General features: G+C 62.6%; 41 protein-coding genes and 1 pseudogene (1 of these 42 running past the window's edge). 30 read left to right on the top strand and 12 right to left on the bottom strand.

Annotation, left to right across the window (positions count from 1 at the left end):
• Both AC1AUD_RS07745 and AC1AUD_RS07740 read left to right on the top strand, forming a co-directional pair.
• On the top strand, positions 1-108 hold the 3' end of the coding sequence (locus tag AC1AUD_RS07745) for an NAD(P)H-dependent glycerol-3-phosphate dehydrogenase (protein WP_476573690.1). Its footprint begins 891 nt before the window's first position; 108 of the gene's 999 nt are visible here — the last part of the coding sequence; its start codon lies beyond the left edge, outside the window; the stop codon is at positions 106-108.
• A 59-nt stretch (positions 109-167) separates the two neighbouring features.
• Entirely contained in the window at positions 168-1,382 is a 1,215-nt protein-coding gene (locus AC1AUD_RS07740; protein WP_476573688.1) for a D-alanine--D-alanine ligase family protein, read from the top strand.
• 219 nt (positions 1,383-1,601) lie between these two features.
• Here the strand turns inward: AC1AUD_RS07740 and AC1AUD_RS07735 are convergent, their stop codons facing one another.
• A complete protein-coding gene (locus AC1AUD_RS07735) occupies positions 1,602-3,923 on the bottom strand; it encodes an extracellular solute-binding protein (RefSeq protein ID WP_476573686.1) in 2,322 nt (773 codons plus the stop codon).
• 215 nt (positions 3,924-4,138) lie between these two features.
• Between AC1AUD_RS07735 and AC1AUD_RS07730 the strand changes: the two genes are divergently transcribed.
• Positions 4,139-6,154: a glycosyl hydrolase 115 family protein gene (locus AC1AUD_RS07730; protein ID WP_476573684.1), complete on the top strand. Its 2,016-nt coding sequence runs from the start codon at positions 4,139-4,141 to the stop codon at positions 6,152-6,154.
• A gap of 120 nt (positions 6,155-6,274) precedes the next feature.
• The gene (locus AC1AUD_RS07725) at positions 6,275-7,837 is read left to right on the top strand and encodes an MFS transporter (RefSeq protein ID WP_476573682.1); all 1,563 of its coding nucleotides are present in this window, start codon (positions 6,275-6,277) and stop codon (positions 7,835-7,837) included.
• Between the two features lie 131 nt (positions 7,838-7,968).
• On the opposite strand, the gene AC1AUD_RS07720 is transcribed toward AC1AUD_RS07725, so the two are convergent.
• Both AC1AUD_RS07720 and AC1AUD_RS07715 read right to left on the bottom strand, forming a co-directional pair.
• On the bottom strand, positions 7,969-9,336 hold the full coding sequence (locus tag AC1AUD_RS07720) for an ATP-binding protein (protein ID WP_476573680.1): 1,368 nt from the start codon (positions 9,334-9,336) through the stop codon (positions 7,969-7,971).
• A 365-nt stretch (positions 9,337-9,701) separates the two neighbouring features.
• Positions 9,702-11,972 (bottom strand): extracellular solute-binding protein, encoded by a 2,271-nt coding sequence (locus tag AC1AUD_RS07715; RefSeq protein ID WP_476573678.1) that lies wholly within the window; start codon positions 11,970-11,972, stop codon positions 9,702-9,704.
• A gap of 153 nt (positions 11,973-12,125) precedes the next feature.
• On the opposite strand from AC1AUD_RS07715, the gene AC1AUD_RS07710 reads away from it, so the two are divergent.
• The 8 genes from AC1AUD_RS07710 (at position 12,126) to AC1AUD_RS07675 (ending at position 22,207) form a co-directional block, all read left to right on the top strand.
• Positions 12,126-13,655, top strand: a complete 1,530-nt coding sequence (locus tag AC1AUD_RS07710; RefSeq protein WP_476573676.1) for an MFS transporter — start codon at positions 12,126-12,128, stop codon at positions 13,653-13,655.
• Positions 13,656-13,777: 122 nt separating this feature from the next.
• Positions 13,778-15,061, top strand: a complete 1,284-nt coding sequence (locus tag AC1AUD_RS07705) for a hypothetical protein (protein ID WP_476573674.1) — start codon at positions 13,778-13,780, stop codon at positions 15,059-15,061.
• Positions 15,062-15,072: 11 nt separating this feature from the next.
• Positions 15,073-16,263, top strand: coding sequence for a glycoside hydrolase family 43 protein (locus AC1AUD_RS07700; protein WP_476573673.1), 1,191 nt, complete (start codon positions 15,073-15,075; stop codon positions 16,261-16,263).
• A gap of 34 nt (positions 16,264-16,297) precedes the next feature.
• Complete coding sequence (locus AC1AUD_RS07695) at positions 16,298-17,230, top strand: family 43 glycosylhydrolase (RefSeq protein WP_476573671.1); 933 nt, start codon at positions 16,298-16,300, stop codon at positions 17,228-17,230.
• Positions 17,231-17,406: 176 nt separating this feature from the next.
• A complete protein-coding gene (locus tag AC1AUD_RS07690; protein WP_476573669.1) occupies positions 17,407-18,339 on the top strand; it encodes a carbohydrate ABC transporter permease in 933 nt (310 codons plus the stop codon).
• The gene (locus AC1AUD_RS07685; protein WP_476573667.1) at positions 18,332-19,234 is read left to right on the top strand and encodes a carbohydrate ABC transporter permease; all 903 of its coding nucleotides are present in this window, start codon (positions 18,332-18,334) and stop codon (positions 19,232-19,234) included. The genes AC1AUD_RS07690 and AC1AUD_RS07685 overlap by 8 nt, the downstream gene beginning before the upstream one ends.
• A gap of 165 nt (positions 19,235-19,399) precedes the next feature.
• A complete protein-coding gene (locus tag AC1AUD_RS07680; RefSeq protein WP_476573664.1) occupies positions 19,400-20,707 on the top strand; it encodes an ABC transporter substrate-binding protein in 1,308 nt (435 codons plus the stop codon).
• A gap of 183 nt (positions 20,708-20,890) precedes the next feature.
• Positions 20,891-22,207, top strand: coding sequence for an ATP-binding protein (locus tag AC1AUD_RS07675; RefSeq protein ID WP_476573662.1), 1,317 nt, complete (start codon positions 20,891-20,893; stop codon positions 22,205-22,207).
• A gap of 458 nt (positions 22,208-22,665) precedes the next feature.
• On the opposite strand, the gene AC1AUD_RS07670 is transcribed toward AC1AUD_RS07675, so the two are convergent.
• Together AC1AUD_RS07670 and AC1AUD_RS07665 are read right to left on the bottom strand one after the other, a co-directional pair.
• Complete coding sequence (locus AC1AUD_RS07670; protein ID WP_476573660.1) at positions 22,666-24,027, bottom strand: ATP-binding protein; 1,362 nt, start codon at positions 24,025-24,027, stop codon at positions 22,666-22,668.
• Positions 24,028-24,475: 448 nt separating this feature from the next.
• The gene (locus AC1AUD_RS07665; protein WP_476573658.1) at positions 24,476-25,660 is read right to left on the bottom strand and encodes a LacI family DNA-binding transcriptional regulator; all 1,185 of its coding nucleotides are present in this window, start codon (positions 25,658-25,660) and stop codon (positions 24,476-24,478) included.
• A gap of 248 nt (positions 25,661-25,908) precedes the next feature.
• On the opposite strand from AC1AUD_RS07665, the gene AC1AUD_RS07660 reads away from it, so the two are divergent.
• Complete coding sequence (locus AC1AUD_RS07660; protein ID WP_476573656.1) at positions 25,909-27,468, top strand: glycoside hydrolase family 30 protein; 1,560 nt, start codon at positions 25,909-25,911, stop codon at positions 27,466-27,468.
• Positions 27,469-27,789: 321 nt separating this feature from the next.
• Here AC1AUD_RS07660 and AC1AUD_RS07655 read toward each other — a convergent pair whose 3' ends face one another.
• Together AC1AUD_RS07655 and AC1AUD_RS07650 are read right to left on the bottom strand one after the other, a co-directional pair.
• Positions 27,790-28,404, bottom strand: a complete 615-nt coding sequence (locus AC1AUD_RS07655; RefSeq protein ID WP_476573654.1) for a hypothetical protein — start codon at positions 28,402-28,404, stop codon at positions 27,790-27,792.
• Between the two features lie 572 nt (positions 28,405-28,976).
• A complete protein-coding gene (locus tag AC1AUD_RS07650; protein ID WP_476573652.1) occupies positions 28,977-30,422 on the bottom strand; it encodes an MFS transporter in 1,446 nt (481 codons plus the stop codon).
• 268 nt (positions 30,423-30,690) lie between these two features.
• Here AC1AUD_RS07650 and AC1AUD_RS07645 point away from each other — a divergent pair, with 268 nt between their 5' ends.
• The 7 genes from AC1AUD_RS07645 (at position 30,691) to AC1AUD_RS07615 (ending at position 40,909) form a co-directional block, all read left to right on the top strand.
• A complete protein-coding gene (locus tag AC1AUD_RS07645) occupies positions 30,691-32,238 on the top strand; it encodes a glycoside hydrolase family 30 protein (RefSeq protein ID WP_476573650.1) in 1,548 nt (515 codons plus the stop codon).
• A 108-nt stretch (positions 32,239-32,346) separates the two neighbouring features.
• On the top strand, positions 32,347-33,687 hold the full coding sequence (locus AC1AUD_RS07640; protein ID WP_476573648.1) for an extracellular solute-binding protein: 1,341 nt from the start codon (positions 32,347-32,349) through the stop codon (positions 33,685-33,687).
• A 27-nt stretch (positions 33,688-33,714) separates the two neighbouring features.
• Entirely contained in the window at positions 33,715-34,641 is a 927-nt protein-coding gene (locus tag AC1AUD_RS07635; RefSeq protein WP_476573646.1) for a carbohydrate ABC transporter permease, read from the top strand.
• A gap of 1 nt (position 34,642) precedes the next feature.
• Positions 34,643-35,554: a carbohydrate ABC transporter permease gene (locus tag AC1AUD_RS07630; RefSeq protein ID WP_476573644.1), complete on the top strand. Its 912-nt coding sequence runs from the start codon at positions 34,643-34,645 to the stop codon at positions 35,552-35,554.
• A 5-nt stretch (positions 35,555-35,559) separates the two neighbouring features.
• Entirely contained in the window at positions 35,560-36,432 is an 873-nt protein-coding gene (locus AC1AUD_RS07625) for a YesL family protein (RefSeq protein ID WP_476573642.1), read from the top strand.
• A 61-nt stretch (positions 36,433-36,493) separates the two neighbouring features.
• Positions 36,494-39,223 carry a 3-keto-alpha-glucoside-1,2-lyase-like domain-containing protein gene (locus tag AC1AUD_RS07620; RefSeq protein WP_476573640.1) on the top strand — a complete coding sequence of 910 codons (2,730 nt, stop codon included), beginning with the start codon at positions 36,494-36,496 and terminating at the stop codon, positions 39,221-39,223.
• A gap of 105 nt (positions 39,224-39,328) precedes the next feature.
• Complete coding sequence (locus AC1AUD_RS07615; protein ID WP_476573638.1) at positions 39,329-40,909, top strand: MFS transporter; 1,581 nt, start codon at positions 39,329-39,331, stop codon at positions 40,907-40,909.
• Between the two features lie 13 nt (positions 40,910-40,922).
• Here the strand turns inward: AC1AUD_RS07615 and AC1AUD_RS07610 are convergent, their stop codons facing one another.
• Positions 40,923-41,051, bottom strand: coding sequence for a hypothetical protein (locus tag AC1AUD_RS07610; protein ID WP_476573636.1), 129 nt, complete (start codon positions 41,049-41,051; stop codon positions 40,923-40,925).
• 306 nt (positions 41,052-41,357) lie between these two features.
• Between AC1AUD_RS07610 and AC1AUD_RS07605 the strand changes: the two genes are divergently transcribed.
• From AC1AUD_RS07605 to AC1AUD_RS07595, 3 genes are all read left to right on the top strand, one after another.
• The gene (locus AC1AUD_RS07605; RefSeq protein ID WP_476573634.1) at positions 41,358-42,689 is read left to right on the top strand and encodes an ABC transporter substrate-binding protein; all 1,332 of its coding nucleotides are present in this window, start codon (positions 41,358-41,360) and stop codon (positions 42,687-42,689) included.
• A 103-nt stretch (positions 42,690-42,792) separates the two neighbouring features.
• Complete coding sequence (locus AC1AUD_RS07600) at positions 42,793-43,797, top strand: LacI family DNA-binding transcriptional regulator (protein ID WP_476573632.1); 1,005 nt, start codon at positions 42,793-42,795, stop codon at positions 43,795-43,797.
• 149 nt (positions 43,798-43,946) lie between these two features.
• Positions 43,947-45,989, top strand: coding sequence for a hypothetical protein (locus AC1AUD_RS07595; protein WP_476573630.1), 2,043 nt, complete (start codon positions 43,947-43,949; stop codon positions 45,987-45,989).
• Positions 45,990-46,085: 96 nt separating this feature from the next.
• Here AC1AUD_RS07595 and AC1AUD_RS07590 read toward each other — a convergent pair whose 3' ends face one another.
• The 3 genes from AC1AUD_RS07590 to AC1AUD_RS07580 all read right to left on the bottom strand — a co-directional run bounded on the left by AC1AUD_RS07590 (position 46,086) and on the right by AC1AUD_RS07580 (position 48,153).
• A complete protein-coding gene (locus AC1AUD_RS07590) occupies positions 46,086-46,499 on the bottom strand; it encodes a putative toxin-antitoxin system toxin component, PIN family (protein ID WP_476573628.1) in 414 nt (137 codons plus the stop codon).
• Positions 46,492-46,872 carry a hypothetical protein gene (locus tag AC1AUD_RS07585; RefSeq protein WP_476573626.1) on the bottom strand — a complete coding sequence of 127 codons (381 nt, stop codon included), beginning with the start codon at positions 46,870-46,872 and terminating at the stop codon, positions 46,492-46,494. Before AC1AUD_RS07585 ends, AC1AUD_RS07590 begins: the two co-directional genes overlap by 8 nt.
• A gap of 234 nt (positions 46,873-47,106) precedes the next feature.
• Positions 47,107-48,153 (bottom strand): LacI family DNA-binding transcriptional regulator, encoded by a 1,047-nt coding sequence (locus AC1AUD_RS07580; RefSeq protein ID WP_476573624.1) that lies wholly within the window; start codon positions 48,151-48,153, stop codon positions 47,107-47,109.
• Between the two features lie 292 nt (positions 48,154-48,445).
• On the opposite strand from AC1AUD_RS07580, the gene AC1AUD_RS07575 reads away from it, so the two are divergent.
• The 7 genes from AC1AUD_RS07575 (at position 48,446) to AC1AUD_RS07545 (ending at position 57,474) form a co-directional block, all read left to right on the top strand.
• A complete protein-coding gene (locus AC1AUD_RS07575) occupies positions 48,446-49,699 on the top strand; it encodes an ABC transporter substrate-binding protein (RefSeq protein ID WP_476573622.1) in 1,254 nt (417 codons plus the stop codon).
• 24 nt (positions 49,700-49,723) lie between these two features.
• The gene (locus AC1AUD_RS07570) at positions 49,724-50,671 is read left to right on the top strand and encodes a carbohydrate ABC transporter permease (protein WP_476573620.1); all 948 of its coding nucleotides are present in this window, start codon (positions 49,724-49,726) and stop codon (positions 50,669-50,671) included.
• Positions 50,668-51,501 carry a carbohydrate ABC transporter permease gene (locus tag AC1AUD_RS07565; RefSeq protein ID WP_476573618.1) on the top strand — a complete coding sequence of 278 codons (834 nt, stop codon included), beginning with the start codon at positions 50,668-50,670 and terminating at the stop codon, positions 51,499-51,501. Before AC1AUD_RS07570 ends, AC1AUD_RS07565 begins: the two co-directional genes overlap by 4 nt.
• Before the next feature lie 3 nt (positions 51,502-51,504).
• A complete protein-coding gene (locus AC1AUD_RS07560) occupies positions 51,505-53,613 on the top strand; it encodes a beta-galactosidase (protein ID WP_476573616.1) in 2,109 nt (702 codons plus the stop codon).
• Positions 53,614-53,774: 161 nt separating this feature from the next.
• A complete protein-coding gene (locus AC1AUD_RS07555) occupies positions 53,775-54,821 on the top strand; it encodes a LacI family DNA-binding transcriptional regulator (RefSeq protein WP_476573615.1) in 1,047 nt (348 codons plus the stop codon).
• A gap of 217 nt (positions 54,822-55,038) precedes the next feature.
• The gene (locus AC1AUD_RS07550; RefSeq protein ID WP_476573612.1) at positions 55,039-56,397 is read left to right on the top strand and encodes an ABC transporter substrate-binding protein; all 1,359 of its coding nucleotides are present in this window, start codon (positions 55,039-55,041) and stop codon (positions 56,395-56,397) included.
• A gap of 162 nt (positions 56,398-56,559) precedes the next feature.
• Positions 56,560-57,474: a family 43 glycosylhydrolase gene (locus tag AC1AUD_RS07545; protein WP_476573610.1), complete on the top strand. Its 915-nt coding sequence runs from the start codon at positions 56,560-56,562 to the stop codon at positions 57,472-57,474.
• A gap of 82 nt (positions 57,475-57,556) precedes the next feature.
• Here AC1AUD_RS07545 and AC1AUD_RS07540 read toward each other — a convergent pair.
• A pseudogene (locus AC1AUD_RS07540) lies at positions 57,557-57,671 on the bottom strand (IS3 family transposase); the annotation flags it as partial.

Genomic DNA, 57,671 nt, shown 5'->3' with positions numbered 1-57,671 from the left:
GGTGTGTCGATGCCGTTGGCGCAGGCCGTCAGCCATGTCATCAATGACGGCATCAGCTTCGACCAGATGATGGTCGAGTTGTTCGGCGGCGAAATCACCGCCGAGTAGATTGTCGAATCCGAGACCAAAGTCAAGGATCCAAGCCAGGGGACCCAGCCAAGCGAAGGATGAGCATGTCCAAGAAGCGTATTGTCGTGTTGTATGGTGGCAAGGCCGACGAGCACCCGATCTCGTGCGTGTCGACCGCGGGCGTGCTCAAGGCGCTCGACACCGAGCGGTTCGAGGCGATTCCCGTGGGCATCACCAAGGATGGCCAGTGGATCGTCGGCGGCGAGGATCCGCGCGGATGGAACCTCGAGGGCGACAGCTTGCCCGAGGTGACGATCACCCCGGAATCGCGCCCCGTCATGCTTGATGTGGCGCTCGGCCAGGACGGCTTCTTCGTCGGCGAGCACGAGGAGCTGCGCCTCGCCAATCGCGCCGAGCATGGCTTCGGCACCAATTTCGTGAGCATGTCCGATCCGGAGCATCACAGCGTCGTCACTTCGCTGGGCCATATCGACGCCGTGCTGCCCGTGCTCCATGGTCCCTATGGCGAGGACGGCACCGTGCAGGGCCTGCTGGAGATGATGGATGTGCCGTATGTCGGTTGCGGTGTGTTCGCCTCCGCCGCCTGCATGGACAAGCATTACACTAAGGTGTTGCTGTCAGCCGCCGGCATTCCGGTTGCCCCCGGCATCACGCTCGATACGCGTCGCTATGACAAGGCCGACGGATTTGCGGCCGACGCCGCCGCGGTGCTCATGCAGGTCGAGGAGGCGGGGCTTAAATATCCGCTCTTCGTCAAGCCCTCCCGCGCCGGTTCCAGCTTCGGCGTCACCAAGGTCGAGCATCCGGGGGATGCCGACGGAATCGCCGCCGCCGTGCTTGAGGCCAGCCGCCATGATTGGCGTGTGCTGGTCGAGCAGGGCATCGACGCGCGCGAGGTCGAGTGCGCGGTGCTCGCCGCCCGCCCCGGCGACGAGCCCATGGTGAGCATGCCCGGCGAGATTGTGCTCGACCGGCCCGACGACGACCAGTTCTACGATTTCGATTCCAAATATACCGATGCCGCCGCCTCCCACGTCGAGGTGCCGGCCAAGCTGCCGGCCGAAACGTTGGAACGCGTGCGTGATATCGCCGCGCGCGCCTTCACCGCGGTCGACGGCGCCGGCCTGAGCCGTGTCGATTCCTTCGTGACGCCCGACGGCGAGATCATGATCAACGAGATCAACACGATGCCCGGTTTCACGCCGATCTCCATGTATCCCAAGGCATGGGAGGCCTCCGGCATCGGATACACCGAGCTCATCACCCGCCTGATCGAGGGCGTGTTGCGCTAAGCCCAAGCCAAGGCGGAAAGGAGAGACGATATGACGTGGAGAACGGTACTGGCGGCGGTTATCATCATCGCGGTCATCGTCGTCATCGACGTGATCGTCACCTATATCCGCCGCACACGGCGCAAATAACGCGTAGATAACGCGCAAATAACGCACGATCGGAGGCGGGCGGAGCAATCCGGACCCGCCTCTTTTCATATCAGCGCAATATCAGCGCACTCAGCTCGCCGAAAAACCCTGCGAGCGCGCATAGGCCGGCAGTTCGCGCGCCCAATCCGCGATGACGACGGCCGACCCGCCGCCCGGCGCCAGCGCGGGCACCAGGGAATCGCGGTACATCGCCGACAATTGCGTGGCGAAGGGCAGGACATCCCAATCGCGGTTCACCAGATCCGCGGAGCGTGAATACACCTCGTGCGTGCGCTGGCCGAAATACGGGTCGAGCGCGTCGAGCACCTTCGGATTGTTCTGGAAATACTTGGTCGCCGAGAATCCGCCCAGCGGCCGCAGATCCACCGACACCGGGTCGGCCTGGAACCAGTGCGCGAACCGCAGTGCGGCGCGCTGGCGTTCGCGCGGGATGCGCGCGCTGATCGTGAGCATCGATCCGCCGATCTCGGCCGTGCACACACTCGACGGATCGGAGAAGCTCGGCGGCAGCGTGACCTTCCATCGCCCGGCCGAGGCCGGATAGGAGGAGGCGAGGATCTTGCCGAACCAGTTCGCATAGACCAGCGTCGCGTAGGTGCCGTCCTTGGGGGAGGCGTAGCGTCCGTCCCACAGGGGTTCGGCCTTGAGCACGCCGTCGTCGATGCACTGCTGGATGAAGGCGGCGGTGTCGCGCACGAGCGGATCGTCGAGATGGAAGTCGATCGCATCCGGTCCGGTGACGCTCCACGGCTTGGCGTGCGCCATGCGTAGGAACGAGAGGTAATGCTGCACGTCGGTGGTGTCGATGACGCCCATCCAGCGGTTCGGATTGCGCTGGTGCAGCCTGACGCCCTCCTCATAGAACTGGTCCCAGGTGGTCGGCACGTCGAGGCCGTAGTATTCGAGCAGATCGGGCCGGTAGAACATGACGGTCTGCCCGAAGTCGCCCGGCACGCCATACAATCCGCCGGCGTAATGCGCGGATTCCCACACGGTTGCGTTGAACTCGGGCCCCCAGGTCGCCTCGACCTTGGGCGTGCCGATGTCGAGCAGCGCGCCCGCGGCCGCGAACTGCGGCATCCGGTTGCGCTCCACATTGAACAGGTCGGGCACCGAGCGGTTGTTCGACACACGCTCCCAATACAGGGCGTTCGTCTGCTCCTGCGTATGCCCTTCGATCGGGTCGATGGCGATGTCCGGATGCGCGCGCATGAACGCCTCGAGGCGCGGCATCGTCTCGTTGAACTGGCTGGAGAGCATGGTCAGCGTGATCACCTTGTGCCCGTGGGATTTGAGATCCACATAGGGGCCGAGGCGCAGCGTCGAACGTTTGGTGGGGGAGATGGATTCGCGGTCGATGAAGGCAGCCGGTTCCATAAGGCTTATGGTGCGCGGGGATTCCGAGGCCAGTTGGTCGAGCAGCGCTTCGGCGGCGCGACGGCCCAATATCCCGGCATGCTGGTCGATGGTGCTCAGGGGCGCGGCCAGCGCCTGCGCCTCCTCGATGTCGTCGAAACCGATCACCGAGACGTCCTCCGGCACGCGCATGCCGCCCTTGCGCGCGGCCGCGATGAAGCCGATGGCCAGGCGGTCATTGTAGGCGAACACCGCGTCGGTGGGGCGTTTGAGGTATTGCGTGAACGCGCGCTCGCCGCCGGCCACATCCACATCGAAGCCGCGCACGGTGCGGGCCGTCAAGTCGTAGCGGTAGGCGGCGGTGCGGATGAGGCGGCGACGCGTTTCGCTCGACCAGGTGTTCGCATTGCCGGCCAGATAGGAGATCGAGCGGTGTCCGGTGTCCTTGAGGCGCTTGACCGCGGCGTCGATGGCGTCTCGCGGGTCGGCGGTGACGCTGGAGATGCCGGTGATCGTGCGGTTGACCATCACCACCGGCCGCGTCATCACGACGCGCTTCAGATCCGGCTCGCTCATCGTGGAGGAGAGGAACACCAGCCCGTCGGTCAGGCGCGTCATCCGTGCGATGGTCTGGCGGCTCGCCGCATGCTCGCCGGAGGTGTCGAGGATGAGCAGGCCATAGCCGCGTTCGTCGAGCGCGTCGCGCAGATGATGCAGGATGCTCGCATAGAAGGGATTGCGGCAGTCGGGCACCACCGCGCCGATCATGCCGGTGGATTGCAGATCGGGTCTGCGCGTGGCGCCGCCCACGGCGAGATATCCGAGCCGTTCGGCCACCTGCCGCACCTTGAACTCCGTTTTGGCCGAGAGCCGCCCCGGTTTCGACAGCGCGCGCGAGACGGTGGAGGGGCTGACGCCGGCCTCGCGGGCGATGTCGTATATCGTCACCTGCGCGTCGGCGCCGGTATCGGCGTTGGCATTGCCGCCATTGCCCGCGCCGTTTCGTTCGTTCGTATCCTTCCGCGATGCCGCCATCGTCCCCTCCGTTCGGTGTCCCGCAGCGCTGCCTGTGTTGCCAACTGTTGCCATATTGTAATTCGCTTTGGCAACCTTCGGCAACTTTTGCAACCGCCGAGCCGCGCGACCGCACAATGGACCTGTCAACGTGAGACACCCTGTTCTAGGCAGCCGGTTCGGGCCAATCGGGGCGTTCGACGAGGAATGAGCAACACAACCCACATGGAGGGATTATGACCGTGTCCATCACGTCCAACTCCACGGTGCGCGGCGAGCATATCTCGACCGCCGTCGCCTTCGCGGTGGAGGATCTTGAGCGCGACATCGCCAAGACCACCGTGCCTTCCGACCTCCCCGGCGCGGACATCGTGCTCGTCGAGGAGCCGCGCGAGGTCGAGACCTTCGAGGTCAAGGTCAACGGCGGCGACATCGAGGTGCATGCCGGCGACGACTTCGGCTTCATCTATGGCATCTACGCCGTCAGCCGCGAACTGCTTGGCGTCAAGGACTTCTGGTTCTGGAACGACCAGCGCTTCGAGCCGGTCGAGGCCATCGCGGTGTCCGACGACTTCACCGCCGCCAGCAAGCCGACCGCCACCCGATACAAGGGCTTTTTCGTCAACGACGAGGTGCTGCTCGAGGACTGGGCCGTCGACAACGACCCGGACAAGCCGTGGCGTCTCGCCTTCGAGACGATCTACCGCCTCGGCGGCAATATGGTCATCCCCGGCTCCGGCCAGCGCGGCGAGCCGCATCTCAAGCTCGCCCAGGACATGGGCTTCTATATCAACCAGCACCACGCCTGCCCGCTGGGCGCGCGCATGTTCGCCGCCGCCTATCCGGGCGTCGAGGCGAAGTGGCCGGAGGAGGAGCCTCGCTTCGAAGCGCTCTGGCGCGAGGCCATCGAGGTGCAGAAGGGCAAGCGCACCGTGTGGACGCTCGGCTTCCGCGGCCAGGGCGACACTCCGTTCTGGGTCGCCGACCCGCGCTACGCCACCGACGAGGCCCGCGGCAAGGTGCTCTCCGACATCATCCAGCGCCAGTACGACTTGGTGCAGGAGGCGGATCCGGGCGCGCAGTGCTGCATCTACCTCTACGGCGAGGCCATGGACCTCTACCGCAAGGGCGTGCTCACCTATCCGAAGGACGTCGCCAAGATCTGGGCCGACAACGGCTTCGGCCGCATGGTCTCCCGCCGCCAGGAGAACTGGAACCCGCGCGTGCCCGCCATGCCCGAGTCCGACGGCCGCAACGGCATCTACTTCCACGCGAGCTTCTACGACCTGCAGGCCGCCAACCACATCACGCATATCTGCAACGACCCGCGTCTGATCGCCGGCGAACTCGAGCAGGTCATCGAGCATGGCGGCGCGGATGTGTGGATCATCAATGCCTCCAACATCAAGCCGCATGTCTACATGCTCAACATGATCGCCAGCGTGTGGCGCGACGGCAAGATCGACTTCGAGCAGGTCGCCAGGGACTACATCGCCGACTATTACGGCGAGGACAACGCCCAGGCCGTCTTCGACCTCTACGAGGACTACTGGAAGATCGCCGTGCCCTACGGCCCCAACTGGGACGATCACGCCGGCGAACAGTACTTCAACCATGTGCCGCGCATGCTCGCCACCGCGTTCCTGCGCGACCATGAGGCGCCCTCCGAGGACCTCAAGTGGATGTACGACGGCAAGACGTTGCGCGAGCAGATCGAGCACTTCGCCTCGCTGTGCGAGCCGGCCATCGCCCGCTACGAGGCGCTTGCCGACAAGGTCGAGATGGCCGCCATCGCCGCCGAACTGCGCGGCCAGCATGACGCGGCCGAGCTGATCCGTGACTCCATCGGCGTCGCCGTGGGCATCTACGAGCACTGCGTCAAGGCCTCCGCGCTGGTGTGCGACGCCCTGATCGCCGCCTATGGCAAGCACTACCGCCATGCCTTCTACAACGCCGGCCTCGCCCGCGAGGAATTCGCCGCAGGCGACCGCGCGATGCGCGACCGCGAGCACGGCAAGTGGGCGGGCTACTGGCGCAACGACTGCCTGACCGACGTCAAGCAGTCCGCGTGGGTGATGACCCAGCTCATGGGCTATCTGCGCGCCATCGGCGATGGTCCGCACTACTTCCAGTGGAAGCGCGACTTCACCTACCCCGAGTGGGAGAAGAACGTGTTCGTGATCATGAACATGGAGAACCATGAAACCGACGACGAGATTTTCCGGGCCATGAAGAAGTCCTGGGGCAAGTAAGCCGGTTTTCCAACAATATCAATACTTGGCCGGCGGGAGGCAGCCCGCCGGCTAGGGCAACCATACTCTTTTCCGGCCTCGGCCAGGGGAGAGGGAAGATAACAGGAAAGGATTGCTGTAATGGCACAGCAAACAACCGAGGGGACCAAGGCGCCCCAAGGCCGCAAGATCAAGCTGATCAACGCGATCGGCTACGCTTTCGGCGATTTCTACGGCGGCGGCTTCGGCCAGATCGCCACGTATCTGACGCTGTTCTGGACGACCTTCGCGGGCCTCAAGGTCGCGCAGGCCGGCTCCATCGTCGGCATCGCCACCATGCTGGCGGCGTTCTCCGCGCTGATTTTCGGCACCCTGTCCGACAACCTCTACAAGTGGAAGATCGGCCGTAAATTCGGCCGCCGCCGCTTCCTGATCCTGCTCGGCGTGCCGACGCTGATCGTCACGATCCTCATGTTCGTGCCGGGCATGCCGTTCTGGGCCTACTTCCTGGTCTACGCGCTGTGGATCATCGCCAACCAGCTCATCATGACCCCGTATTCCGTGCTCCCCAACGAGATGACCACGGACTTCAACGGCCGCACCATGCTGAGCACCACGCGCATGCTGTTCTCCGGCATCGCCACCGCGGTGATTCCGCTGGGCATGGCCGCCTTCCTCAACGCGCTCGGCGACAAGAAGGCCTCCTCCTACACGATCGCCATGGGCTTCTTCATCTGCCTGTTCGCGCTGTTCGTGTTCATCGCCTACAAGTCCACCTGGGAGCTGACCCCCGAGGAGGCCGGCTTCGACGAGGCCGCGATCGAGGCCCAGAAGAAGGAATCGTTCGACTTCGGCAAGTGGCTCAAGGGCGTGGGCGACATCTTCGTCGGCTACTTCTCCACCCTTCGCAACAAGACCTTCCGCAAGCACATCCTCATCTACCTGCTGGGGCAGTCCTTCCTGGACATCTTCGGCCAGGTGTGGCTGTTCTTCGTGCTCTACAACCTCAACAAGCCGGTCGCCTTCGGCTCCGCCCTGCTCGGCATGGCGCTGATCGGCGAGCCCCTCAAGCCCGTGTTCGGCTGGATCTTCGCCAAGCTCGGCCCGCGCAAGATGTTCTCCCTGAACTTCGCCGGCGCGATCATCGGCCTGCTGGGTCTGTGGGGCCTGTGGCAGACCGCCTCCGCCAACGACACCACCGCGTGGAACGTGATGCTTTACGTCGTGATGATCTGGTGGCTGGTCTTCCGCGCCATGACCTGGTTCATCCCGTGGAACGTGTTCCCGTTCATTCCGGACGTCGACATGATCATGGCCGGCGAGAACCGCGGCGGCCTCTACATCGGCTTCCAGCAGTTCGCCCGCAAGATCACCGCTGGCCTTTCCGCGATGGCCTGGGGCTGGTTCCTCGGCGCCAACGGCTTCGTCGAGGAGGCCTTCAAGGCCGGCAAGCCGCAGCCCGATCAGGCGGTCAACGCCATCGGCACGGTGCTTGTGTGGTGGATCATCGCCGGCCTTGCGGTCGCGTGGATCATCTCCTTCACGATGAAGCTCGATAAGAACACCGACGGCATCCTGCTCAAGGAGATCGACCGCCTCAAGGCCGGCGGCCTCAAGAAGGACGTCGATCCGGAGACCAAGAAGGTCGTCGAGCAGCTCACCGGCATCAAGTACGAAAAGTGCTGGCCGCAGACGGCTGAGTGAGCTGAGTGAGCCGGGTGATATAACGGCTGAGTGAAGCCCGACGGGCTTCCGAGACCCTTCCCAAGGGTAACGCGGGGCGCATGTTGCAGCATGCGCCCCGTTTTTTCATATCAAGTTGCTTCAGTGGTCTGTTATAGACAGTGCGCCATGTACAGGGGCAGGGTGATACGTTCGGTCGCGTTGTCGAATGCCAGCTGCTTCGGCGCGAGCACGAACTGTGTCCCGACGCGTTTGCCGTACTTTGCCTTGAATTTGTCAAGAGAAACCGTGCTATAGCGTGTGCCGGATTTCACTTCCACGGGGCTGATGCGGGCTTTCATGGCGGCGTTCTCGAATTCCCGAGTGATGAGGAAATCGATCTCCATGGTATTCGCCGCATTGTCGCGGTCGTTCACCGAGTGGAAGAACAGCCGGTGTCCGGAGGCGCGCAGTTGTTGCGCCACGAGATTCTCCACGAACATGCCCTCGTTGAGGGAGATTTTCCCGAACAGTAAGTCGCGGTACAGGGTCGCAGGTGTTGTGCGTCGGTCGGCGAACGCCAAGGATGCGAGTAGTCCGGTGTCTGCCATATAGCATTTCACCTTGGCGTCGTCCGCATTCAGCGCGAGACCGATGTTTGGGTCGGTGGAGTTATAGCAGTTATTGGTCACCTGTGCGTCGGATAGCCAGAAAAACGCCTCCTGATAGTCGCGCATGCGGGCCTTGCGGTCCAGGGATGTGATGCGGAACCTTTTCTCCCGATGGGACAACTGTGACGGAATGGCATCGAAAACGGAGGTGACTTTGGCTTCGTATCCTCGGGCGAATTTGGTCACGTCCTGCCGATACAGATTGAGGATGCGTTGCTTGATGCGATCCACCTGTTCGAAATCTCGGGTCCGAAGGTATTCGTCAACGGCTTGGGGCATGCCGCCGACGAGCATGTATTCGCGCAGTAATCTCATGGCTTTGTCATGCAGAGCGTTGGGCATGGCGTCGCGCGAATCGAAGGATTGACGAATGAGCTCCGATAGTTGGTCGTTGCCGGTGGCCCATAGGAACTCTTCGAAATCCAGGGGATTCAGTTGCTCCGGTTGTTCTTCGGAGGGGATGACGATGTCCTTTATGTTCTGGCGGATTGACAACAGGGAACCGGTCTCGATGTAATCGAAGCGTCCGTCGGCAACGAGTTTTTTAATGAATTCTCGTGCGGGTGGGAATGCTTGCACTTCATCGAAGATAATGACGGAATCGCCTGGTGTCAGCTTGGTCTCGTAATACGTGAACAGGTAGGAGAAGAAGGTCTCGATGTCCTGGCGATATCGCGTGAATAATTCGCGTACTTCCTCGGGGGCTTCGGAAAAGTCTATGAATAGGTGGGAAGCATACTCGCGTTCGGCAAAAGTGCGGGCGATTGTGCTTTTGCCCACGCGGCGAGCCCCCTCGATGAGTAGGGCGCTGGTTCCATGGTCGCGCCGCTTCCAGTCAAGCATAACGTCGTAAAATTTTCGTCTGAGCATCAGAGTTGACAAAATCCTTGTGTTTTCAATGATTTTTAGTCATACTATCACGTAATCAATACTTTGGAATGAGGGATTCTGCACGGAATCAAGAGTAAAGAGCTGTTATTTTTGCACGGAATCAAGAGTTAAGGAACGCTGTTTTCGCACGAAAACGGCAGTATGGGTCGTTATGTATGGTTTGTGTTTAGGGTTGGTGAAGGCCAGCTCGGTTGTTAGGTACTGCGCGCAGGGAAGTTCCAATTACCATAATTGCATACTAGGAAGCACCATAATTGTTTAGTAGCGATCACCATAATTGTTAGTTAGCAAGCTTGAGGGCTTGATTTTGCTGCCGACGAGGGAGTCGCGCACAAAGGGTTTCCTCAGCGCACGGAGAAGCCTTGGGCGATGGCGTGGCCGGCGGCGCCTTCCTGCCAGTCGGCGAGGGCGGCCGTCGAATCGCCGCCGGGGCGGAGCTCGGGCACCATGGCGTCATGGAAGTCGGCGTCCACCTGCGTCATGAACGGCAGCGGCCGCCAGGAACGGTCGAGATGCGCGATGGATTCGAGATAGACGCGATGGATCGACTGCCCGAAGTAGGGGTCGATGGCTTCGGCCCGCCGCGGGTCATTCAGATACGCCATGCTCGCCGACACCGTGCGCAGCGGATTGAGTGCCACCGCCTTGGCATTCGAGGCCATCCATAGGGCGAAGGCCACGGCGGCGTTCTGCTTGGATCGCGCGGTCGCAGGATTGATGGTGAGCACGGAGCCGCCGACCGTGGCCGTGACCAGCGGTCCGTCCGCGCTGGCCCGGGGCGGCAACGCCACCTTCCAGCGGCCGGCGCCATCGGGATCGGCCACGGTGATCACATTGGCATACCAGCTGGCGTGAATGATGGCCGCGAACCGCCCCTCGGTGAGTTTGCGGCGGAAGCCGGGAGCGGTGACCGGCTCGGCGGTCAGCACGCCGTCGTCGATGCAGCGCTGGATGAAGTCGGCCGTCTGGCGCATTCCCTCGCTGTCCAAGGCCAGGGAGATATCGGATAGGGTCTCCTGCTGCCAAGGCGCAGCTCCGGCCGTGCGGAAGAACGACAGATAATGCTGGGCGTCGGTGGTGTTGATGAAGCCCATATGCGCCAGCGGGTCCTGTCGGTGCAGCTCCACGCCGATATCGTGATATTCCTCCCAGGTCGTCGGCGTTGGCAGTCCGAAGCGGTCAAGCAGGTCCCGCCGCAGGAACATCACGGTCGAATCCACACTCATCGGCACGCCGAACAGGCCGTTGCCATAGTGCGCGGCCTGCCAGGCGTAGGGGTGGAACAGGCCTTGCATGCGTTCCTCGAGACGACCGTCCGACAGGTTGAGCAGGTGTCCGTTCAGGGCGAATTCGGGCATCTTGTCGTATTCCACGCGGAACAGGTCGGGCACATTGTGACGCGATTGCAGCCGGTTCCAGAATCGGGCGAGCGTGTCGACCTGAGAGCCGGCGTCGAGCGTATCGATGGTCAGCTGCGGATAGCGCCGGCAGAACTCCTCCGCGCCGGGTGTGATTTCTTCCAGTGAGCCGGACATCAGCGTCAGGGACACGGCCTTGGAACGGCGCAGCGCCGCCATCGGATCCGCGCTCAGCCTCGAACACTCGGCGACCGGCCGCCCATCCCGCCGTCCGATGCTTTCGCCCGGTCGGAAGGCCGCGGGGATGGCGATATCGACTGGTCCGGCTGTTTTCTCGTGCCGAATCGCCGCCACCAGCGCCGCGGCTGCGGCATCGCCCAGCTTCTCCTGGAACAGGGCGAAGGTGGCCAGCGAGGGGTGCTCCAATTCCGCGATGAGCAGACCGTCGCAACCCACCAGCGAGACATCCTGCGGAACGGATATGCCCGCGCGTTGCGCGGCATGCAGGAATCCGACCGCCTGGCGATCGTTATAGGCGAACACCGCATCGGTGGGATGCAGCTGCCATTGCGCGAACGCCGCCTCGCCACCGCGTTCGTCCGGCGTGCAGCCGCGGATCAGCCGGCAGCTCATCTTGAAGGAGCCGGCCGTCTGCCAGATCAGACGATGGCGATACTCGCCGGCCCATGAGGCGCCGTGCGCCAGCACCAGCGTCATGCCGGCATGGCCCGTCGCGTGCAGCGTCTCCATGGCGGTGTGCAGCGCGACTGCCATATCGCTGCTGGCGCTGGGCAATCCTTGGATGCGGCGGTTGACGAGCACCGTCGGCACATTCGCCGCCACCTTGCGCAACTCGGGTTCGCCGGAGCGTGGAGAAATCAGAAGCAACCCGTCCACTTGCGGCGCCAGTCTGCGGATCGCACGCAGTTCTACATCGGGCTGTTCCATGGTGTCGATGATCGGCATTTCGAAGCCCTTGGCATTGCAGACCAATTGCGCCGCATGGGCGCATTCGGCGAAGGCGGGGTTGAGATTGTCGGGCAGCACGCAGGCGATGAGGCCGGTGCGCGCCGCCGGCATCTCGGCGGCGCGGTGCACGATGTATCCCAACCGTTCCGCCGCGCGGCGCACCGTCAGCTCGGTGGCCAGCGACACCATGCCGGGTTTGCTCAGCGCTCGCGAGACGGTGGAGGGGCTCAGCCCGGTTTCGCGGGCGATGTCGTAGATCGTGGCGCCGCCTGACGTCGGTCGTGCCATATCAGGGCCTCCTTGCCGTGGATCGCGCAATACTGATGATTGTACTGCAACAAATGCAACAAAACCTCGCCGACCTACTCGCGGATGCTGTAATAAAGCCATCCGATACCCGACAACCGATGCGCCGGGATCAATGATGAGAAAGGGTAACCAATGTCCGACCAGACTGCGGTGACTTCGGCCCAGCCGAAGCGCAAGGTCACCAAACTGCGTGCGGCGGCGTTCGCTGTCTGCGATATCTATGGTGGCGGTTATGGCAATATCCAGTCGCTGTATCTGAGCCTGTTCTGGGTCACGTTCTGCGGTCTGACCATCGCGCAGGCAAACGGCATCATGGGCGTGGCCACCGTGCTTTCCGCCGTGATGGCCATCGTTGTGGGCGCGGTCTCCGACAATCTCTACCGCACGAAGTTCGGCCGTCGCTTCGGCCGCCGCCGTCCGCTCATGGTCTTTGGCGCGTTCTGCCTGCTGCTGGCCATCACGATGTGGATCCCCGGATTCTCCTACGGCTACTACTTCGCGATCTTCTTCATCTGGACCGCCATGAACCAGGTCATCATGATCCCGTTCTATGCGCTGAGCTCCGAGATGACCGACAACTTCGAAGAGCGCACCATGCTGCAGACCATGCGCTCGTCGTTCCCCGGCATCATCAACGCCCTCCTGCCGCTGGCCACCGGCGGCATCCTCAAGTGGTTCGGCGAGAACCAGGGGACCTACACCGCCATCGGCACCGGCACCACGATCCTCTTCGCGCTGTGCGTGCTCGCCTCCGTGGCCGCGACCTGGGAGAAGACCCCCGAGGAGATGGGCATCACCGAGGAGGAGATGGGCAAGAAGCAGTCCCTGGCCGACCATGCCAAGGAACTCGGCAAGATCATCCTCGGCTACCTCACCACGCTGCGCCTGCGCGCCTTCCAGAAGCATCTGGCCATCTACCTGCTCGTGCAGTCCTTCCTCGACGTGGCGAACTACTGCTTCACCTTCTTCATCGTCTACGCCCTCTCCGGCTCGGCCGCCCTCGCCTCCTCGCTGCTCGCCCTGAGCATCCTGAGCGCCTTCGCCGCCCCGCTGTTCGGCATGATCTTCTCCAAGTTCGGCGTGCGCGGCGGCTATATCGTCGCCTGCGTGGGCGCCATCGTGTGCTTGTGCGGATATGCCGCCCTCGTGCCGATGCATGACGCCCTCGGCGCGGCCTTCATCCCGGTGCTGTACGTGCTGCAGGCCGTGTGGATGATCTTCCGTGGCGATCTGTACTACCTCGTGTGGGTCGCCTACCCCTACCTGCCGGACATCGACGAGATCGTGACCCGCGAACGCCGCGAGGGCGTCTACATGGGCGCCATCCTGTTCTTCCGCCGCGTGACCCAGGGCATCGCGATCTCCCTGCTGGGCGTCTACCTGGCCTCCGCCGGCTTCAACGCCAAGGCCAAGACCCAGCCCGCCTCCGCCGTCGACGCGCTGCTCAACTCCTATGTGTGGATCGTCGTGGCCGGCATGGTGCTCGTGCTTATCATCGGTCTGACCTACAACCTCAACAAGCAGACCCACTCCGTGCTGGTCAAGGAGGTCGAGCGCCTCAAGGCCGGTGGCTCCAAGGCCGACGTCGATCCCGAGACCAAGAAGGTCGTCGAGTCCCTGACCGGCGTCAAGTACGAGAAGTGCTGGCCGGATAAGGACTGATTGAGGTCTTCCATTCGCCGTCGCCGCGCCCGCTGCCTCGGGCCTGGTGACGGAGCCCGCCCCTCGAATAAGTGCCATTTGACGAGGGGCGGGCATTTCTCTTACCTGAAAGGAATTTCGATATGGCCAACGATCTGGTGATGAACGGCGTGCCGTGGTTCGACGAGCGCGGCGAAACCGTCAACGCGCACGGCGTGTGCGTGGTCGAGGATGGCGGTAAGTACTATCTGTTCGGCGAATACAAAAGCGATGACGTGAACAAATTCCACGGCTTCTCCTGCTATTCCTCGCCGGACCTGTGCAACTGGCATTTCGAGGGACTGGCACTGCCGCCGCAGGAGAGCGGTTTGCTGGGGCCGGATCGCATCGGCGAGCGTCCGAAGGTGATGAAGTGCCCGAAAACCGGCAAATACGTGATGCTGGCGCATTGCGACGATATGCGATACTCGGACCCGACCGTGGGCGTGGCCGTCGCGGACACAATCACCGGACCATATCGGTTGGTCGGCGCGCTGGAATATCACGGCGAGCCGATCCGGCGCTGGGATATCGGCAGTTTCCAGGACCGGGATGGCGCGGGATATCTGCTGCTGCACGAGGGCGATATCTACCGCCTGTCCGACGATTATCTGGGCGCCGAGGAGAAGGTCGCCGAGAACATCGCCGAGGGCGGCGAATCGCCGGCCATGTTCCGCGGGGCCGGCGACGACGGCCTCTATTACATCATGTTCTCCAACAAAACCAGCTGGGGCAGCAACGACAACTTCTATCTGACCGCGACCTCGCCGGCCGGCCCGTGGACGAATCGCGGCCTGTTCGCGCCGGAGGGCAGCTGCACCTATGACTCGCAGTGCTCGTTCATCTTCCCGCTGACGCTGGCCGATGGCTCGACGCAGCCGGTGTATATGGGCGACCGCTGGAGCTTCCCGCATCAGGTCTCGGCGGCCACCCAGGTGTGGCTGCCGCTGAAGGCATCGGGGGAGAAGCTGAGTCTGCCGGAGGAGTTCTGGACCTCCTGGGATCCGAAGACCGGCGAACGCGCCGAGCTCACTGGCGAGGAATTGGCCGTGCGCTTCGCCTCCAACGTGGCGGGTGCCTCGGTCGAGTTCCCCTTCGATGGTGCGCGCATCTCGCTCTACGCCGACGTGGATCTCTCCGGCGCCTATGGCACGGTCGAGATTCTCGACGCCGAGGGCAACGTCGTCGACTCGCATGTGGTCACCTTCTATGGCCCCGCTCCGGTCGAGGATGCGATTCGATACACGAGCCCGTTCCTGCCGCAGGGCGAGCATTACCGTCTGCGCGTCACCGTCTCCGGAGACAAGACGGAATGGTTCTACAAATCCGGCGCACGCTTCGGCTGCTCCGACACCTTCGTGCGCGTTGCGAAGGCGGTGGTCTGGTGAACGGAGTGGATATGGCTGCCGGCGCCGCCGGCGACGAGCCCTACGGCTACCTGTTCGTCCATTTCCGCGAGGATCCGAACGGCTATGCCGAGAAGGTGTACTTCGACCTGTCCGAGGGCGACGATCCGCTGTGCTGGCGTCCGCTGAACGGCGGAGAGGCGGTGCTGGCCTCGGATCAAGGCACCAAGGGCGTGCGCGACACCTATGTCGTGCGCAATCCCCATACCGGCGTGACCTATATCCTGGCCACCGATCTGCGCGTGTATCCCTGCGAGGGCGAGCCCGACTGGCTGGGCATGCATATCAATACGAGCACCTATATCAATGTGTGGGAATCGCGGGATCTTGTGCACTGGTCCGATATGCGGCGGATCGACGTGTCCGTGGGCGCCGAGGACAAGCGCTTCGGCATCGCATGGGCGCCCGAGGCCTTGTGGGTGGACGATTTCGAGGGCACCGGGGAAGGGCGGTTCGTCTTCTACTGGGCCGCGACCTTCGGCGCGAGCGGCGAGGACGTGACCGCATACGACCGCGCCACGATGTATCCGCGCATGGTGTGGGGCACGACCACGGATTTCACACAGGAAAGCTATCGTTTCGGCGGTGTGATGATCGACGACGGCGCGGAGACCATCGACACCACGATGTTCCAGCGCGAGTTGCCCGACGGGAGCTTGCGCACCTATCGCCTGACCAAGCAGAACGGCTCGGGCAAGGGCAACGGCATCTTCGAGGAGCGCATCGACCGGGCCGATTGGTGGAACGCGCCGCAATCCGAGTGGACCTTCATGCGCCATCACATCGGCGACGGCTTCGCGCATGGCCTGGGCAACCCGGACCCCGGCTGCGCCGAAGGCCCCGAGGTGCTGCGCGACAACCACAGCGGCCGGCACTATCTCTTCGTGGACGTGTTGGGCGTGGCCGACACCGGCTATCGTGCGATGATCGCAGACAATGTGGACGAGGGCATTGCCTCGGATGAGGGCGCCGTTTCCGGTGCCGCCGACCAAACCCAGGCGCGTCTGTCCGGCGCCGCCGAACACGTGGACGAAATCTGTCGTCTCGGCGGCTGGCGCCCCGTGTCCGGTGCCGAATGCCATCTCGGCGCGCTCGCCAAGCATGGCGGATTCCTCAACCTCACCCGCGCCGAATATGACCGCCTTGCCGCCGCCGACCGCGATGGCACGCTGCCGCGGGCATAATGTAATTCCTTACACCCGAAGAAAGGCCGCAGATATGCATAACGAAACCATCCGACAGCCGCTCCCCTTCCCGGCGCTCGACAAGCCCCGCGCCGATCCGATGGTCGTGCCGTTCGACGGCGACTATCTGTTGTTCGGCACGGCGGAGGATGAGGACCAGAAGCATCTGCATATCCGTCGGTCGCATACGTTGGCGGGATTGCATGATGCCGAGGATGTGACGCTGCTGGGCGACGATCTGCTGGCGTGGGCGCCGGAGCTGCACCGCATCGGCGGAAGGTGGTGGCTCAACTGGGCGCGCGGCGCCTCGTGGAAGGAAGTGCGGTGCACCGCCATGCCGTTGCGCGAAGGTGGCGATCCGACCAGCCGCGACGGCTGGGATTGGGAGGCCATGCGCGAGGTGACCCGAGCGGATGGCTCGCCGCTGGAACCGGATGGCATCAGCTTGGACATGACTTGGTTCGTGGTGAAGGACCAGTGGTATGCGATGTGGTCGAACCGCGTGGTCCGCCCCGAGGTCCTGCCCGCCACGTTGCGCATCGCCACCGTTGACCCGGCCGATCCGACGAGGCTGACCAGCGCGCCCGTGGAGATCAGCGCTCCGGAATACGACTGGGAGCAGGCCGGGGCCATGGTGGACGAAGGGCCGTTCGCCCTGCATCACGATGGCAAGGTGGTTGTGGTCTTCGCGGCGGCCGCGGTCAGCGTGCATTACGCCACCGGCGCGCTGGTCGCCGATGAGGGCTCGGACCTGCTTGATCCGAGCTCATGGCGCAAGCATCCGAGCCCGCTGCTGGATTCGTCCAGCGTGCCGGGCCAGTTCGGCCCCGGGCACTGCGCCTTCTTCACCGATTACGACGGCACCGAATATGTGACGCTTCATGCCCAGCGGGCCGGCGAAATCAAGCGGAACACCATCATCCGCCCCATGCGCTGGGGCGACGACGGTCTGCCGGTGCTGGCATAGGGCCTGCGCGCCGTCGGTGATGGCACAGCTGTGCAACAATTGGCAACAACCTGAGCCGCTTCGTCGTGTGAATACCCTGAAGATATAGGGAACATACGTCGACCAGCCGGGACCATGGAGGTCCGGCGCGCGTCGTCGAAACCGGAATATCGAGAAGTGCTGAAAGGAGCGTGGCGATGAGTGCGGCCTCCGAACTGCAATCGCTGGTGAAGAACCGGCGCAAGCCCAAGGACAAGCCCACCGACACCAAGGTGGCGTTGGTCTTCCTCGCGCCGTGGTTGATCGGCGCGATTGTGCTGTCGCTGATTCCGATGCTGTATTCGCTGGTGATTTCCTTCACCAAATACAACATGATCAAGCCGCCGCAATTCGTGGGACTGATGAACTACCAGCATATGCTGGCTGACCCGCGCTTCCTTTCCGCATTGAAGGTCACGCTTGTCTATGTGATCGTGTCGGTGCCGCTGCAGCTGATCGCCGCGCTCGCCCTGGCCGTGGTGCTGGACCGGGGTATGCACGGACTCGCCTTCTACCGCTCGGCATTCTATCTGCCCTCCATGCTGGGCGGCTCGGTGGCCATCGCGGTGCTTTGGAAGATGGTGTTCGGCTCCGAGGGCCTGTTCAACAAGTTCCTGGGGCTCTTCGGCGTGGACACGGCGATGAGCTGGATCGCCAACCCGGACACCGCGAACTGGACGCTGATGGCCCTGCATGTGTGGCAGTTCGGCTCTCCGATGGTGATCTTCCTGGCCGGCCTACGCCAGATCCCGCGCGAGCTCTACGAGGCCGCCAGCGTGGACGGCGCCGGCAAATGGCGCCAGTTCCGCTCGATCACGCTGCCGATGCTTTCGCCGATCATCTTCTTCAATCTCGTGATGAGCGTGATCAACTCGTTCCAGACGTTCACACAGGCCTATGTCGTCTCCGGCGGCACCGGCGGTCCGTCCGACTCGACGCTGTTCTACACGCTGTATCTCTACCAGCAGGGCTTCGGCTCGCTGCGCATGGGATATGCCTCGGCGCTGGCCTGGATCCTCGTGGTGATCGTGGCCGCGCTGACCTTGGTCAATTTCGCCTTCTCGAAGTTCTGGGTGCATTACGATGACTGATCCGACCATGACCGCTGCTGTTTCCTCTTCTTCGTCGTCTGCGAACGCCTCGCGCGGGCGCCGCGTGGCGCGCATCGTCCTGCCGATCGTCAAACATGCGCTGGTGCTCGCCGTCGCGGTCATCATGCTCTACCCGGTGCTGTGGATGATCGCCAGCTCGCTTCGCCCGGGCGACGAGATCTTCACCGACATGGGTCTGTTCGTCGACAAGCCGGTGTGGGAGAACTATGTGGCCGGCTGGAACGCGCTGAGCTACCCCTTCGGGCGGTATCTTTTGAACTCGCTGTTCATCGTGGTGTGCGCGATCATCGGCAACACACTCACCTGTTCGATGGCCGCCTACGCCTTCGCGCGGCTCAACTTCCGCTTCCGCGGGCCGCTATTCGCGTTCATGCTGCTCATGCTCATGATTCCGATCCATGTGATCGTGATCCCGCAGTACATCATGTGGAACTCGCTGCACCTGGTCAACAACTTCGTGCCGCTGATCCTGCCCAAGTTCCTGGCCATGGACGGGTTCTTCACCTTCCTGTTCTACCAGTTCCTGCGCGGCATCCCGCGCGACCTCGACGAGGCCGCCAAACTCGACGGCGCCGGCCATATCCGTATCTTCTTCCAGATCATGATGCCGCTGATGAAGCCCGCCATCGGCACCTGCGCCGTGTTCACCTTCATCTGGACGTGGAACGACTTCTTCAGCCAGCTGCTCTACCTGACCAAGCCCGGCATGTACACCGTGCCGATCGCCCTGCGCACCTTCATCGACGCGCAGTCCCAGTCGTCCTACGGCCCGATGTTCGCGATGAGCGTCGTCAGCCTCATCCCCCTGTTCCTCATCTTCACCTTCGGCCAAAAGTATTTGGTCCAAGGCATCGCAACGACAGGAGGCAAGTGACGCGGATGGAGCGTCATCCGCGTTGCTCCTCGGTCGGCGTATTGCAATACGCCTTCCCTCGGTGCGCCTTGATGACGCACGCATCCGCACCACTTGCCCGATAATTCTTTTTTATCCTCCCTCTAGAGGGAGGTGTCGGCAAAGCCGACGGAGGGAGAGATCCACATGAAGCATCTCAAAAAAGTTGTCGCTACTATAACCGCCACCGCCCTGCTCACCCTCTCCGCCTGCGGCACCTCGGTCGGCGCCTCCAACGTGCCGGTCGAACGCGCCGACGGCGACGTGACCATTCGCCTGAGCTGGTGGGGCGGCGACGCGCGCATCAAGGCCACCGAGGAAGCCGTCGCCGGCTTCGAGCGGGCCCACCCCGATATCCATGTCGAAACCGAATACTCCGACTGGACCGGCTACTGGGACAAGCTCGCCGTCCAATCCGCCGGAGGCAACGCGCCCGACGTCATGCAGATGGACCAGCTCTACCTCGCCTTCTACGGCGGCATGGAGGCCCTGCTCGACCTCAACGAGGCCAAGGATTATCTGGATTTGAGCACCATGGATGACGACACGCGCGGCACCGGCGTCGTCGACGGCAAGCAGGTCGCCGCGCCGGCCACCATCGCCCAGTTCGGCGTCATCGTGAACAACGATATCCTCGACGAACTCGGCATCGCACTGCCGGACACGACCCAATGGACCTGGGATGAATTCGCCGACCTCGCCGCGCAGGTCACCGAGCGTTCGGGCGGCGAATACATCGGCGCCATCGCCCCGAATAACAGCTACAGTCTGGAGATCTGGGCGCGCCAGCACGGCGAAAGCACTTTCGATGGCAACGCTGTCGCGATCTCGCCCGAAACGCTCGCCTCGTTCCTGCAACTGCCGGCCGACTGGGCGAAGAACGGCGTCGAAGGCAGCGCCGAGCGTTGGAGCGAGAACGTCACGGCCGCGATGAACGACACCGATTTCGGCAAGGGGCGACAGGCCTTCATGCTCACGCAGGCCACGCAGATCACGCCCTATGCGCAGGCCGCCGGCAATCCCGATATGACGCTGGCGCAGCTGCCGCAGGTCGAGCCCGGCGCGAAGACCATGTATCTCAAGAACGGCATGTATTGGTGCGTTTCCTCGGCCTCGCAGCATCCGGCCGAGGCCGCCATGCTCGTCGACTGGCTGATCAACGACGAGTCCGCCGGCGAGATCCTGGGCACCGAGCGCGGCATCCCGGCCAACAACGACATCCGTCACGCGCTTGCGGGGCAGGCCACCGGCACCGACAAACTGTCGTTGGATTTCGTCGACGAGATCGCCCCGACCTTGGGGAGTTCCCCCGATATCGTGCCCAACGGCGCCTCCGACCTCGACAAGCTCATCGTCCGCTACCAGCAGGACGTCGTCTTCGGCAAGCAAAAGCCCCTCGACGCCGCCAAAGACATGATCGCCGAACTCCAGGAATCCATCGACTTCAACAGCTGAGCGGTTTTCTCCCGCCATTGCGTGGCGTTGATACGCCTGCCGTTTTCTTTTCGGCCAATAAATGCGAATAAGTGTGTTCTAATACATTTTTAAGTACGAAAAAGTGTATTAAAACACATTTTTTCGCATTTAACTAACTTGAGAGTATGATGAGCGGTTAGCGGCAAAGATGGGGAGGCGGATATGCGGCGGGTGGCTCTGGACGATTTCGTGGTGTGGAAGAACGGAAAACGACGTAAGCCGCTGCTGGTGTATGGCGCGCGGCAGGTGGGCAAGACCCACACGCTCAAGGAGTTTGGCCGCGCATACTTCGATTCATGCGCGTATTTCGATTTGGAGCGCGATGGCCGTGCGCGGGCGGTGTTCGAGGGGGATCCGAATGCCGATCTCGACCCCGAGACCATAGTGCGCAGACTCTCGACCATATCGGGGCGATCCATCGATCCTGAATCGACGCTGCTGGTGCTTGACGAGATCCAGGCGTCGAACCGTGCGCTCGCTTCCCTGAAATACTTTTGCGAGGATATGCCTCAGCTGCATGTCGTCGGGGCCGGCAGTCTGCTTGGTGTGGCGGTGAGGGAAAAAGGCTTCACCATGCCGGTCGGCAAGGTCCAGACCTACACCATGCACCCGATGACATTTCCCGAGTTCCTGGACGCCCTTGGCGAAGGCGGCCTTGTCGATGAGATTCGTGAGAGTTACGAGAGCGGCACGCCGTTCTATCTGCATGAGCACATGATGGAATGTCTGTGGACATATATGTTGGTCGGCGGCATGCCCGAGGCTGTCGAAGTGTTCCGCGAAGACCATGATTTTGATGAGGTAGCATCGGTGCAGGGAGATATCCATGCGCTGTACGTCGGTGATATGGCCAAATACGCCACGGCGTCGGAAACGGCGCGGATTCGCGACGTATGGGATAGCATTCCCTCGCAGCTGGCCAAGGAGAACCATAAATTCCAATACAAGATGGTGAAAAGCGGTGGGCGCGCGTCGGTGTATGGGGATGCGATTTCGTGGCTGCTTTCCTCGGGGCTGATTCATCGATGCGTGAATGTGAATTCCGGGGCGTCGCCGCTGAAAAAACACGAGAGTTCCGCGTCGTTCAAGATCTATATGTCTGATACTGGTCTATTGGCGCAGGCCGAGGGATTGTCCGCTCCGATGCTGCTTGACGAGAGCGTGCGCGGCAAGCTGGATATCGGAGGTTTGGGAGAGAATCTCGTCGCCCAGATGCTGTCCGCCAATGGGATGCCGCTGCGATATTGGACCAGCGACAGCACGGCCGAAGTCGACTTTGTGATCGAGCGAAAGGACGCCGTCGGCGGCATCCCCATCGAGGTCAAGACCTCCACACATGTCCGTTCACGGAGTCTGGCTTCGTATCGGGCGAAATACGCTCCGGCAGAATGTGTCCGCGTCTCCGCCAAGAATTTCGGCATGGAGAACGGCATACGTTCCATTCCGCTTTATGCCGCGTTCTGCATCGCGGAATCCTGACGTCCTTGGCGTAGACGTGGCCCGTCCCTCCTCCCGTCCGCTGTCCTGCGGGGGGGGGGCTCCGCGTCGGCCATGGACCCTCGGTCGACCAAGGTCGGATCTTGTTGACCGCACGGCAATTGGAAATGTCTGCGGATTGCCTCGACCATTCGGGTGATGATGCCATTGCGGTCCAGCGATGCCAGATTTTCGGCCGTTTCGTCGAGCGCGGAGGAAGTCGTTGCGTTGTTTCTCCGACGATTGCCTCAGATTCCGGCACAGACAAGCCGAAACGCTTGCCTTTCTGGCACTACCGGCTAGCGGTCTTCCTCTGTCATGTTGAATGGATCTTTCCTTGTCATGCTGAGCGGAGCGCGTAGCGCGGAATCGAAGCATCTCTCCCGGTTGTCTCTCGATGAGAGAGATGCTTCGACTCCGCTCAGCATGACGAAGGAGCGCTCGGCGGGACTCGGCTGCGGTCACAGGCAATAGGCCATATACAGTGGCAGGTATACACGTCCTTCCTTGATCGAGAGTTGTTTGGGATGGATCACGTAGGGGGTGCCGACTCGTTTGCCGAACCGTTGCATGAAGCGGTCCAGCGATGTTGTGCTGTATTCGCGTGGCGATTTGACCTCGATTGGGCTGACCCGTGGTTTCATCGCGGCATCGGCGAAAGGACGGACGATGAGAAAGTCGATTTCCATGCGTTTTTCATCGGGTTTCTTGCCGGACTGCGTGTAGAAGAACAGGTTGTGTCCATTGGCACGGAGCATCTGCGCGATAAGGTTTTCGATGAGCATCCCCGCATTGAGCCCGACGTTGCCGCGAAGCACTGTGCGATACACGTTTTCGTCGGTGGTGGTGTCATTGGCGAATGCGAGCGATACCAACAGGCCAGTGTCCGCCATATAGCATTTGAGAGCGGTCTGTTCCATGCTCAGAGACAGCCCCACCGACGGATCGGCGCAGGCAAAGCACAGGTTGGCGATTCTTGCGTCGGCCAGCCAGAAGAACGATTCCTCGTAATCCCGCATTCGGGCATTTTTATTCAGAGAGCTGAGCGTGAATCGTTTTTCATGTTTGGAAAGCTGTCCGGGGATGCCATCGAGCACGGAAGCGACTTTGAATTCGCACCCATGCGCGAAGCGCGCCACATCATTGCGGTAGAGCTCGAGGATGCGGCGTTTGCTGGCATCCACGGGGGCGAACGCGCGCTGCTCGACATACATATTCAATGGTTCCGGCATGCCTCCTACCAGCATGTATTCGCGCAGCAGGCCCATGGCCCGACGGTGCAGGCCATCCGGCAGGGGCTTCATATCGGAAAAATGACGGCGTATGAGGTCGGCGAGTTGACGCTGTCCCATTGCCCAAAGGAACTCCTCGAAATCCAGCGGGTCGAGGTTCATGCTCTCCTCTTCGGATGGGATGACGATATCCTGGATGTTCTGTCGGATGGAAAGCAGCGAGCCTGTTTCGATATAGTCGAAGCGGCCGTCGGCAACCAAGTATTTGATGAGTCCACGCGCCTCCGGGAACATCTGCACTTCGTCAAACACCACCAGCGTATTTCGACGGTATAGTTCGACGCCGTAATACGTCGAGAGATAGAGGAAGAGACTGTCTAGATCCGTTCGATAGTCACGGAAGTATTGCCGAACCTCTTCGGGAGCCTGGAAAAAATCGATGAAGAGACATGAGCGATATTCCTGCCGTCCGAATTGCGCGATCAGGGTGCTTTTGCCGACGCGACGTGCGCCTTGCACCATGAGGGCTGTGGTGCCTCGGCTGGTGTTCTTCCAATCCAGCAGACGTTGGTATGCCTTTCGTTCCAGCATGCCGCACCCCTCTTAATATCGCGAATCCAGAAACGTATGGTAGAGATTTTACACGAAATCCCGAACTTGAAATACCTGTAAATTCACGAAATCCCGAACTTTGAATGAACGAACACGCACGAAAGCCCGATATATGATGCCGAATGGCTTGGTTCCTGCTTTCGTTGTGTTGGGCGGAACCGATCTTTTCTTTCGTCATGCTGAGTGGAACTGATTTTTCCTTTTGTCATGCTGAGCGGAGCGCGCAGCGCGGAGTCGAAACATCTCGCCCGGTTGCCGCTCGATAAGAGATGCTTCGACTTCGCTCAGCATGACAAGAGGGGAACGCTCGGCATGACAAAAGAGAACGCCCATCGCAACAAAAGAGAGCGCTCGTCATGACGAAAGGCGCGCAACACGGCGAAAGGTGCCCAATGCGACAAGACCGCCGTCATCCCGCAGGAGTCGGTCACTCCACGTCGACCACCGACCCGCGGTCGACCAAGGTCGGATCCACGAAAACATGCCGGGTCGCGGCGTCGGGGTTCTGGATGCGCGTGATCAGTGTGGAGATGGCGGCCTCGGCCAGGTCTTTGCCAGAGGATCGCAGCACGGTCAGCGGGCGCGAGCTGGGCGTGGCGAAGCCGTCGATGGAGATCAGGGACACGTCCTGCGGGACGCGCTTGCCGCGGCGTTCGAGGGTCTGCGCGATGGCGATCGCCAGATAATCGGAGTGCACAAGCATGCCCGTGACTCCCGACAGCAGGATCTTATCGACGATATCGTCGACGCCCTTGGTGTCATAGGGCTGGATGTCGTCGAAGACAAACGGGCACTCGATTTCGTCACTGGCTTCGACCACCTGCCGCCAGCCATTCTGGATCTGCCCTGAGGTGGGGCTGTCGTTGAAAGCGGCGCCGATGCGATGGTGGCCGTGGGACAGGAAATGAACGGCTGCCTTGCGCACGCCGTAACGATGGTTGGTGCGCACCGAATCGACATAACAGTTGCCGAGCAGCGGTTGGTCGCGCTCGATCACGACGGTGGGCATCGCGGCGCGTTCGATCCAATCCCAGGTGCGCGCGCCGATCTGCGGGTGCGCGTTCGGCGCGGCGATGATGCCGCAGACGGTTGGGTCGTCGGCGAAGCCCTGCAGGATGCGGTCCTCGTGCAGGTTGTCCTCATATGCGGACTGGCGGGTGATCAGGCGCAGTCCGAGGCGTGCGGCGACCTCGTGCATATGGTTGATCACGCCGGGCCAGAAGAAGCTGGGTTCCGGCAGCATCACGCCGATGGCCGGTTGCTCGGGGGAGAGCTCCGGGCGGCGGTCGATGGCGTGGATCGTCGCGGTGCCGGCGGGAGTGCGTCCGGAGACGATGGCGCCTGCGCCGCCAGCGGTGCCCGCTGCCGCGGCCTGCTCGGTGGCGTCGCCGACCGACATCGCGCCGCCGCGCACGCGTTTGAGCAGGCCGGCGTCGGCCAGCGCCGTCAGATCGCGGCGCACCGTGATCTCGGTGGTGTTGAGCAGCGCGGCGAGTTCCGGCACGGTGGCCACGTTCTGCTGGGTGAGCAGGCTCAGGATCATATTCCGGCGCTCCGCCGGCAGATAGTCCCGCTTTGGGGACGAGGCGTTGGCCTCGATGGGGTCGGTCATGGTTCCGCTGCTTTCCATGGGCGAGTCGATGCCATTCGGGGCATGCGACATGTTCTGATCATTTATGACCATATTACGAAACGCCGGGCATATGTGCCCGTATTTGCCGGAAGTTGCCGTAAAGGGTAGGAAAATACTGGGCTGCATCGATATGCGGCGTTTTATTTGCCTGAGCAATATTGATTAAAACTGATTGTTTGTGATATAGTGAGATCGTTCATGCAACACCGACAAGCGAAGGAACTTCCATGACGAAGTACACGAATGAATTCTGGACCGCCACCTCCGGCGATCTGACGCAGCGCCGCGACACCCTGCCCACCCCGGCCGTCACCGCCGAGGCCGGCGACGCCACGAAGATCGTCATCGACCCGGCCGACCGCAAGCAGCCGTGGATCGGCGCGGGCGCCGCCATCACCGACGCCGCCGCCTCCCTGATCTGGAATTCCATGGACGCCGAGCAGCGCCATGCCTTCCTCGATGACTGCTTCAACCCGGCCAAGGGCGGCTTCTCCGTGATCCGCATCCCGCTGGGCTCCTGCGAGCCGGCCGCGCAGCCCTACTACACCTACGACGACCTGCCCTTCGGCGAGCATGACAACTTCCTGACCAAGTTCTCCCTCGGTGAAGGCGAGCCCGGCGCTCCCGACGCCACCAAGGACTTCAAGCACATCATCCCGGTCGTGCTCGAGATCCTCAAGATCAACCCGGCCGTCAAGATCATCGCCTCCCCGTGGAGCGCCCCGGCCTGGATGAAGAACACCGGCCACCTGTGCCAGGGCGGTCACCTGCGCTTCGGTGAGTGGACCGGCAACGGCTTCGACCCGATGCATGACTCCTTCGAGGGCTGCTACGCCCGCTACTTCGTCAAGTATGTCGAGGAAATGGGCAAGATCGGCATCCCGATTTGGGGCGTCACCGTGCAGAACGAGCCCTCCAACGCTCCCAAGTGGCCGGCCATGATGTGGACCTTGAAGCAGCAGGCCGAGTTCGCCCACAACTTCCTGCGCCCCGCCTTCAACGAGAAGTTCCCGGAGATGCGCATCTTCATCAACGACGACTCCACCCATAACCTCATGTGGCCGGTGCGCGACATCGTCACCCCCGACGAGGCCGCGAGCGTCGACGGCCTGACCGTGCACACCTACGAGGGCCCGTACTCCAACTTCTTCAACGCCAACCGCTCCTACTCGCACTGGATGTTCGGCATGACCGAGCGCCGCTGCATGATCGAGGAGACCCCCGAGGACGCCGCTCATATCATGTCCGGCATCATCGGCAACTGGCTTGTGCGCAATGGCGAGGGCTTCATCGCGCTGTGGAACCTCGCGCTCGACGAGCGCGGCCTGCCGAACCAGGTCGGCGCCACCGGTCGCCGCGGCGTCGTGACGATCCAGCATGAGACCGGCGAAGTCATCCGCAACCTCGAATACTTCATGCTGCGCGCCTTCGGCCAGGATGTCGAGCCCGGCTCCGTGGTCGTGCGTTCCTCCAACTACACTCCGGACGGCTGGTCCGGCGGCCTGGGCTCCGTGGCCTTCCTCGCGCCCAACGGCGATATCGCGGCCCATATCTACAACCCGACCGGCGAGCCGATCGAGGCCGCCGTGACCATCAACGGCGAGGGCGGTGCATGGCAGAAGGTCACCGTGCCGGCCTGGGGCACCGTGACCGTGCACAAGGGCATCGGCGAGATCAACGAATCCACCGTTCCCGAGGATGGCGTCTTCGAGCTCAACCCCGCGCCGACCCACCTGCTGGGCGACGTGGCGCCGGGTAAGACCCGCGTCTGGGGCAAGGACGAGTGAGTCCGTCCGTCTGAAGCCGTGGGCGGTCCGCACTGTCATGGGTGCGGACCGCCCGCTTTCATATATGTCTAAGGAGGGAATCAATGGGCTGGCAGCATGTGCTTATGATCATCGGCGTGGTGGCGGTGCTTACCTTGGCCGACGTCGTCATCACCTACATCCGTCGGCGTAAGTGACAACGCTATAACCAATCATCCTTGGGTTTGGCCATTTTCCAATGGTCTTTTCACGTCTGTGGTTATAGCGTTGTAGGAAAATACAACGCTATAACCATCCCATAAGGAAAAACCTTATTTCCCAACGAACGTTTGACCATTATGGTTATAGCGTTGTAATTCCCCTAGGCCGTTTGATCGACGTGACCGGCACCCCGTGCCGTCCGGGCCGCGGCTTGACGCCCGCCACATCCTCCAAGGGCAGCGGCTTCCAATGGAACGATATTCTTGCCCCCGCCCTCCGCAATGCCGTGGCGACTTGGCGGAAGAAATTCGCGGCGCTCGCTTCGTCGGCGAGCGTTTGCGCGAACGCCTGAAACACCTGCCATCGGTTGGCCAAGATCAAATTGCTGCGAAGCACGTCGTGCTCGACTTGGTCGGTATGATGCGCGCCGTGATATTCCATACCAACGCTGTATTCCGGCCATGCCATATCGATGAAACACCGCTGGGCCGGGTCGTCGCCGATGATGGCGTTCGGTTGGGCGTTGGGCAGGCCCCGTCGCATGCCCTGCATGCGCATACGGCTTTCCGCCGGCGAATCGGTGTCCGGCCGCGCCAGTCCCAGGGCCCATTGGGCGTCGCGCACACCGACGCATCCCTCCGCCGCGTTTAATATCGGGGCGAAATCCGTTGGCTCGGCGCGACGCAACATGCGATCGCGGCACATCATGGAATCGGCGATGACGACGTTGTCCGCCAAGGAACAATGCGATGCCATATGCACAAAAGTCGCCGTGGGGGACGTGCACCGCACGCCTGCGATATTGATCACCGCCTGCGGTGCGGACAGCGGTTTCCAAGAGTGACTTTTGGTTCCTCGCACGATGCGAGTCTCCGCGGGGGAGGGGAATACGAGATGCAACCGTTTGGCGTCGAGTCGCCGCGCGGGCGGGGTGGGCAGTCCCAACAGGGCCAAGGCGGTGGAAAGTCCATATATCGGCGTTTGTCCGGTTTGCGCCTCGAAGGCGCGGCAACGTGCCAGCATGGTCTGGTGTCGTTCCCAGGCCGCGTGGCGCATGATGTGAGTGCGCGCCGGCTCGTTGCGAAACTCGTACATGACGAGATTGTCCTTGATTATGGAGACATGAGGGCGGGGTTTAGCCCCGAGAAAAACAACGCTATAACCAACGACATTGGGAAGGCGCATTGTTCCAATGGGTCCTGGGGTGTTGTGGTTATAGCGTTGTGAATAAGAACAACGCTATAACCAAGGCCGACGTCAATCCGCCATTTGTCAATGGCGAGTCATGTCGTTTGGTTATAGCGTTGTGTGTATATATAGGGCCTAAATCACATCTCGCCCTTTTCGCGGCGCTCGGCGAGGATGGCCGCGTTCTGCTTGGAGATCTTGCCCGACAGCGGGTAGAAGCACAGCAGGATGACGGCGATCAAGCCGTTGCCGATGGCCGGGGCTAGGGTCGCGACGCCATAGATATTGTTGAGCGTTTCGGCGGACTGGGTGACGGTCTGGCCGGCGGTGGCGGTCACATAGCCGGTGGCGGTGAGCACGACGGCGGGCAGCAGGCCCGACAGAGCCTGGCCGATCTTGCGGGCGAACATATAGCCGGTGTAGACCGTGCCATCCTCGCGGGTGTGGGTCTTGACCTGGATGTCATCGATGATGTCGGTGATGAACGACCACACCATCAGGCCGAACACGCCGTTGCCGAAGATGGCGACGATGGAGAAGACCACGAAGACATAGGGGTTGGTGATGTGCATGAAGAACATCACGACGTAGACCACGCAGGTGAACACGAGCAGCGTGCCGCACACGAGCTTCTTGCCGAATTTGTCGCAGATGGCCGGCACGAACGGAGCCACGATCAGCACGGGCACGTTCTGGATGGCCAGGATGGCCAGGGCGTCGGTGTTGTTGAAGTAGTCCTTGTAGAGATAGGAGTTCACGGCGCCGGCGAACATCTGGGCGAAGATGAGCAGCAGGGCGGCGAGCATCAGGGCCACCATGGCGCGGTTGGAGAGCATGTACTTGAGGGACTTCAGCAGCGGGACGCGCTCGCTTTCGGTCTTCTCGACGCGGATGCGTTCCTTGGTGCCGCGCAGGGTGATTTCATAGCAGATCCACATCAGGGCGGCGAAGACGATGGCGACCCAGATCAGAGCCGGGCCGTTGAGCACTTCCTTGTCTTTGCCGGAGGCGTCCTTGACAGTGGTGTACATGATCAGCGGCAGGACGAAGGTCACGATGATGCCGCCGGCGGTGGAGCCGAAGCCGCGGCCCGCGGCCATTTCGTCGCGGTGCTTGACGTCGGGGGTGGAGACGGAGGCGAAGGATCCGTAGGGCGCGGAGGTCGCGGAGTAGCAGGCCACGCCGAGGATATAGATCACGGTGATGTACGTGATGCGCAGCGGCAGCGCCCAGCTGGAGACGAACGGCAGGAAGGTGAGGATGATGACGGCCATCAGCGGGTAGCGCAGGGTCTTCACGAACCAGTGGTAGCGTCCGTCCTCGCGCAGCGGCGCGTTGTCGGCCCACACGCCGACGCCGAAGTCGGTGAAGGCGGAGATGAGCTTGCCCACGAAGATGATGACGCCGGCGATGGCGGGGTTGATGCCGAGGGCGTCGGTCATATAGATCAGCGCGTAGTTGGTGACGAGCTGGAAGTAGAAGCCGTTGCCGATGTCGCCCATGGCATAGGCCATAGGCTCGGTTTTCTTGAACGGCGGGTTCTCCACGACCTTGCTGGCCGTGGCATCAGCGGTTGCAGCCGACATGATGGTCCTTTCTTTCCTTATTACCGAGGAGGATTCCCAAGGTGAGGCGGAGCCCTGCGGCCGTGGGCGCGGAATAACGAACGTCTTTGGTCGACGGGATCTGCTGACGATCAATATAACACAAAAAATCATTGCGTGATTAAAAATGATAAAAATAGATTAAAAAGTTATGAAATCGGAAAAATATGGTTATAATGATCGTGCATACGGTGACGGCGATGCCGCCCCGCACCATCCGATCGCGAGAAACCGCAACCAAGGAGCGTCCATGACCGCTTTCATCCACGGGTATGACCATGAATATTGGACCCGCACCACCGGCGACCTGACCGACCGTCGCGCGCCCATCGCCACCCCGGCGATTGACGATACGCCCGGGGACGCCGTCAAGGTCATCATTGATCCGACCGAGGAATTCCAGATGTGGGAGGGCGTCGGCGCCGCGATCACCGACTCCTCCGCCTCGCTGTTCATGAATTCGATGAGCGCCGAACAGCGCCACGCGATCTTGAAGGAGATGTTCGACCCCGAGCAGGGCGGCTTCTCCACCGTGCGCATGTCCATCGGCGCCTGCGACTTCTCCTCGCAGAAGTACTACACCTACGACGACCTGCCCGAGGGCGTGGCCGCCGACGCCTCCCTCGAGCACTTCTCGATCGGCGAGGGCGAGCCTGGCGCGCCCGACGCCACGCGCGATATGAAGAACGTCGTGCCCGTGCTCCAGGAGATCGTCGCCATCAACCCGGCCGTCAAGATCATGGCCTCCCCGTGGTCCGCGCCGGCGTGGATGAAGACCTCGAACCGCATCGACGGATCCGGCCGCCTGCGCTTGGGTGAATACGTCGGCAACGGCTACCGCTACCAGGACACCATCGACTACGTCTACGCGCAGTACTTCGTGAAGTTCATCGCCGCCTACGCCAAGCTCGGCATCCGCATCTCCTCCGTGACCATGCAGAACGAGCCCTCCAACGGCTGCCCGTGGCCGATCACCGTGTGGACGCCCGAGGAACTGACCAAGTGGGGCTCCGAATATCTGCGCCCGGCCCTCGACCGCAGCTTCCCCGACGTGGAGATCTACTTCGGCGACGACTCCCTGCGCTTCTGGCAGCGCCCGGCCAGCGAATACATGACCCCGGCCCAGGCCGCCTGCTTCGCCGGCGCGGCCTTCCACACCTATTCCGGTCTGCCTACGTGGGTCCACAACGGCACCCGTCAGTTCCCCGGCTGGAAGGCCGCGATGACCGAGCGTCGCTGTATGCTCGACGAAACGGTCGACGAGGCCAGCCATGTGATGTTCGGCGAGATTGGCACCTGGCTGCCGCGCAACGGCGTGGGGCTGATCAACCTGTGGAACATGGCGCTCGACGAGCAGGGCTTCCCGAGCTATGCCGGCACCTCCGGCCGCCGCGGCGTCATCACCATCGACTCGACCACCGGCAAGGTCAAGCGCAATCTCGAATACTTCATGCTGCGCAACTTCGGCCAGGACGTGGCCGTCGGCTCGCGCCGCATCGCCTCCACCAACTACACGCCCGACGGACGCAAGGGCGGCCTGGGCTCCGTGGCCTTCGCCTCCAAGCGCGGCGATCTGACCGCCATCCTCTACAACCCGACGGGCAAGGACATCGAGGCCGCCGTCGCCATCAGCGGCGAGGGCGCGCGTTGGCAGAAGGTCACCGTGCCCGCCTACGGCACCGTGAGCATGCACAAGGCCGATCACGAGCTCAACGAAACGACCGCCCCGGCCGACGATGAGTTCGAGATCACCTACACGCCCCATCCGGCCGACGACCACGACGAGACGCTGTTCTGATCGCTTCCGGTCCGCGACATGGCGGGGAGGAAGCGCATACGTGAGTTTCCTTCCCGCCGCTTTACAATCAATCCATTGGCAAATTTTGGCAAGCGAAGGGGCTTGACGATGAAGATGCTCCGCACACTCACGGCCGCCGTCGCCGCCGCGGCGATGGCCTGCGCGCTCGCCGCCTGCGGCACGACCCAATCAGCCGACGGGCGCAACCCCGACGGCACGGTGACGATATCATTGGCCGGCTGGACGCTGGCCACGCGCCCAGAATTCCAAGCGCTCGCCGACGCCTATCATGCGTCGCATCCCGAGGTGAGCGTGGAACTCAAGGAATACTCGGCCGACGACTACGACAAACAGCTCATCGCCGACCTGTCCGCCGGAAAGTCTCCCGATGTGTTCCCGATGAAGAACCTGCGTATGTATTACACCTACGCCGAGCCGGGCGCGCTCGCCGATCTGACGGATGTGGCGGCCGGGTATGCGGATGACGAGGATATCCGCGGCCTGAAGGATTACGAGATCGACGGCAAAACCTATGCGCTGCCGTATCGACAGGATGTGTGGGTGCTGTTCTACAACAAGACGATGCTTGAGAAGGCCGGTGTCGACGCCCCCGACGGCACCTGGACCTGGGATGACTACGAAGCGGCTTGCAAGCGCCTCAAGTCCGCGCTGCCCAAGGCCGGATACAAGGACGCCTACCCGACCTACCACCACACCAGCTGGCAGTCGATGCCGCAGGGCATCGCGATGGCGCAACAACAGCGTGGCACGGCGCGCGAGGTGTTCCTCTCCGGCGATTACGCGTATCTGAAGCCGATGTATCAGCGACTGCTGCGCATGCAGGACCAGGAACTGACCATCGCCTACAACACTGTCTCCTCGTCCAAAACCACCTACCAATCGCAGTTCGGCACGCAGAAGGCCGCGCTGCTGCCGATGGCCACATGGTATCTGGGGCCCTTGGCCGACCAGCAGGCCAGCGGCGACGCCGACGACTTCGACTGGGGCGTGACCCTGCTGCCACAGCGCACGCGTGAGGACATCAAGCAACCCAAGAGCTTCGGCGACCCCACCGGCTTCGCCGTCTCCTCCCATATCGGCGGCGCAAAACTCGAGGCCGCCAAGGACTTCGTGCGCTGGGCCGCCGGCGAGGACGGCGCCCTCGCCCTGGCCAAAACCGGCACCCTGCCCGCCTACTTCTCGGATGATGTGCTCGACGCGTTCTTCGCCAAGCAGGGCCTGCCGCAGGACGAGATGAGCCGCGAAGCCATCACCGCCTCCTCCATCTCGCCGGAGAATCCGGTGGGGGAGGCCACCCAGACCGTGCAGGACGAACTGAACATCGCCCACACATCGATCCTCTCCGAAACCAAGCCGCTGGACGATGCGCTCGCCGGCGCGGCACGCGCCATCAACGGATCGGGCCTGCTGCCCGGAGCCTCCCACTGACGCAACGGCAAGGAAAGCGAAAAGAAGATGACCAATCCCACGACCCGCACCGCCGCCGCCATCCCCGACAACTCGGCCCATGTGCGCGCGCTGCGCAACCGCAACATCCGCAACGGCCTGCTGTTCATCGCCCCGAACTTCATCGGGTTCTTCCTGCTGATCCTCATCCCGGTGGTCACGCTGTTCTTCACCTCGTTCACCAAATGGAGCGCCCTGGGCGAGCCGGTGTTCAACGGGCTCAAGAACTGGCGCCGTCTGCTCGCCGACGAGAATTTCAAGACCGCGCTGTTCAACACGCTGCTCTACGCCGTGGTGCATATCCCGCTCACGCTGGCGCTTGCCTTCGGGCTGGCCGTGCTGCTCAACTCGAAGATCCGAGGGCGCGCGTTCTTCCGCACCGTCGCGTTCTTCCCTTATGTCACCGCCATCGTCGCGGTGGCGCAGGTGTGGAGCATGATGTTCGACCCCCAATCCGGCATCATCAACCAGTTCCTCGGCCTGTTCACCGACAATCCCCCAGGATGGCTGTCCGACACGCACTGGGCCATGGCGGCCGTGATCATCGTGGGCACCTGGCGCGAGGTCGGCTATTTCATGATCCTCATCCTCGCCGGCCTGCAGACGATCCCGAACGAGCTGTATGAGGCGGCGCAGATGGATGGCGCGAACGGCTGGCAGCGGTTCTGGCATATCACGGTGCCGAGCATGCGGCCCACGCTCTTCTTCGTCACCGTCACGCTGACGATCACCAGCCTCAAGATCCTCGACCTGACGCTGGTCATGACCAACGGCGGCCCCGGCATCTCCACGCTGGTGCTGGCGCAGTATGTCTATCGCGTGGCCTTCGAGCGCGCCGATTTCGGCTATGCCTCCACGGTCTCGCTGGCGCTGTTCTTCATCTGCCTGGCCGTGACGCTGGTGCAGTTCTGGGTCAACAACAGGAAGGAGCGCTGATATGGCCGGTGCGAACGGTTCCCCGATGCGCGGCATGGGCGTTTCCTCGGCCCGCATCGATGCGGACGGATTCAACAGGCGCCCCGTCTCGCCTTTGGCGGTGGTGGGCAAGGCCATCGGCTATCTCGCGATGCTTGCGGTGAGCGCGTTCATCCTGCTGCCCTTCGTATGGATGGTGCTGAGCTCGTTGAAGAACAACAACGAGGTCTTCATGGTTCCGGTCAAATGGTTCCCCGAAACCTGGCACTGGGAGCACTATGCGCAGATCTGGACCAAGGCCGATATGGGCACATGGCTGCTCAACACCGTGTTCTTCGCCGTGGTGGTGACCTTCCTGCAGGTGTTCACCGGTTCCTTCGCGGCATATGGCTTCTCGAAGATCAACTTCCCCGGGCGAAACACGCTGTTCCTGATCTATGTGGCGACGATGGCCGTGCCGTGGCAGGCCTATATGATTCCGCAGTTCAAGATGCTTTCCATGGCGGGCCTCAACGACACCCGTTGGTCGATCATCCTGCTGCAGGCCTTCGGCGCGTTCGGCGTGTTCATGATGAAGCAGTTCTATGACACGATCCCCGACGAGCTTTCCGAGGCGGCGAGGCTCGATGGTATGAACGAATTCGGCATATATGCGCGCATCATCCTGCCGCTGTCCGGCTCCTCGATCGCGGCGTTGGCGATCATCACCTTCACGAACACGTGGAACGATTACATGGGGCCGTTGCTGTATCTGCGCTCGCCCGATTTGTATACGATCCAGCTGGGCCTCAAGACCTTCATCAGCCAATACGACGCCGATTATTCGATGATCATGACCGGCTCGGTGCTTTCCGTGCTGCCGATTCTCGTGGTCTTCCTCATCGGCCAGCGCCAGTTCATCGAAGGCATCGCCACCTCGGGCATGAAGGGCTGAGCCGAATGCGCGCCTATCTGCCCATTGTCAACGCGATATACGTGCTGTTGGCCTCGTCGCTATGCGCGCTGGAGGGCTGCCTTCCGCTGGCGTTGGTGTGGTTCTTGGTGCCGAGTTTCGATTACTACCCGCTGTTCTGCGTCGCCGCCGCGCTGAGCACGCCGGGATTGGCCGCCCTGTTCGCCGTCTTCCGCGACCATCCCGCCCTGCGCCCCGAGCATTCGATTATTCGCCATTGGTTGCCTGATACGCGCTCGAATCGTGCGGACGATCCGTTGGCCGAGGCTCAGTTCACCCCAGTGCCCGACTGGATCGCCTCTCCCTATGTTTCGGACGACGCCACGGTCGCGATATTCCGCCCCTTCGCATGCGCTTGGCGGCGTCTGGCGCTCCGCGCGCTTTCCCTCGGCGCGCCTGCCGCCGCCGCGATCTTCATACTGCTCTACGACATCCAGCTGCTGCTCCAGGTTCCCTGGGGCGCCTATTTGATTCCCCTTTGCGCGGTGTTGGCGCTGCTGGTCGCGCTGTCTTTGCTGGTGTCGCTGATGCTGGCGGTCGAATTCCCCAAGGCGCGCTGGCGGTCGTTGGTGCGCAATGGCGTGCTGCTGTGCGTCAAGCGCCTGCCGCTGGCCTTGGTGAATCTGGCGGTGTGCGCGTCATATGTGTGGGCGTTGTCGGTTAGCCCCGTTCTGGTGGCAGTGCTCGCCACCGGATTGGTGTGCTATCTCATCTATGCCGGCGCGCGCTGGCAGATGCTGCCGATGGGCGTCGCCTTGGCGCGTGAATCGCACGATCCGACCGCCATCGCCTTGTATGACCCCGATCGCACCGCCGCCGATCCGGCGGGGCGTGGCGGATTATCCGATTTCCAGCAGTAAGTCGCGTCGAACGCAGTCCATATGTCTCCATCCATCCATCGAATCCGCAAAGGAACGCAATATGAACACCATGAACGGCACAGCCGCTTTGCCGACCATCTCCGTCGCCCTGCGCGCCGCCGACGTGGCCGCCGCCGCCAAGAACCGCAACGGCCTGACCTACAAGGGATTCGGCGTGCTTTCCGGCAACGCCACATCCAGCATGCTCATGGATTACAAGGCCGAAAATCCGGAGGCCTATTGGCGGCTGATCCGCACGCTGTTCGGCGGGCCGCGCCCGATCATGAACACCGTCAAGGTGGAGATGGGCAACGACCGCAACAATTCCACCGGTCCGAATCCCTGCACGATGCGCGACCGCGACGAATATCCGGCCGTCGAACGGGACCCCGGCTTCCAGCTGGCCGCCGACGCGCGCACGGTCCAGCCCGACGTCCGGCTGAGCATCCTGCGCTGGATGGCGCCGACTTGGGTGCATGACAACGACGATGTGTACCGCTGGTATAAGAACACGATTCTGGCGGTATATCGTCGGTACGGCATCATGGTCGATTCGGTGAACCCGGATGTCAACGAGCGCACCGCGGATCTCGAATGGGTCGCCGAGTTCAAGCACCGGATTTTGACCGATGACACCGGCTTCGAGGTTTCGGTTTCGGATTTGGATTCGGATGAGGTTGCGCGCATCGAGGCCGGCGGCGGCCGCGCCGCCACTGCCGCAGACGCAGGCTGGTCGTCGGACGAGGAGCGCGAGCTGTTCCGCCGCATCAAGGTCATCACCTCCGACGAGGAGGTCACCGGCACCTTCGCCGGCGAGGTCATCGCCGAGCCGCGCTATATGGCCGCGATGGACGTGGCCTCCTACCATTATTCCGTCGAGGACGATCCGGAGGGCAACTTCACCCGCCTCGCCGACGAATTCGACAAGGAGGTATGGAACTCTGAGGCGCAGGCGGTGTTCTCCAACTCCGCCGACCGCCCGAACAACACCAATGGCGACGGGTTGACCGACGTTGAACGCGACGCCCTGCCTGCCGACGCGCGCGAAGCCGGTGCCTTCGGCGCCGCCGCTTCCACCGGACTCGGCGGGCAGAACGGCCCGCTTGAAATGGCGAATACGCTGATCAAGGGATTCGTCGAATCCCGCCGCACCCACGCCATCTACCAGCCTGCCATCGGCGCCTGCCATGAGCATATGGAATACGCCTCCAAGGAACTCGTCTCCGCCCGCGACCCTTGGAGCGGCTGGATGTATTACGACGCCGGCTGCGCCATCCTCGAGCACTTCGCCAAATTCGCCCACCTCGGCTGGGAATCTTCTGCCTCCCACATCTGGCGCGGCATCCCCGCCGCCTCCGGATGCGAAGTCGGCGGCAACAACCCCGTCAACGGCGCCCGTCACGGCGAGCCCAGCTATCTCACCCTCGCCGCGCCCGACGGAGCCGATTTCAGCACCATCGTCGTCAACGACTCCGCCTTCGCCCGCACCGTCCGCATCGCCGTGGATTCCTCGCTGATCGCCGCCGGCAAGCTCGCCGAAATATGGGAGACCCGCGCCGCCGAACCCGGCGAACGCTACGACACCGCCTACCGCCGTTGCATCGGCTCCGTGGAAGGCGTTCCCGCAGCGGGAGGCACCAAGGAATACGAATTCGATATGCGCCCGTGGTCGATGGTCACCGTCACCACGCTCACCGACGTCGAGCCGTATGCCGTCCCAGCTGCCGCCGAAGGCTCCCGTGCCGTGCTCGACGAGGACCCTGCCGCCGGCATCCTGCATGCTGACGCCTTCGACGACCCCGCGCGCGGGCCTCGATACACCACCGATTCCAACGGTGCCTTCGAAATCGTGCCCGACTCCGAACGTGGCGCCGCCCTGCGCCAGCAGATTGACTGGAACCACGCCGGCAACGCCTGGATCGAGGGCGACCCTCGCACCACGATCGGCGACATGCGCTGGGCCAACTACCGCGTGTCCGTGGATGTGCGCTTCGAGCCGTATCCGGGCCGCGCGCCCTATGTGCTGCTCGGCGCGCGCGATATGGGCGGCAATAAATTCACCACCGATATCTGCGGTTACGATTTCAAGCTGCGCGCCGATGGCGTGTGGCTGCTGCGCCGCTATGGCGACGAAAAGCGCCGCGGTCATCTCGAGGACCTGCGCCGTCGCGCCGCCGAGGCAGGGATGACGCCATTCCAGCCGGGCGCGGGGGACTGGTTCACGCTTGCGCTCCAGGTCGCCGGTCCCGTCGTCTCCGTGTGGCTCAACGGCGCGAAGGTGACCGAATGGACCGACGACCGCCCGCAGTCGGCCGGGCGCATCGACCTCGGCGCCAGCTTCGATCATGTGCGCTTCTCCAACCTCAAGGTCGAGCGCGTGGAAGGCTTCAGCGCGTATTATTCGGCGCTGATCGACGATATGCATATGGTCGGCTGGGACGATTCCCGCACCCCGGTGCTGGAATACGCCGGCGATTGGCGTCATCTCAACGGCCAGGGCATGTTCACCTATATGCGTTCGATTTCGCGCACGAATCAGATCGGCGCCACGCTGGCCCACACCTTCGACGGCACCGGACTCGATGTGTTCGGCCCGTCCGATGGTTCCGTGTGGCTGGATGTGTATGTCGACGGTTCGCTGGTCAAGCCGGGTGTGCGGACCCAGACGAACGAGGGATCGTTGCGCACCCAGCTGCGCGTCGAGGGACTGGAACCCGGTCGTCATACGGTGACGTTGCGGCTCGCCAACCATGCCACATGGTCGGTGGATGCCGTCGGCGTGTTGGCCTGACAGACATCCCGAGATGATGTCGGTCGCCTCGCCGCGCCAGGCCGTTGCTCATCCGCAATGTCGGCCTGGCGCGGTTGGCTGGTGATGAGCGAGGAAGGTGGGCCCATGACCGGACTGCGCAAGATATCGATGCGCGAGGCAATCGGCTTTGGCGCCGGCGATTTCTACGGCGGCGGGCAGCTCACGCTTATCGCCACCTATCTGGCGCTGTTCTGGACGCGCTTCGGCGGCATGTCCATTGCCACCGCGCAGGGCATCATCGGCGTGAGCGCGCTGGTCAGCGCCGTGGGCGCGCTTGTCTTCGGCGTGCTCGACGACAATCTCTACCGATACCCGATCGGCCGGCGTTTCGGGCGGCGTGGCCTCATGCTCATGCTGATCGCGCCCTCGCTACTCATCGGCGTGCTGCTATGGACCCCGGGCCTGCCGGTCGCGGCCTACGCGGCCGTCTACGTGCTGTGGGTGCTGTTGGCGCAGGCCTTCCAGGCCAGCTACAATCCGCTGCCCGGCGAGATGACGCAGGATTTCGGCCAGCGCACGAAGCTGTCGACGGTGCGTCTGGTCATCTCCACATCCGCCGGCACGCTGATCCCGCTGGTCGGCGGCTGGGCGCTGGCGGTGTTCGGCGAGGACAGGCCGACCGGATACATGGTCTTCGCCATCGGCGCGACCGTGGTGTTCGCGCTCGCAGTGGGCGTCACGTGGCGCACGACATGGGAGATGACGCCCGAGCAGGCCGGCTTCGGCGCGTGGGCCAGCGGCAGCCGGCGCGAACCGCGGCTCGGCGTGCGCGGCTGGGCGCGACGGGCCGGGCGCGTGCTGCGCGAATACGCGAGCACTTTGCGGATCAAGGAATTCCGCAAGCATCTGTCAATTTATCTGCTGGTGCAGGTGTCGATGGATGTGTCCGGACAGACCTTCGTGTTCTTCGTGATCTACGACTGGAACCGCACCGCCGCCTTCGCCTCGCTGCTGCTCGGCTGCGCGGCGGTGTCGCTGCCGTTGATGCCGTTGTTCGGCTGGCTGATGACGCGTATCGGTCCGCGCCGGCTGTATGCGATCGACTTCGCGGGGATGCTGGTCGGATTGGTGTGGCTGGGCGCGGCGTGGATATGGGCCGCGGTGGACACTGGTGCGGGAGCGGACGCGGCTGTCGGTGCCGGAGCCGCCGGAGCCACTGGCAGTGCAGCCTCCAGCGCCGTGTGGACCGTGTTCGCCGTGGCCGGCTCGCTATGGTTCTTCGCCTTCAAGTCCCTGTGCGGCTATCTGCCGTGGGCCGTGTTCCCCTTCATCGCCGACGTGGACCAGATCGTCACCAAACGCTACCGTTCCGCCACCTTCTCCGGCATCCAGGCAGGCTTCCGCCAGCTGGGCTCGGGCATCGCGACGATCTGCGTCGGCTTGGTGCTCGGCGCGGTCGGCTTCGACTCGACGCGCGACGTGCAGCCGCCCGCCGCCCGCATCGGCCTGGCCGCCGTGATGCTCGGCTGGATGGCCTTCGCGATGATCGTCTGCTGGGTCGTCTCCCAGCACCTCAACATCAACCGCGCCACCGATATGGCCGTGCTGCGCGAGATCGACCGCCTGCGCAACGGTGGCCGCAAGTCCGACGCCACCCCCGAGGCCCGCGCCACCGTCGAACGCCTCACCGGCGTCCCCTACCGCGACTGCTGGCCCGAGGGCTAAGGGCGCGGCAGCCTCAGCGATCGAATAGCCGGGCGTTGCCTTCGTCATATTCATGCAGCAGACGGCGCAGGAGGAACGTCGTGAAATAGGGTGCGGTGAAGATTCCGTCGCTGCTGTCGATGTTACCGGCGCCAAGCTTCATGCCGAAACGTATGTCGGGATAGGAATCAGAAGATTCTTGACCGAGAAGAACACTTTTATGAGCGACTTTTCCGCACCCCCGAATCGTGATTCGGAAGCGTTCGGGAGGGATTATCGTCGCTACCGTAACGATACTAATAACAAGCTTTGCCGCAAGATGGCATGGCTGCTATTGGGAGCTAAGAAAATGCTGATATATCAATGAAACACGCCAGTGCTTACCGTGAATCGTAACGTTGCGGAAAATATGCTATATTGAGACCAACGTCCTCCAAGGAGGAGGGACGCTGGAAGAAACGAGGAAGTCATGAAGCATGTGATGAACAAGGTCATCGCGGGCGTCGGCGCGGTCGCCATGCTGGCGTCGGTCGCGGCCTGCGGCAGCACCGGTGCCTCCGATGGCGGCGACCAGAAGAACGCCGATGGGAAGACCGAGATCACGCTGTGGATGTGGGGCACCGGCCCCGACAAGATGATCGCCGAATTCGAGAAGGCCAATCCCGACATCAAGGTCAACTGGGTCAACGCCGGCACCGGCGAGGAGCAGTACATCGCCTTGAACAACGCCTTCGCCTCCGGCAAGGGCGCGCCCGACGTCATCGGCGCCGAATACTACGCGCTGCCGCAGCTCGCGTTGAGCGGCGAGCTGCTCGACCTGACCGAGATGGGCGCCGCCGACCTCAAGGACGACTACACCCCGGGCACCTGGAGCTCTGTCAACATCAACGGCGGCATCTACGGCCTGCCGCTTGACTCCGGCCCGATGGCATTCTTCTATAACAAGGAGATCTTCGACAAGGCCGGCGTCACCGAGGCTCCGACGACGTGGGACGAGTACTACGAGGCCGCCAAGAAGATCCATGCGCTTGGCGACAACTACTACATCACCTCCGACGCCGGTGACGCGGGCTTCTTCGATTCGATGGTCTGGCAGGCCGGCGGACACCCCTTCGAGACCAGCGAGGACGGCAAGACCGTGTCCATCGACCTGACCGGTGACGAGGGCACGAAGAAGTTCGTCGAATACTGGCAGAAGATGATTGACGAAGGCCTTATCAACACCAAGACCAAGGGCTGGACCGACGAGTGGAACAAGGGTCTGGGCGATGGCACGATCGCCTCCCTCATCACCGGCGCCTGGATGCCGATGAACCTTGAGTCCGGCGCCCCGCAGGCCTCCGGCAAGTGGCGCGTGGCGAACACCCCGACCTGGGAGGAGGGCGGCACCGAGAACTCCGAGAACGGCGGCTCCGCCTACGCCGTGGTCTCCAACACGAAGAAGAAGGAGGCCGCCTACAAGTTCGTCAAGTGGTGCTCGAACGGCGATGGCGCGCACTACAACTGGGCCGAGATCGGCAACTTCCCGTCCACCAACAAGATCCTCGAATCCGACGAGTTCCTGAGCAAGACCAGCGACTACTTCGGCGGCCAGAAGATCAACGAGGTGCTGCAGAAGGCCGCCGACACCGTGGTGTCCGGTTACCAGAACCTGCCCTTCGAGGTGCAGGCGCGCAAGACCTACTCCGACTCCGCCGGCAAGGCCTTCACCGGCCAGGGAACGCTGACCGACGGCGTGGCCGAATGGCAGTCCAGTCTGATCGAATACGCCAAGCAGCAGGGCTTCGAGGTCAAGGAGTGATCCGCGGCGCCGGTTCGCTCCAAGGCACGTCCCAGGGAGCGGACCGGCGCTACAATCAAAACCGAAACGTTTCGGCCTGTTCGTCGATTATCCGGGAGGAACCATGTCCACGTTGCGTGACGTCGCCAAGGAGGCGGGCGTGTCCGTCACCACCGCCTCGGCGGCGTTGCGCGGCGATCCCGTGGTCAAGGATTCCACCCGCGAACGTGTGCTCAAGGCGGCCAAGGCCGTCAACTACGCCACGAATATGTCGGCCCGATTCCTCAAGCAGGGCAGAAGCAACATCATTGCCTGCGTCGTGCCAGACATCGCCAACCCGTATTTCGCACAGCTGGCCGGCGCCGTGTCCCGCCAAGCCGCCAGGCATGGTCTGCAGACCATCATCCAGCAGACCAACGCCTCGATGAGCGAGGAACGCACCCTGCTTGAGCGTGTCAATTCGCCGATGTGCGACGGGCTGATCCTCAACCTGCACGGCGTGCCCGAGGATGAGCTGCGCTCGCTGATCGGCAACCATCCGGCCGTGCTCTTCGAGGATTATTCGCCCAATCCGCTGTATGACAATGTGGCGTTGCCGCTCGACGCGGCCTTCCGCACGGCCTTCTCCTATCTCAAAAGCCGCGGCTACGAGCATGCCGCCGTCGTCGGCGGCAACCGCTTCGAAAAAGGCGTCTCCTCCGCCGAGGGGCGCAACGCCGGCATCGACATGGCGGTGCGCGCCATGATCGATGCGGGGCTTGGCGAGGAAACCGACGTCATCCCCTGCGATTGGACGGTGGATGGTGGCCTCAAGGCCTCCGCGATCATCGCCCAGGCAGATCTGGGATACGACGCGCTGTTCTGCCTCAACGACCTCCTGGCCCTCGGCCTGCTCCGCGGATTCGCCGGCATGGGCGTCCGTGTGCCGCAGGACAAAGCCGTCTTCGGCTTCGATGGCGTGGCTCCGGCTTCGTATTCGACGCCGCAGCTGAGCACCATAGCCGTCGATTTCGATGACATGGCCCGCATGGCGGTGTCCATGCTGGTCGAGCGCATCAACGGTGAGACCTGTGAGCCGCCGCGTCGGGAGACAACCGGCTTCAGGCTCGTGTGCGGCGAGTCGGCCTGACCGACACCCATTCCCAGTCCATGATTCCTCGGCAAGTGCCGAAACCGCGAACCAATATCAGCACTTCCCGTCGGCGACATTCCTCATATTCTCCATCCTCGTGCCGCCGACGGGGCCTCTCTTCATAGTCCTCTCTTGAAAGGATTTCCATGTACACTCTCGGGCACGACGCTCCCATTCCACCGGCCTACGCCCATACCGCCACGTTGCCCGCCCCACTCGGCCTGGTGGAGCTGCGTCTGCCCGGCGACCCGACGCGGATGAACTGGCTGCGCCCCGACCATCCGTATGCTGCCGTCGTAGCGCCTCCCGCGCTCGCCGCCGATGTCGCGATGACCTGCGACGAGGAACAAGGCACAACGACGACCACCGTCACGCTGACCAACACCAGCACCAAGCCTGTGCTCACGGCCGTCGGAGACATCGGCATCACGCTGCCGCTCGAGGACCGGTATTACGACGAGTCCGCCGACTATGACGTGCGGCGGCACTGCGATGTGCACCTGAACTGCGCCGGCGCCTGCAGCTGGGTGCTTGCGCTGCGTATGAGCGGCGACGCTCCGCATCTGGGCCTTGTGCTCACCGAAGGGGCGCTCGCCTCCTACAGCGTCTCGCGTGACGTGACGAGGGAGAGCAACGACCGCGGCTGCTTCGTCCTGCATCCCGAGCCCATGGCATTCGCCCCGGGGAAGAGCCGACGTCTTTCCTGGACGACCTTCCCGTGCGCCGGCCGCGACGATTTCTTCGAACAAGCCGCGCGCCACAGCCGTTTCATCCGGGCGGACTGGGACCGCACCGTGCTGTTTGCGGGGGAGGGTGGCACTCTTACGATTCGCCCCTCCTTCGAGGCGTCCTCGGTCACGGTCAACGGCCAGCCGGCGCGTCGCGTGGGCGACGGCGTCTACGAGTTCCGATATCGGTCCTCGGCAAGCGATGTGTGGAGCCATGACCGCGTGGACGATCGTGCCGGCGAACATGTGTTCCGCATCGATGCGGACGGGCGCACGCTGATCACCCGGGTGTTCGTCTCGGCGCCGTTGGAGGACCTGCTGGCGCGCCGCGCCGCCTTCATCGTTGGGCGTCAGCAGAGCGAGGGCGACGATCCGCATCTCGACGGCGCCTATCTGCCCTATGACAACGAGGGCGAGCGGCGCTACTATTACGCCGGCACGCCGGTGAGCGACAATATCAACGACTACAACGCGGGGCGCGAGCGTGCGGGCATGGGGCTGTTCCTTGCCTCGTATCTGCGCGCGCTGCGCGAAGGGCGTCTCGCCGTGCCCGAGGGCGATCCCGAAGGCCTTGAGGCCGCCATGGAGCATAGCCTCGACGCCTATCGGTGTTTCGTCCTGCGTGAGCTCGTCGACGCGGACAGCGGGCAGGTGTTCAACGACGCGCCGAGGGACGACAGCTTCGTGCGGCTCTATAACTCGCCATGGTATGCGGCGTTGTTCCTCGAGTTTCATCGGCTTGACGGGCGCGCCGAGGACCTGCTGACCGCCTACCGGATCATCCGGGATTTCTATGCGCACGATGCGCTGCGGTTCTATCCGATCGAGATGCCGGTGCTCGTCCTGTGCGAGGCGTTGGAGCAGGCCGGCATGACCCGTGAGTTCGAATCCGCGCGCGCCATGTTCGTCGCCCACGCTCGCTCGCTTGCGGGCCTTGGCCTGAACTATCCCAAGCATGAGGTCAATTTCGAGCAGTCCATCGTCGCGCCCGCCGCGCAGCTCATCCTGCAAACGGCTCTGCTGACCGGTGACGCCGACTTGGCGAAGGCGGGTCTCGATCAGCTGCGCGTGCTCGACCAGTTCAACGGATGCCAGCCCGACGCGCATCTGAACGAGGTCGCGATCCGGCATTGGGACGGCTTCTGGTTCGGCAAGCGCAAGCAGTATGGCGACACGTTCCCGCACTATTGGAGCGGCCTGACCGGCGACATCTTTGACTTGGCGGCATTGTTGGCGGAGCGCGAAGGCGCCGAGGCCGACCTCTCCGCCGCGCAGATCGCGGAATACCATCGTCGCGCCGAGGCTTCGCTCCGGGCCAACCTGCAGTTGTTCTTCCCCGATGGCCGTGCCTCGGCGGCCTATGTCTTCCCCTACTCGGTCAACGGCGTGCGCACCCATTTCGCCGATCCGATGGCCAACGACCAGGACTGGGCGCTGTATTTCATGCTTCGCCGGCGCTGACGTGATGCGACGGATGGAAGATCGAGCTATGGCTGATCGATGAGGAGGGCCGCCGGCATCGTCTTGCCGGCGGTCCTGCGTTATGCGCTCGACTCGCTATGCGCCTGCGCTCAGCTCGTCGTGGAACTCGCGCGGCGTGCGCACGCGCGGGCTGGGTGGGAAGTCCTTCACATTGCCCGTGCCGAGCGCCGCGTCGGCGGTGACGGCTAGGTCCCAGAACGGCTGGTCGTCGGGGTCGGGTGTGCGCTCGGGTTGGGGGATGGCGGTGTAGTGGCGGCTGTGATGCCGCACCATGGCAAGCAGATTGCGGATGTCTCGGGAAGAGAAGCCAAACTTGGGGCGTTTCAGGACTTCGACATATTCCGCATAGGTGTCATCGCTGATTGCGCCATCGAATTGTCTGCGGGCAAGTGCTTCGATCAGCTTTCGTGGGGCGCCGCTCCCGCTGAGCGTCGCCGAGACGAGGATGTTGGTATCCAGAACGGCTCTGTGGTCGGCGGTATCACGCATCCTTCCCACCCGCCTTTCGTTGCCTACGTTCAAGACGGGTCCGACGGATTTCCTCATTGATCTCATCCAGCGTCATGCTGTCGAGACCGCGTTCGGCGGCGGTCAGGTTCATATCGGCCAGGCACAGCATGCCATATGCATCCGTCATCGCATTGATTGCGTCGTCCACGCGCATATCTCGGATGTTGAAGATTAGGCTCTGTGGCTTGCCGTTGGTCGTAATCATCGCCGGTTCATCGCTTTCGCAGATTGCCTTGGCTTTGTGGCTGAGCTCGGCCATCGTATAGGTTTTCATCCGCCATCCTTTACATATCTGATAATTATATAAATAATTCCATGATACTGCCGGTGGCGCAATCATTGTTGCCGTCATATCAATCGCATCCTTTCGTCGTCGAATGGGTGTTTTGACGGTATGTGCGCCGTCGTCGCCGTGTCCAGCACGCCGGGCTATTGTGGACGGAGGCCGTCGTTCGGGCGTGTTGTGGATAACTGGCGCGCTCGAAGATGGAATATCGTTTCAGCACTCCGATAGAGGAACCGGCAAGTGCAAGCAGTATGGCGATACGTTCCCGCATTATTGGAGCGGCCTGACCGGCGCTGTATTTCATGCTTCGTCGCCGGTGAGATGCGCTGCCGCGGTCGAACCGCGTAGCACGAGCGTGGGGGAGATGCGGATCGAATATCGTTCGCTCTCCCCCTGCTCATTGCAGGCGATGATGCGTTCGATGGCGGCCCGGCTTTGCTTGTGAAAATCCTGGCGCACCGAATCCAGCTGATTGTGCCACACATACGGGTTCGGATAGTCATCGAAGCCGATGATGCTCAGGTCCTCGGGGATGCGTCTGCCGTGCTCCCGGTATGCGTTGGCGATGCCGAAGGCGATGAAGTCGTTTGCGGCGAACACTGCCGTGCAGCCGCCGTCGGCCAGCAGCAGTTCGCCGGATGCGTATCCGTCGCTTGCCGTCCATCCCGCCGCTTGAATCGGTTCGGGCGTTTCGAGCCCATTGCGTTCCATCGTCTCGTGCCAAGTGTCCCGGCGAATCTGCGCCGAAGGGGATGTCACGGGGCCTGCGACATGGCGGATGTTCCGGTGGCCTAGGTCGATGAGTCGTTGGGTGGCCAGTCGTGCGCCAAGCTCCTGGTCGATGGACACTTCCATGATGTTTGCGGACAGTCCCGAAAAGACGCCGCCGAGTGTCACGATCGTCACCTGGGGATAGTCGTCAAGCACCTCGTAGGGGAACGACTTGGACTCCGCGGAGACGATGACGCCGGCCACGCCCATATCGAGTAGCTTCTCCATCGTCTCTCGCAGCGTCGTCGGATTGTCGTCGGGCACGAGTGCCAGCGTGATGGTGTATGACAGCTCGAAGGCGTCGACGGCGGCGCTTTCGATGATGGCTGAGTCTCCCGCGCCGGGTTCCTTGCGCACGATCAGGCCGATGTTGTGGGTCTGCCCGGTGCGCAGCGTGCGTGCCGCGCGATTCGGCCGGTAGCCAAGCGCTTTCATGGCGGCCTCGACCTTCGCGCGCGTGGCGGGACGCACTTGGTCCGGCGTATTGGTCACGCGTGAGACGGTGATGGGGGCCACGCCCGCCGCCTTGGCCACGTCGGTGACCGAGACCCGGTTTTTTCTGCGTGACTGATCCATCGCCGTTCCCTTTCGTTCTCCGTGATTTCCCAGCGTAAACCGCGGTGTCTATGTATATGGTAACGAACATCAATAATATGGCATATGGGGCATGGTTGTGTGACGATGGTGACACGCCATGAAATACCAATGATTTCAATATAAATATCGGTTAATTTGACATTATCCGTAACGTTACGGTATAAATGACATCGTTACCAATAATGGTGATAAAAAACACTCACCGGTGGCCGTGGGCGACGTTGAAGTCCTCCTCTTCCCGCGGCGGCCGGTGCGGTTCAAAGGAGACATCATGTTCAAGAAAGGCAAGGTCGTGATGGCGGCCCTCGCGGCGGCGGCCATGCTCGTTCCGCTCGCGGCGTGCGGTGGCAGTGGCGACGCGCAATCCGACGGCCAGACCACCATCACGTACTTCTCGTGGAACAACGAGAAGCAGATGCGCCCCGTCGTCGACGCCTTCGAAAAGGCCAATCCCGACATCAAGGTCGACATGAGCGCGGCCCAGGGGCAGGCCAACGACTATGTGCAGACGCTCACGACGCGAATCGCAGGCGACCAGACGCCCGATATCTTCCATATGTCCACCGAGAACCGCAACGAGATCATGGACGCGGGCGTGGCGCGCGACATCACCGATGAGTCGTTCATGAAGCACGTCGACGACTCCTATAAGAAACTGTTCACCCGCGACGGCAAGGTCTACGGCTATTCGCCCACCGCCTGGGCCGGCGGCATCATCTACAACAAGGACCTGCTCAAGCAGGCCGGCTACGACACCGTGCCCGAGACGCTCGAGGAGTTCAACGCACTCGGCAAGAAGCTCCAGGAAGCCGGCGTCACGCCCTACATGGAGGACCTGTCGGTCGCCTCCACGTCGTTCCAGCCCATGCTCGGCGGCTATTACGCGGGCCAGGGCATCGCGACGAACGACGATGACATCTATAGCAACAAGAAGACGATGAGCGACGTGTGGACCCCGGTGCTCAAGCAGTGGAAGACCATGGTCGACGCCGGCACGCTGCCCAAGGAAACCGTCGGCGTCTCCGGCGACCAGATCAAGCAGCAGTTCCTCACCGGCAAGCTCGCGATGTACCGCTCCGGCCCGTGGGACGCGCCCGATCTCAACAAGTCCGGCATCGATTATGGCTTCGCGGCCTTCCCCGCCGTCGAAGGCGGCGAGCCGATGGTCGGCGGCGGCCCCGACTCCCCGTATGCCATCAGCTCCAAGACCGAGGGCAAGAAGCTCGAAGCCGCCAAGAAGTTCCTCGCCTTCATCGACTCCGCCGAAGGCGAGAAGCTGCTCGAGGAGAATCTGGGCGCCATCTCCATCTCCTCGACCTACAAGGCCAACGTGGACGAGCACTTCGCCGATGTCTACAACGACTACATCGCCAAGGGCAAGATGTACTGGGTCGACTGGCCCTCCGCCGGCACCGTCATGACCCAGGAGATGACGTCCCAGTGGCAGCTCATGATCCAGGGCCAGGCATCCCCGGCTGACGTGACCAAGGCGCTTGACGCCAAGTGGCAGTCCTCGGCCAAGTGAGTCGCGAAAGGAAGGCATAAAGACATGGTTCGCACCACGAGGGGCCGGAAAGGCGCGGCTCCGGACTCCAAGGCCACCGCATGGTGGCAGACGAGCAGATTCGTCAACAACGCATCGTCGACGGGATTCCTGCTGCCGATACTCGCCGTGTTCGTCGTGCTGATCTGCGTCCCTCTGGTGCAGACCATCTATTACTCGTTCACCGACTTCAGCGGCCTGTCGCTCGACGTCAACTTCGTGGGCCTCAAGAACTACCGACGGGTGTTCTCCGACCCCTCGCTGCTCGTCGGCCTTGGCTTCACCGTGATGTACGCGGTGCTCACCACGCTCATCACCACCGCGTTGGCCATTCCGCTGGCAGTGGCCCTCAACTCAAGGTTCTACGGCCGTTCCTTCGCCCGTTCCCTGTTCTTCTTCCTCGGCGTGCCCTCGCTCATCGTGCTTGGCTTGGTGTGGCAATACATCCTTTCGCCGCTTGACACGGGCGCATTGAACACCGTGCTCACCCAGTTCGGGCTGGACGCGGTGCCCTGGCTGGCCGACTCCAACCTCGCGCGAGGCTCGGTCATCTTCGTGGCCGTCTGGGCCGCCGTCGGCTGGCATGCCACGCTCTATCTGGCCTATCTGCAGGCCGTGCCGAAGGACCTCTACGAACAGGCGGCCGTCGATGGCGCCAATGGCTGGCAGAAATTCATCCACATCACCCTGCCCCAGCTGACCCCGGCCATCGTCGTGAGCTCCTTCCTGCTCATCACCGCCGGACTCAAGGTCTATGACCTGCCCTTCGGCATGACCAAGGGCGGCCCCGGATATTCCACCAACACCATCACCCAATCGATCATCGTCTCCGGCATCTCTCAGTCGAACTACGGCCTGGGCTCCGCGCTCGCCGTGATCTTCACCTTCGCCTGCATGGTCATCGTGCTGCTGCAGCAGGCCGTGGCCGGAATCATCTCCAGGAGGTTCGCATGAACCCGCGCACACGAGCGAATATCGGCGTGGCCGTCCGCACCATCGTTTTCAACGGACTGGCGATCATCGCGGCCATCCCGCTGTATTACATCGTCATCAACACCTTCAAGAACTCCATCGACATGGCGAACTCGCCGCTTGGGCTGCCCGAGCACTGGACGTTCGAGAACTACATCACCGTGTTCTCCACGCTGCCCATCGCCAAGGCGTTCCTCAACTCGATCATCGTGACCGTGGTCGCGGTGTTCCTGCAGGTCATGGTCGGCGCGCTCGCGGCCTATGGCATGATCCTGCAGAAAAGCTGGTTCACCTCGGCCGTCGGCACCCTGCTCATGGTTTCGTTCTGCATCCCGCTGCAGTCCACGCTGATTCCGCTGTATCGCATGGAGGCGAAGGTCCATCTGGTCAACACGCTCCAAGGCTTGATTCTGCTCTATCTGGCCAACTCGGTGTTCTGCTACTTCCTGGTCGTGGGCTATATGCGCAAGCTGCCGATGGAGATCATCGAGGCGGCGCGCATCGATGGCGCCGGGCCGCTGAAGATCTTCCGGGTGATCGTGCTGCCGATGATCACGCCGATTCTGGCCACCGTGGTCGTCTTCCAGACCCTCTCGACGTGGAACGACTTCCTGCTGCCCAATGTGTTCCTCACCTCGACCGATCTGCGCACGGTGATTCTGCAGGTCTATAATGCGATGGGGCAGTTCACCACCGATTGGCCGAGCTTCATGACCATCACCGTCGTCGCGCTCGTGCCCGTCGTGATCTTCTTCGTGTTCTGCCAGCGTTGGATCGTCTCCGGTCTGGTCGGCGGCGCGGTCAAGGGGTGAGGCATGGCATTGACGTCATCGAGGGGAGCGATGCTCTACGGCGGGGACTACAACCCCGAGCAATGGCCCGAGGAAATTTGGGCCGAGGATATGCGTCTGTTCCGGCAGGCCGGCATCAACGAGGTCACGCTCAATGTCTTCGCGTGGGCCGATCTGCAGCCTTCGGAGGATGAATACGACTTCTCCCGGCTCGATCGGATCGTCGACGTCGTTTCCAAGGCGGGCATGTCGATCGTCATGGCCACCTCCACCGCCGCGCTGCCGGCGTGGATGTCGCTGCGTCACCCGGATGTGAACCGCGTCGAGGCGGACGGCCGTGTGATGCGGCATAACTCGCGGCACAACCCGTGCATCAATTCGCCCACCTTCCGCAGGTATTCGGCTGCCTTGGCCGGGCGTCTCGCCGAGCGCTACCGCGGGCTGGACAACCTCGTGGCCTGGCATGTGAGCAATGAATACGGTGGCTTCTGCTGGTGCGATCGTTGCGCGGAGGCCTTCCGGAGCTGGCTGCGCTCCCGCTATGGCTCGCTCGCCGCGCTCAACGAAGCTTGGAACACTGCGTTCTGGGGGCACACCTACCACTCCTACGAGGAGATCTTTCCGCCGAACCTGCTAGGCGATTACACGCCATGGGGCGGCGGGGCCGCGGTGCTGCCCGCCTACACGCTCGACTATCTGAGGTTCTACGGTTCGTGCGTGGTCGACTCCTACAACGAGGAGAAGGCCGCGATCCGCAGGCATGATGCCGTTCGTCCCGTGACCACCAATATGATGGGCACCTTCCCCGACTACGATTATTTCGCGTGGCGTGGCGGTGAGTCGGATGGCGGCCGTGGCGGTGTGGATGTCGTTTCATGGGATTCCTATCCGGCGATGGACACCTCCTCCGCCGAGACCTGCATGCGGCATGACCTCATGCGCGCGGTGGGGCGGCAGCGGCCGTGGATGTTGATGGAGCAGACGCCGAGCCGGCAGAACTGGATGCCATACTGCTATCAGAAGCGGCCCGGCCAGATGCGGCAGATGAGCTGGCAGGCCATCGCCCATGGCGCCGACACCGTGCAGTTCTTCCAACTGCGGCAGAACCGGTCCGGCTGCGAGAAATTCCACGGCGCGGTGATCGGCTCCGATGGCACGGGGAACACCCGGGTGTTCCGCGAATGCGCCGAGCTTGGCGCGGAGCTGGAGCGGGTGTCCGGGACCATCCTCGGCTCGAGGGTCGAGCATGGGCGCGTGGCCGTGGTCTTCGACTGGCCCTCCCGATGGGGCATCGGTTTGTCCGCCGGTCCCACCGTCGACCTCGATTATGTGCGGCAAGTGCTCGGCTGGTATGCGGAGTTGCGCCGGCGCAACGTGCCGGTCGACATCGTGTCCAAATACGACGGTTTGGACGGCTATGCGGCCGTGCTGGCGCCGTGCCTGTATATGGTCGATGAACGTGCGGTCGATAATCTGCGTAGGTATGTGGAGTCGGGCGGCCGCCTGCTGATCACCACGATGAGTTGCTTGGTCGACGAGCATGATTCGCTGTATCAGGGTGAGGCTCCGGTGCCATTGCGTGATTTGGCTGGTGTGTGGGTGGAGGAGACCGATTCGCTGCCGGGGGACCATCCAGTGCCGGTGCGTTTTGCGGACGCCGGCGATGCGGACGAATCGGCCGGGCGAGGCCGTTGCATTGAAGGACATACTTTGTTCGATGTGCTGCGCGCGGACGCCGGCACGCAGGTGCTGGCCGAATATGCGAGCGAATACTATGCCGGCAGCCCGGCGGTCACCTTCCGTCCCAGTGGTGCGTTCCGCGATGAAGTGCCGGGTGGCACGTACTATGTCGCCACTCTGCTGGGCGAGGATGGGATCGGGCTTGTGCTTGACTCGTTGCTCGAAGGCGTGGAGATGCCGGACGATGTGACCACGGTGCCTGGGGGCGGTGTCGAAATCACCAGGCGCGTTTCCGACGATGGCGCGGTTTTCGTCTTCCTGATCAACCCGGGGGAGACGCCGCAGTCTGTCATAGTGAACGTCGACGCGGTCGAGCTGCTGGAAGATGTTCCGGTTGCCGCCGGCACGGAGGTGACGCTGCCTGCCTACGGCGTGAAGGTGCTGCGTCGCTGAGCGTTTCGTCCCGGTTTTCTCTGCGGAATCCGGTTCATGCGGGGCCGCCGGCATTTGTCTTGTCGGTGGCCCTTGCGTTGTGCGTCCGCCTGTTATGCGCCCTTGATGAGTTCGTCATGGAACTGACGTGGTGTGCGCATGGGGCGCTAGGCTGATGAACCATGAACTTCACCGCAACGCATGCCCGCCCTGCCTCCATTCGTGACGTCGCACGGCTGGCGGGGGTGTCCACGCAAAGCGTCTCCCGAGTGGCCAATGGCAGTGATTCCGTGAGTCCCGAAATGCGAGCCAGAGTGGTCAAGGCGATGAAGGAGCTGGGATATCAGCCGAATCGGGCTGCCCGCACCCTGCGGTTGGGCCGCTCGAGGACGATTGGGCTTATGGTCGATTATCTGGGGAATTCGGGTAGCCGGTTGATGCTTGACAGTGTGCTGAAGGCCGCCACGGCGCGTGGCTATGGCCTGACGCTGATTCCGCGTGATTTCGCGGACCATGGTGAGTTGCGCCGGTCCGCGCCGTTTGTGGCGGGGCTGGATATCGACGGTCTGGCGGTCAATGCCGGAGGCGAGTTGGCCGACGAGATCCGTGAGCTGTTCCCCGGCGTGCCCGTGGTGGCGATCGGCACGCTTGACAAGTTGGGCGAGGGGTGGTCGTCGGTGGATATGGATCAGGGATTGATCAGCCGGCTGGCCGTGGACCATTTGGTGTCGCTGGGACACCGGCGCATCGTGCATATCGGCGGTGATGGTGCGTCGCAGGTGGCGCGTGAACGTGCGCGGGGCTATGTCGATGCGATGCAGTCGCATGGGCTGGAGACGTCGCCTGTTGAATTCGCCGGCTGGTGGGCTGCCGATGGATACCGCGTAGGGGAGCTGCTGCTGGATAACGGGACGCTTGCACAGGCCACCGCCGTGTATGCGGCGAACGACACGCTTGCCATGGGAGTGGTCGAGGCGTTGCGTGACCACGGTTGGGCGGTGCCGCAGCGGATGAGCGTGGTGGGGGTCGATGATTCCGTCGGTGGCTTCTATGCGCACAACGAATTGACGACCGTGCGCCAGCGATATGACGAGGCCGGTGATGCGGTTATGCGACTGCTGGTTGAGGGGAACGTCGGCGGAGGCCGCACGCAAGACCGCCGTCGGGTGCTTATCGGCTCGGATATCGTGCGGCGGAGTTCGACGATGGCCCCATCGGTCATGCGGTGATAAGCGGTTTGTGATGGGTGTGTGAGCGTGCGGACGTACGAGTGCGTGGCCATTGCAGGTTGATTTCTAGGACCGCAAAACGCCTGAAGAACAAAGAAAGTTGACGTTAACATCATTTTATGTTAACGTCAACATCAAGAACGGCGAGGCAGCCGCTCTATAAATGGTCCGGTGCAAGGAAGGCGCCGGCCGTATAACTCAGGAAGGAAGAGACGCAATGCGATTCACTGCAATCCGTAAGGTCGTGGCGCTTTCCGGCGCCGTGGCGATGATGGCGGGCTTGGCCGCCTGCGGCAGCACCAACACCACTGAATCCAACCAGGCTTCCGGCGAAGGGAAGCAGGAGATCACCGTATGGGCTTGGGAACCCACCTTGGAGGATGTGGTCTCCAAGTTCGAGGCCAAGTATCCCGACATCAAGGTGAACCTGCAGAATGTGGGCACCAACAAAGACGAATACACCGCGCTGACCAATGCGCTTGAGGCCAATTCCGGCGCTCCCGACGTGGCGCAGATCGAGTATTACGCCATCCCCGAGTACGCCATCAAGGGCCAGCTCAAGGAGCTCGGCGAATTGGGCGCCAAGGACTACGAGGACTACTACACGCCGGGCACATGGGCGCAGGTGCAGTTCAACGGCGGCATCTACGGCCTGCCGATGGATTCGGGCCCGATGGCTTTCTTCTACAACAAGGAGACCTTCGACAAGGCCGGCGTCGATGCCACCCAGATCAAGACCTGGGACGACTACTATGAGGCGGCGAAGAAGATCCGCGCCCTGGGCGATAAGTATTACATCACCAATGACGCAGGCGACGCCGGTTTCTACGAGGCCATGACCTGGCTCGCCGGCGGACAGCCGTTCTCCACGTCCGATGGCGGCGAAACGGTCTCCGTGAATCTGACCGGTGACGAGGGCTCGAAGAAGTTCCAGGAGTTCTGGCAGAAGATGATCGATGAGGACCTCATCGACACGAAGACCGCCGGATGGTCCGAGGACTGGAACCGCGGTCTGGGCGATGGCACGCTTGCCTCGCTGCTCATCGGTTCCTGGATGCCGGCCAATCTCGTCGGCGGAGCGTCCGCCGCGGCGGGCAAGTGGCGCGTGACCACCATGCCCACGCCCGATGGCAAGCCCGCCAACGCCGAGCATGGCGGCTCGTCCCTGGCTGTCGTGGGCACGACGAAGAAGGCCGAGGCCGCATGGAAGTTCATCGATTTCGCCAACCATGATCGCGAAGGCGTGCAGGCTCGTGTCGATGGCGGCGCGTTCCCGGCGGATAACGAGACCATGGAGGATTCGGACTGGCTTTCCAAGACCACGCTGAAGGACTCCGACGGCAACGATGTGGACTACTTCGGCGGCCAGAAGTTCAACGAGGTGCTGGCTGAATCCGCCAAGAACGTGCTCACCGGCTACCAGGTGCTGCCGTATGCCGTGGCCGCCCGCGGTGTGTTCAACGATAACGTCGGCGGAGCCTACACGGGTCAGGAGACCCTTGAGCAGGGCATCCAGAAGTGGCAGGACAAGATCGTCGAGCTGGGCAAGAGCCAGGGCTTCACGGTTAAGGAGTGACCAGCCGTCCGGCGGACGCGCCTTTTATCTCCTTCCTTGGTGCGTCCGCCGGCTGATTGTGATCGGCGCCGGCATGTGATTGTCTGGTTCGGCTGTCAGAGGCCGGGCGGGATGATCGCATGCCGGCGCCGGTGTGTGCGGGGATATGCAAAGGAGTGATTCGTGACGACAATCAAAGGTGTGAATCTGTTCCGTGACGAGGCCGGACAGGTCGCGCAGTTGCATGGCATCGGTGTCCAGCGCTTCGGCGAGCGGTGGTTCGCCTATGGCGAAGTGAAGACCGAGGGCAATCTGTTCCAAGGCGTCGCCTGTTATGTCACTGCGGATTTCGTGCATTGGCGCAGTGCTGGAGTGGCGTTGCCGGTGGGGGAGCCGGGCGATTTCCTCGGGCCCACGCGCATCGTGGAACGGCCGAAGGTGCTGCGCTGCCCATCCACGGGCAAGTATGTGATGTTTCTGCATGTGGACGGCGAGAATGATTACAACTACGCGCATCTGGGTTTCGCCGTGGCCGATGCGCCGACCGGTCCGTTCGAGCTGCGGTGCGTGCAACAGTGGCGGGGATGTATCAGCCGTGATATCGGCGTGTTCCAGGACGAGGACGGCGTGGGGTATGTGCTGAGCGAGGATCGGTCCAATGGCACGCATCTATATCGCTTGTCCGACGACTATCTGACGATCGCCGAGGATGTGGTGTGTCTGAGGGGCGCCGACGGCGGGTTCGGCTATGAATCGCCGATTCTGCTCAAGCGGAACGGCATGTATTACTGGTTCGGCTCCCAACTGACCGGATGGGCCTGCAATGACAATATGTATGCCGTGGCCTCGGATTTGCGTGGGCCGTGGAGTTCGTGGCGCCCGTTCGCGCCGGAGGGGTCCCGCACCTTCGAATCACAATGCGATGTCATCGTGCCGTTGGGAGGGGTTGACCAGTGGCATGCCGAGCGGTTCCTTTACATCGGTGACCGCTGGAATCCCGATGACCTGGGGAATTCCGAACTGGTGACGCTGCCGATTGAGATCGGCGATGGCCAGGCGAGGCTGACGTGGCACGACGAATGGGAGATCGAACCGTAGCTGTGCGCGTTGCGAAGGAAGGGCCGTCGACATTGAACTGCGCCCTGTTTGTTGGACGTTGTTTATTAGGATACGGGGGTCGGGCTGCGAGGGACATGTTCCGGTATTCCTCCGGGGTGTGTCCCTCGAGTCGTATCTGGCGTCGTTTGGTGTTCCAGTGGACGATGTACGCGTCCAGCTCGGTCTTGAACCGCTCG

It is taken from the genome of Bifidobacterium sp. LH_730 (assembly GCF_056355835.1).
This window is presented reverse-complemented; position numbering and strand designations above follow the sequence as displayed.

What these genes read in the sequence shown, in the direction of transcription:
- AC1AUD_RS07740 (WP_476573688.1), top strand. Translation starts at nt 168, where the DNA reads ATGAGCATGTCCAAGAAGCGTATTGTCGTGTTGTATGGTGGCAAGGCC.
- AC1AUD_RS07735 (WP_476573686.1), bottom strand. Translation starts at nt 3,923, where the DNA reads ATGGCGGCATCGCGGAAGGATACGAACGAACGAAACGGCGCGGGCAAT.
- AC1AUD_RS07730 (WP_476573684.1), top strand. Translation starts at nt 4,139, where the DNA reads ATGACCGTGTCCATCACGTCCAACTCCACGGTGCGCGGCGAGCATATC.
- AC1AUD_RS07725 (WP_476573682.1), top strand. Translation starts at nt 6,275, where the DNA reads ATGGCACAGCAAACAACCGAGGGGACCAAGGCGCCCCAAGGCCGCAAG.
- AC1AUD_RS07720 (WP_476573680.1), bottom strand. Translation starts at nt 9,336, where the DNA reads ATGCTCAGACGAAAATTTTACGACGTTATGCTTGACTGGAAGCGGCGC.
- AC1AUD_RS07715 (WP_476573678.1), bottom strand. Translation starts at nt 11,972, where the DNA reads ATGGCACGACCGACGTCAGGCGGCGCCACGATCTACGACATCGCCCGC.
- AC1AUD_RS07710 (WP_476573676.1), top strand. Translation starts at nt 12,126, where the DNA reads ATGTCCGACCAGACTGCGGTGACTTCGGCCCAGCCGAAGCGCAAGGTC.
- AC1AUD_RS07705 (WP_476573674.1), top strand. Translation starts at nt 13,778, where the DNA reads ATGGCCAACGATCTGGTGATGAACGGCGTGCCGTGGTTCGACGAGCGC.
- AC1AUD_RS07700 (WP_476573673.1), top strand. Translation starts at nt 15,073, where the DNA reads ATGGCTGCCGGCGCCGCCGGCGACGAGCCCTACGGCTACCTGTTCGTC.
- AC1AUD_RS07695 (WP_476573671.1), top strand. Translation starts at nt 16,298, where the DNA reads ATGCATAACGAAACCATCCGACAGCCGCTCCCCTTCCCGGCGCTCGAC.
- AC1AUD_RS07690 (WP_476573669.1), top strand. Translation starts at nt 17,407, where the DNA reads ATGAGTGCGGCCTCCGAACTGCAATCGCTGGTGAAGAACCGGCGCAAG.
- AC1AUD_RS07685 (WP_476573667.1), top strand. Translation starts at nt 18,332, where the DNA reads ATGACTGATCCGACCATGACCGCTGCTGTTTCCTCTTCTTCGTCGTCT.
- AC1AUD_RS07680 (WP_476573664.1), top strand. Translation starts at nt 19,400, where the DNA reads ATGAAGCATCTCAAAAAAGTTGTCGCTACTATAACCGCCACCGCCCTG.
- AC1AUD_RS07675 (WP_476573662.1), top strand. Translation starts at nt 20,891, where the DNA reads ATGCGGCGGGTGGCTCTGGACGATTTCGTGGTGTGGAAGAACGGAAAA.
- AC1AUD_RS07670 (WP_476573660.1), bottom strand. Translation starts at nt 24,027, where the DNA reads ATGCTGGAACGAAAGGCATACCAACGTCTGCTGGATTGGAAGAACACC.
- AC1AUD_RS07665 (WP_476573658.1), bottom strand. Translation starts at nt 25,660, where the DNA reads ATGACCGACCCCATCGAGGCCAACGCCTCGTCCCCAAAGCGGGACTAT.
- AC1AUD_RS07660 (WP_476573656.1), top strand. Translation starts at nt 25,909, where the DNA reads ATGACGAAGTACACGAATGAATTCTGGACCGCCACCTCCGGCGATCTG.
- AC1AUD_RS07655 (WP_476573654.1), bottom strand. Translation starts at nt 28,404, where the DNA reads ATGGCATCGCATTGTTCCTTGGCGGACAACGTCGTCATCGCCGATTCC.
- AC1AUD_RS07650 (WP_476573652.1), bottom strand. Translation starts at nt 30,422, where the DNA reads ATGTCGGCTGCAACCGCTGATGCCACGGCCAGCAAGGTCGTGGAGAAC.
- AC1AUD_RS07645 (WP_476573650.1), top strand. Translation starts at nt 30,691, where the DNA reads ATGACCGCTTTCATCCACGGGTATGACCATGAATATTGGACCCGCACC.
- AC1AUD_RS07640 (WP_476573648.1), top strand. Translation starts at nt 32,347, where the DNA reads ATGAAGATGCTCCGCACACTCACGGCCGCCGTCGCCGCCGCGGCGATG.
- AC1AUD_RS07635 (WP_476573646.1), top strand. Translation starts at nt 33,715, where the DNA reads ATGACCAATCCCACGACCCGCACCGCCGCCGCCATCCCCGACAACTCG.
- AC1AUD_RS07630 (WP_476573644.1), top strand. Translation starts at nt 34,643, where the DNA reads ATGGCCGGTGCGAACGGTTCCCCGATGCGCGGCATGGGCGTTTCCTCG.
- AC1AUD_RS07625 (WP_476573642.1), top strand. Translation starts at nt 35,560, where the DNA reads ATGCGCGCCTATCTGCCCATTGTCAACGCGATATACGTGCTGTTGGCC.
- AC1AUD_RS07620 (WP_476573640.1), top strand. Translation starts at nt 36,494, where the DNA reads ATGAACACCATGAACGGCACAGCCGCTTTGCCGACCATCTCCGTCGCC.
- AC1AUD_RS07615 (WP_476573638.1), top strand. Translation starts at nt 39,329, where the DNA reads ATGACCGGACTGCGCAAGATATCGATGCGCGAGGCAATCGGCTTTGGC.
- AC1AUD_RS07610 (WP_476573636.1), bottom strand. Translation starts at nt 41,051, where the DNA reads ATGAAGCTTGGCGCCGGTAACATCGACAGCAGCGACGGAATCTTCACC.
- AC1AUD_RS07605 (WP_476573634.1), top strand. Translation starts at nt 41,358, where the DNA reads ATGAAGCATGTGATGAACAAGGTCATCGCGGGCGTCGGCGCGGTCGCC.
- AC1AUD_RS07600 (WP_476573632.1), top strand. Translation starts at nt 42,793, where the DNA reads ATGTCCACGTTGCGTGACGTCGCCAAGGAGGCGGGCGTGTCCGTCACC.
- AC1AUD_RS07595 (WP_476573630.1), top strand. Translation starts at nt 43,947, where the DNA reads ATGTACACTCTCGGGCACGACGCTCCCATTCCACCGGCCTACGCCCAT.
- AC1AUD_RS07590 (WP_476573628.1), bottom strand. Translation starts at nt 46,499, where the DNA reads ATGCGTGATACCGCCGACCACAGAGCCGTTCTGGATACCAACATCCTC.
- AC1AUD_RS07585 (WP_476573626.1), bottom strand. Translation starts at nt 46,872, where the DNA reads ATGACGGCAACAATGATTGCGCCACCGGCAGTATCATGGAATTATTTA.
- AC1AUD_RS07580 (WP_476573624.1), bottom strand. Translation starts at nt 48,153, where the DNA reads ATGGATCAGTCACGCAGAAAAAACCGGGTCTCGGTCACCGACGTGGCC.
- AC1AUD_RS07575 (WP_476573622.1), top strand. Translation starts at nt 48,446, where the DNA reads ATGTTCAAGAAAGGCAAGGTCGTGATGGCGGCCCTCGCGGCGGCGGCC.
- AC1AUD_RS07570 (WP_476573620.1), top strand. Translation starts at nt 49,724, where the DNA reads ATGGTTCGCACCACGAGGGGCCGGAAAGGCGCGGCTCCGGACTCCAAG.
- AC1AUD_RS07565 (WP_476573618.1), top strand. Translation starts at nt 50,668, where the DNA reads ATGAACCCGCGCACACGAGCGAATATCGGCGTGGCCGTCCGCACCATC.
- AC1AUD_RS07560 (WP_476573616.1), top strand. Translation starts at nt 51,505, where the DNA reads ATGGCATTGACGTCATCGAGGGGAGCGATGCTCTACGGCGGGGACTAC.
- AC1AUD_RS07555 (WP_476573615.1), top strand. Translation starts at nt 53,775, where the DNA reads ATGAACTTCACCGCAACGCATGCCCGCCCTGCCTCCATTCGTGACGTC.
- AC1AUD_RS07550 (WP_476573612.1), top strand. Translation starts at nt 55,039, where the DNA reads ATGCGATTCACTGCAATCCGTAAGGTCGTGGCGCTTTCCGGCGCCGTG.